Source organism: Streptomyces sp. NPDC005722 (assembly GCF_040630935.1).
Lineage (GTDB): Bacteria > Actinomycetota > Actinomycetes > Streptomycetales > Streptomycetaceae > Actinacidiphila.
Genome location: NZ_JBEXYN010000003.1, coordinates 333963 through 386425 on the forward strand (window position 1 = coordinate 333963; position 52463 = coordinate 386425).

Below are 52463 nucleotides of genomic sequence, written 5' to 3' on the forward strand. Positions count from 1 at the left end.
GGTGTTCATGATCACGTCGTCGACGTCGAAGGCGCGGCCCTGCACCACCGCCCCCTGCGCCAGCTCCACGAGGATCATCACCAGGCCGGTCGTCACCACCACGCGCAGTGCCCCGCGCGCCTTCGGGGCCAGCACCGGCAGCAGCACGCCGAAGGGCATGCCCAGCAGCACGTTCCCGCCGACCTGCCGCACGGCACCCGCCACCGTGTACCGCTCGTAGTACTGCCGCAGCGAGGCACCCGGCTGCAGGTTCGCGTGCGCTAGCCCCTCGGAGGCGTACGACGGCGCCAGCGTCGCCCGGGCCAGCACCGCCCCGAACGCCACCATCGCCACGAACGCCAGCGCCATCGCCGCCCATCGGACGAGCGCGGCCAGTGGTGACCGCCGCACCTCTTCCGTTCGTTCCGGCGCACGCCCGCGCCCCGCCCATCGAGCCACCGACTTCCCCCTCCTGTGGTCATTCCGGTCGTGGTCTCCCCGTGTCACAGACCGGATACCCCGAGCGCCCCCCGGAATGCGGGTGACCGCCACCCCGTGTCGGTCAACTCGGCGGCGCCGCCTGCTGAGGAGGCGGCGGTGGCGCCGGGCGCGGGCCACCGCCCGCACGTCCCGTCGCCGGCACCAGGGTGGGCGCCCGGCTGATCGCCAGGACGGCCGCGTCGTCGCCGAGGCAGCCGCCCGCGTGGGCGAGGAGGTCGGCGCACAGGCTCTCCACCAGCGCCTCGGGATCACCGGGCGGCTGCCCCGCCAGGCGCCCGGTGAGGGGGTAGAACGTCCCGGACACGTCGCGCGCCTCGACGACCCCGTCGGTGTACAGCAGCAGGGTGTCGCCCGGCTGGAAGGCGAACGTGCGCACCGTGGGCTCCCCGCCGTCCCCGCCGGCGAACTGCGTGAGCCCCAGCGGTGGCGCCGGCGCCGGCATGTCCAGCGAGCTCACCCCGCCGTCGCGCAGCAGCAGCGGAGGGGGATGACCGCAGGTGACGACGTGGACCACCGGATCGTCGTCCGGGATGTCGGCGACGACCGCGGTCACGAACGACTCCGCCTCGTCCCCGGCGGGAGCGGCCTCCTCCGCGGGATCGGTGAGCTCCGAGGAGAGGGCCTGCTCCAGCCACAGCACGAGGGCCGGCAACTCCGCCTGCCGATGGGCCACGGCCCGGAAGGCGCCGAGGGTCAGCGCGGCCTCGTTCACCGCCTCCATGCCCTTGCCGCGGACGTCCCCCACGATCACCCGGGTCCCGGAGTCCGTCCGCACCGCCGCGTACAGGTCCCCGCCGATCTGCGCCTCCTCCTCCGCGGCCAGGTACACCGAGGCGATGCGCAGCGGTCCGATGCGCCCGGGGATGGGACGCAGCAGCACCCGCTGCGCGGTCTCGGCCACCGAGCGCAGCCGCGTCACCTGCCGTTCGTGCGTGACGCGCAGATGGGCGAAGAACGTCGCCAGCACCGACATCAGGGCGAGGACGGCGATCTGCGCCGAGTGGTTGAGGTCCAGCGGCGTCGTGCGCAACCCGGCCACGACGATCTGCGCGGCGACCGCGACCCCGCCGACGACCATGGTCGTACGGACCCCCGCGAACGACGCGGTGATCGCGGGGGCCGCCACCAGGAACGGGCCCAGATGGACCTCGGGCGGGGCCATGACGTCGACGACGGTGACCAGCAGGACCAGTACGAGCATGGCGGCCACCAGCAGGTGCCCGGGCCGCCACGATCGCCCCCACTGCTCGAGGCGTCGTGCAACGTCCATGACTCTTGGATACACCCGCGTCCGCGGCCCTGCCCGCCCGCGGCGTCCCGCGCTTTCAGGAACGCCACTTCTCCCGGACGACCACGGCGTGGACGCGCCAGCCCGAGGTGGTGCGGCGCAGGCCGAAGGTGTAACGGCCGCCGCACACGAAATCGGGGGCGGTCGACTCCGTCCCCGGGCCGGCGAGCCGCATGGGGTTGACGTAGTCCGCTTCCGCCTCGGCTTCCGCTTCCGCCTCGGCTTCCGCCTCCGCCTCCGTCCCGGCCGACGGCGGGGCCAGGGTGATCCGGCGGTTGACGATCAGGTGCTGGCGCATGGGGAACAGCCGCATCGTCGAGGCGAGCCAGTCCGCGACCTCGACGGCGGGACCGGCGATGCCGCCCGCGGAGGTGTAGTCGGCCCGGCCGTCCGCGGTGAACAGCGCGACGTACGCCGCCCAGTCGCCGTCGTCGACGGCCGCCGCGTAACCGCTGATCAGCTCGTCCACCGCCAGCCGGTCCAGCAGGGTCTCCCACCGCGCTCGCGTCGTCATCGGCACAGTGTCGGGCACCCGGCGCGAAGAGCCAAGACACGTGCGGCGGACGGAACGCGCCACGACGTGCCCCGCGTGGTCACCCCGGGAGCGGGATGCGCATGCTCACCGAGCCCCGCAGGTCCAGCCACGCGGCGGACGGCCCGCGGACCAGCCGCAGGACGACGGTGTCGCAGCCGGGACAGCGCGCCACCAGCCCCGGGGCGTGGTCGTAGACGCGCAGGCCCGCCACCGGCCCGGTGAGCCCGCAGCCCGTGCAGCGGCCCTCGGCGGCGGTCATGTCCACCGCGAAGATCTCCCGGAGCGGTCCGGCCAGTGCGTTGCCGTCCGTGTAGGTGTCCGTGCCCCGTGCGCTCATCCCAGCCTCCCGTCGGCCCGGCCGTCCCGGCGCCCCCCACCCTACGCACCCCGTGACCACCCCGCCCGCCGTACGGCCCGTGCCCGCGCCGCCCCGTCGGACCTCCCGCGAGCCGTCGCCCACCACGAGGCGGCCCGGTTCCCCGCGGGGAACCCCGTCAGCGCGGTTCGAGCGTGAGCAGCGGTTCTGCGAACACGGGCGACGGCGCGTCGGGATCCGCGGCGACGGCCTGCTCGAGGCGGCCGAAGCCGGCCTCCACCTCCTCGGGGGTGAGCTGGGCGAAGAACGAGAGGGTGCGCAGGCGCAGTCGTTCCAGCACGTCGCCGCGGGTGCCCGGGGACGGCTCGGTGACCGTGCCGTAGCCGACGACCTTCCAGCCGGCCGTGGTGAACATCGCGATGACCTCGTGCAGCGGCTGGAAGATCGCGGCGTCGGCCTCGTAGCCGCGGGGGAAGTGCTCCAGCCACCAGGGCCGGGGATGGTGGTCGCTGAAGTTCCCGCGCAGCAGCAGCCGACCGCCGGGCCTGAGCACCCTGGCCAGTTCCCGGACCGCCCGGGGCTTGTCCCGGACGTGGTGCCAGGAGAGGAACATCAGGGCGTAGTCGGCGCTCCCGGACGGGACGGGCATCTCCTCCGCGCTGCCGGCCAGATACCGCACGCCGGGATGCCCGGACCGGGCCCGCGCGACCTCGCGCATCCGGAAGGACGGCTCGACGCCGACGACCGGCCCGAACGTCCGTGCCAGCGCGGGGGTGAACCTGCCGGTCCCCGAGCCGACGTCCAGCCCTGCCAAGGGCCGCCGTTCGGGCAGCACGCCCTCGAAGGCGTCGATCCACACCCGCAGTTGGTGCGCGGACAGGGCGCGGCCGCGCGCGTAGTCCCGGTACTGCTCCTTGTCGTAGTCGATCGGCTTCATCGCTTCGGGACGGTACGGGCCACCCCGTCGCCGCCACAAGTGGGCCTGCCCGGCCGGGGCATGGGGTGGCCGGGGCCGTCCCGCCACCCACCAGGACGGGGCGACGACCCCGGCCCCCACGCCTCCGGGAAAACCCGTTGCCCCACCGCCCGCCCTTCGCCCATCATCTCCGGCATGGATCTGTGACCAGTGGCGCATGTGCGGAACGAGGACGGGTCGAGTCACTCCCCGTCCCGCTCCGCCATACCGCTCGAAGCCCGCACCGCGTGACCGACGCGGCCCGCGGGCTTCTTCACGCGACGTGATCCACGACGTCGCGCCGGCCGGCGTGCCGCGTTCCGCGGCGCCGGCCGTACGCCACTGATTCCGGAAGGCATCCCACGACGCCGCACGGCGAAGCGCGATGCCTCCCGCGCATGCCCTGGAGCCCGCCGAAGCCATGAGTCGATCCCGTATCCGCAGTACCCGTGTGCCCGCTGACGCCGGCGGCGTCGTCGACGTCGACATCGACCGGAAAGCCCTGTGGGTGGTCCGGGAACTCGGTCTGCCCGCCGTCGTCAAGGCGTGCGTCTCGTGCAGGTCCACGCGTCACCGTCCCACCGGGAAGATCCGCGTGAACGCCAACGGCAAACTCCTCGACGTCTGGTTGCTGATCTGCTGCGAGCTGTGCGGCCGTACGTCGAAGATCCCCGTCCACGAGCGCGTCCACGTGCAGGCGCTCGACAGCGAGCGGCTGCTGATGTTCGAGAACAACGACCCGGCCATGGTGCGCCGACTGGTGATGGACGGGGCGCCGGCCGGCAGGGCCTCGTACTGGCTCGACTGGAGCGGCACTTGGGAGCTGGAGACCGACATGCCGTTCCACGAGACCGACCCTGAACTCCCGGTGCCGCTCGAGGTCTTCGTCAGGTTCGAACTTCCCGCGCCCATCCGGGTCGAGAGGCTCCTCACGGCCGGCTTCGGCCTGAGCCGGTCCACCGTGCGGGGCATGGCCGCGTCGGGGCGGCTGCGCCTGCCGGGCGCCGTGGACGCCAGGGTCCGGGAGGACTTCACCTTCTGCGTCGTCCCGCCACACGGGCCGGACGCGCGTAGGTGAGCGACTGACCCGGGGTCCGCCGAACGGAGCCGCCTCTGCCGAGGGGGAGGAGGAAGAGGCGGCCTCCGGTCCGGTCCGTGGGAAGGCTGCCTGCCGTCGGTCTACAGTCCGGGCCGGACGATCCCCGCGTAGAGGCGGAGTTCGGAACGTCCGGTCGGCACCTTCCATCGGCGGAGCGCGTCCGTCGCACCGTCCGGCCACGCGCCCTCCTCCTGCTCGGCGACGAAGCGCACGACACGTTGCTGCGCCTCGTTCAGGTCGCCGAAGGACTGCGGCGGTTCGGCGGGATCGGCGGGGAAGACCAGGGTGAACAGCATCTGCGCCGTGTAGTACCTGTCGTGGAACCCGTCGCGGCCCGTGCAGCCGGCCAGGCCGGTCAGGATGGCATCGACCGCCCGGAGCGACGGGGCCTCGGACGTTCCGGACGCTTCGGCCAGGGCCATCGTCGCGAGACCGATGTAGGAGCCGCTCAGGAACGACATGGTCCCGGTCGTCTCGGGCGGCCGGGCGACGGCCTCCGTCAGTGCGTCGACCACGTCCGGGCCGGCGATGCCGAACCGGGTCAGCGCGAAGGCGGAGGCCCAGCGCAGCTCGGCGACCGGGCTGAGCAGGTGGCGCCCGATGAAGGGGACGGCCGCGGGCTCGCCGAGCAGTCCGAGGGCGACCAGGCCCGTCGCCGCCGCGCCCGGTGAGCGTTCATCGGAGACGAACGCCTTCAGGAGCGGTACCGACGTGGCGGCGGACTCCGGGAACCACGCCAGCAGGTTCGCCGTCCCGGCCCGTAGTTCGGGGCTGTCGGAGGCGAGCAGGACGGAGAGCGCGGGAAGCGCCTCCCGGACGGCGTCGTAGCAGCGCACCACCGATTCGGCGGAGCTGAGGATGTGCTCCCAGGTCTCCGCACGGTCCTGGCGCTGCTCATCGTCCGCCGCCTTGCCGATCCAACGGGCCCAGTTGTCGGCCTCGCCGCGCAGGTTCTCCAGTTCGGCGCGGTCCTCCGCGGGGTCGTACCCGTTCGGCAGGTGGTTGTTGTCCAGTCCGATCGCGATGGCGCCCAGTAGTTCGACCATCCGGTGCCTGTCGGTGATCCTCGGGTCGAGCGCCATCCGCACGAGGAACGGAACGGTGTGCACCGCGGCCTGCGAGCGTGTGCCCTGGTGCACGATGTGGTCGGCGAGCAGCACATGTGGTGGGTACGGGCCCTCCCACACCCCGGCCTGCATGGCCCGGAGGTGTCCGGGGACGTCGTCCGCCGCGCCGTAGGAGTGCCACAACCGGGCCCAGGGCACGTCGTCCAGGCCGGCGAGAGGATCGTCTTCCGTCACGGCAGCAGATCCTGGCACACCGGGATCTCCCCCCTGCGGTCCGGATGCCCGGCCGGGCCCGGTCGGTCGTTCCGACGCTGACGCCGACGCCGGCGCGGGCGGGGCGCGGCGGGGATAGCCTCGGGTCATGCCGGGCTTCGAGATCACACCGATAGGCACGGTCAGCAACGACCGGACGGACGTGCAGCACACCGACAACTGGGGTGCCGTCCGCAGCACCATCACCGTCGACGAGCGCTTCGGCGAGGCATGCCTCCAGGGCCTGGAGGGCTTCTCCCACGTGGACGTCCTCTTCGTCTTCGACCGCTTCCCGGAGGACGGCGACGACCACCGCGAACCCCGCCCCTACCGCGGCCGCTCCGACCTCCCGCCCGTCGGTGTGTTCGCCGGTCGCGGCCCCCGCAGACCGAACCGCATCGGGGTGACGTCCTGTGCCATCGAGTCCGTCCGCGGCCGCGAACTGACGGTGGTGGGCCTCGACGCGGTCTCGGGCACCCCGGTCATCGACCTGAAGCCGACGATCCGGGAGTTCCGCCCGGAGAACGTCGAGCAGCCCGAATGGGTCGGCCGCCTGATGTCGGAGTACTTCAAGCCCTGAGGTGTCCGGGGCCGCGTTCTCAACGTGCCGGGTAGGAGGGACATCCGGGGTCGCGGGAGCGCCACGCACCCGGCGGCCGGCTCAGGCCGTGCGTGAGAAGCCACGTCGTGGCCCCGGCAAGGCCGCGCGCCGAGTCGAGGGGGGAGTGGTGGGAGCGCGAGGTCTCGGCGACGGTGTGCCCGCCGCAGTCCGGCTCGCGCGCGCACGGCACCCCGACCTCCGCCTCGACCTCCCACGGCGGACCCTGGCGCCGATCCCAGAGGCAGCGCCGCGGGACGTACAGCCGCGCGTGGAAGGAGACCTCGGGTACCTCGACGGAGCCGAAGACCCCAGCGAGCGTGAAGCCGTCGACGCGGTGGAACTCCAGGCCGCCGCCGGTGCGACCGGCCTCGACGCCGAGGTGCCGGGCCAGTCGGCGGACGTGCTCATCGGCCTCGGCCAGTGCCGCGCGTACGGCGCCGGCGGCCTCCGGATCGGGGAACACCCAGTCCACATCGCCCCGGCCGAGCGGGATGGCTTCCTCCACGGGCACGAGTCTGACAGCCGCCCCGGAAAATGCGTGGCCCGTCCGTCGCCGTAGGTGCCATGATGGAGCCACCGAAGGGGCGTAGCTCAGCCCGGCCAGAGCAGCGGACTCCAAACCCGCACGCCGCAGGTTCAAATCCTGCCGCCCCTGCAGACGACGGCGCGGCCCCAGCCCTCGGACCCTGGAGGACCTGGCTCCTGCCGCTCCAGGAGTCCGGGGGCACCCCTTTCGAAGATCGTCTGCTCGCCCGATGCTCGCTCGAAGTGACGGCTCGCCAGGGAGTTGACGGGGCGGCCGACAAGCTCCTCAACGGTCGTCGGCATCCGGGCCGTGGTGGAGATCGCCCTCGTCCGCGCCGGGCAGGACCGCAGGTGATACCCGGCCCCGTGAGGACGCGAGACCCAGGGCTGGCCTGCCCCAACGACTCCTGGGCGGGAGTCAGTCGTCGATGACGAACGTGAGGGACCACAACTCGAATTCAAACCCGGTTTTACGGTTTTGGGCATAAGCCCTCACGTAAAGTTCCTCGTCTCCCATTTCGGTGCCAATTGCACCGTTGGTCACGAGAATTTTCTGCGTGATGCTGTGCGGCTGTGATCGCGCGGTGGGGAATGCCGGCTTTGATGCGGTGCTCGCGATGAAGTCGTCGTAGATGTTGTCGTTCTCCCACAGCTCTACCCAAGTCTTGTATGTGTTTTGCGCCGCAACATCCGACGCGGTGTAGCTGAGACTCCACTTGGCTGTCACCTCCCACCATTCGCCGGTCGATTTCCGTACGGCGAGCCCCACGGAGGTGAGCTTCGCAGCGGGGAGCGCCAAGTCGAGTGCAGCCCCAGAGTGTGCTGTTCCTTCAGTGGCAACCGGGCGCGTGGCTGCTGATGCCGCTGGGATGCCTCCCGTCAGCGTGGCAACGAGCGCCCCGGCTGCAAGCGTCTTCCGGCAGTGCATGGTGATCCACCTCGGCAAGCCCCGAGTACTGGAGAGATGCCCCGTGATTGCGATTTTGTGCCTGCACTCATGGCGACACTTGACGGCTCGGTGGATTGGGCGTGAGCCAATTCATGGCGCCAAGAAGTTGACGGGTGAAGTGGATTGTTGACAGCCGCAACGAGGAGTGCGTCCGCGATGGCGCGGTTCAATCTCAGGATATCCCTGGTCTCAGAAAACGCTAAGCGCTACCGACTCTGACCAAAGAGGAGTGCTCAGGGTCTACGGACTCGGGCCGGCCCGCCGGGCACCGCACCCTATGTCGTCCGGTGGCCCTGGGGCCGCGCTACGTCCGTCAGATGCGGGGGCCGCCACATGCCCTCTCTGAGGACGAATGGTCAGGCGGCCTGCGTCACCTGGGCTCGTGTCACCTCGGCTCACTAGCGTCGTTGGTACTCCGCAGTCCGCAGTCCGCAGTCCGCAGTCCGCAGTCCGCCGCTCGCCGGCGGGCTCGTCCCTCGGGCGCCCCGCTGGAGGGCGTCGCCCGGGGCGACGTCAGAGCCGGACCGTCATCTCCACGGTCACGTCGTCCCCGGCGGTGATGCCCTGGGGCCGGCGCACGGCGGCCTTGAGCGGCAGCAGGTAGCCGCCGTCCTTGGGGAAGAGCGAGGTCGTGAAGGCGGTGTCGCCGATGCGGGCCTCCACGGGGACGACGCCCCAGCCGTAGGTGGCCATTGCGGCGACCTCGCGGATGTGGGCGCACTCCTCGTCCGGCACGGCCGCGAAGTAGTACGGCGCGGGCCCGCGCCACTCGATCACGCGGCCGGCGAAGACGAGCTCCATGGGGTCGGTCCTCTTCCTGGAGGGCGGCGAGACCGCCCCAGCGTACCGACGGGTCCCGGAAGCGGGGCGGATTGGTCCGTTTCCGTGGTGACTGATGGTGTTTCAGGAGTCGGACGGAGTGGCGATCAATTCACTTCCCCTGGGTGAAAGCGCAGGGCAACAAGGTGACTTGAGCCTAGAATGGGGGCTCCGCGATCACCCCGCGTCCAGGGCGTGGGCAGGACTGTGAGGGACCGGATGAGCCAGGAGCGAGAGCCGCTGCCGACCGCGATCGACACCGGGATTCCCAGCGTCGCCCGGATGTACGACTTCCTGCTCGGCGGCAAGGACAACTACGCCGTCGACCGCGAGGCCTCCGAGGAGCTGCTCAAGGTCGTCCCGAGCACCAAGGAACTCGCGGTCAACAACCGCAGGTTCCTGCAGCGCGTCGTGGGCGTGCTCGCCCGCGAGTACGGGATACGCCAGTTCCTGGACCACGGGTCCGGCCTGCCGACGCAGGACAACGTCCACCAGGTCGCCCAGCGCGTCGACCCGGCCGCGCGCGTGGTCTACGTCGACAACGACCCGATCGTGCTGGCGCACGGCCGCGCGCTGCTGGAGGAGAACGAGAACACGGCCGTCATCCAGGCCGACTTCCGTGACACCGACGGCATCTTCGGCAACCCGGAGGTGGAGCGGCTGATCGACTTCGATCAGCCGGTGGCGGCCCTGTTCGTCTCGGTGATGCACTGCATCCCTGACGAGGACGACCCCGCGGCCCTGGTCAGGCGCGTCGCGGAGCGACTGGCGCCGGGCAGCTTCCTGGTGGTGTGCCAGCTGGTCAGCGAGGACAAGTCGGTGCGCGACTTCGTCACCGAGTTCATGGACGCCAGCACCCAGGGCAACTGGGGCCGGGTGCGTCAGGAGGCGGACGTCCACCGCTTCCTCGACGGCCTGGAGATCCTCGAGCCGGGACTCGCCGAGGTGTCCACGTGGCGCCCCGACACCGACCTGGCGCCTCGTCAGGCCACCCAGGAGTGGATCGAGTTCGGCGGGGTCGGCCGCAAGGCCTGAGTCACGCGACGGTCCCGGGCCGGCAGGGCCGGCCCGGGGCGCGTTCGCGTCGGCTCACGACAGCTGCTTGAGGAAGTCCCCGAGGAATTCCGGTGTGCGGACCGGCGGCTCGGCCTCGGCGCTGAGGCGGTCCATCACGGCCAGGTAGTTGTCGACGTCGTCCTGCTTGTCCAGGTACAGCGAGCTGGTGAGCTGCTCCAGGTAGACGATGTCGGGCAGGTCCGGTTCGAGGAAACGCAGGATCGTCACCGGCCCGCCCGCGGTGGCCAGACCGCCGACGCTGAACGGCGCGACCTGCAACGTCACGTTGGGCAGCGCGGCCGCCTCGATGAGCCGCTCCAGCTGGCGCGACATCACCTCCGCGCCACCCAGTGGGCGGCGCAGCGCCGCCTCGTCCACCACCGCCCACAGCCTCGGCGGGTTGGCCCCGTGCAGCAGGTGCTGGCGCTCCATGCGCAGCGCGACCCGGCGCTCGACCTCGACCCCGGAGGCCCTGGGGTGCCCGAGCCGGATGACGGCGCGGGCGTATTCCTCGGTCTGCAGCAGACCGGGGACGAACTGCACCTCGTACGTACGGATGACGGACGCGGCCTCCTCCAGGCCCACGAGCGTCTCGAACCAGCCGGGGAGCACATCGGCGTAGCGGTGCCACCAGCCGGGCGTGTTGGCGTTCCGGGCGAGCTTGAGGAAGTCCGCGCGCTCGGTCTCGTCGGTCACGTCGTACAGGGTCAGGAGGTCGGCGACGTCGCGCTCCTTGTAGCCGACGCGGCCCAGTTCGAGGCGGCTGATCTTGGCGTGGGAGCCGCGGATCGCGTCACCCGCCGCTTCGCGGGTGATGCCCCGGGACTCCCTCAGCCTCCGCAACTGGGTGCCGAGCACGATGCGCAGCACCGTCGGACCACCGCGCGGGTGCTCCAGGTACTGCCTTATCGACGGTTCGTTGCTCGGCCGCATCGCGGTCATGCCGGCTCCCGTGGTGACTGGGCGAACCGCCAGTGTCTCACCGAGTGGCGCCCGAATACAGCCGCATCCCATGGCATGCCGACGTTTTGTCAGTCCGTCATGTCGTCGAAGTCCCCGTCCTTGACGCCCCCGAGGAAGGCCTGGATCTCCGCGCGCGTGTAGATGAGCGCAGGTCCGCCCGGGTGGCGGGAGTTGCGCATCGCGAAGCCCCCGCCGGGCAGCGCCGCCAGTTCGACGCAGTTGCCGCTGGGGTTGCTCCGGCCGCTCTTCCTCCAGACCGCGCCCTCGATGTCGGTGGCCGGTACGCCGTTGTCGAACTCCCGCATGGCTACGCCTCCTTGACGGGCCATCTGCACGTGCAGATGCACGTGCAGATGTACTTACCCTTGCACTTACGACTGTAATTGCAGATGTGCTTGCACGGGTAGGGATCCGACGGGGATAGTGGTGGACGCAGACAGCACCGCGCCCCCCGCCCGACAGCTCTGCGGAGTTCCCGATGACCACGCATCCGGTGATCCCCCTCGACCTGGGTCTGACCGAGGACTCAGGGTCACGCTTTGCCGCGTGCGGCCTGAGCGGCGACCTCCATGCCGCAGGTTCCGCACGGCAGTTCACGCGTGCCACCCTGAGCAACTGGGGGATGCTCGCGATCGTCGACACCGCCTCGATCGTGGTGTCGGAGATGCTGACCAACGCCGTCCGCTACGGCCTCGACGACGCGGCGTACGAACCGCTGTCCAGCCGGCCGGTCTGGCTGGGGCTGCTCCGCCGCGACGAGTCCGTGCTCTGCACGGTCGCCGACCCGGGGTCGGGCATCCCGGTGGTGAAGGAGCCGGACTGGTTCGCCGAGACGGGGCGGGGACTGCACATCATCGACTCGCTCAGCGAGTCCTGGGGGTGGACACCGCCCGACGAGGCGGGCAAGTCCGTCTGGGCGCTGATCTCCGCGCCCATGTGACTTCCGCCCGGCGGCGTCGCGCAGTACGGACGCCGCGGGACGGGGGAACGGGGGAACGGGGGCGGGAAACGCCGCGGCGGGGCACCGGGGGGATGCCTCGCCGCGGCTGGACGGCCGCTCGCCCGGCGCGTCGCGGGGCCCGGCGCGCTCGCGCCCCTGCGGCTCTCCCCGATGAGGTCCGGCACCCCTTGCGGCCCCGCACCGGTGCGGGACGGAGCCCTGGGGCAGGACGGCCGGGATCATGTGTGACGCGTCCGACAGCGCGGCGTCCTCCCCGCGGGGGCGTGGGGGAGGCCCCCCCCGTGCACCCGGTTTCCGCGGTCGGTGAGGACCGGCCGAGCGGTGCCGCGACCTCGATTCCGGCTGCCGTGCCGTGACCCCGGCTTTGCCTTTCCCGGGAGAGGAATTCACCTCCCGTTGACGCACCGCCATTTCTGGCCGCCCTCCGCCCGATTGTGTTGCCGGGGCGTGTGCTAGCGTTTTTGTGGTTCACGTGTGACAACGATGTCAGACGCTCCGGGCCCACGGACGTGATCCGTCCGTGATGGAAAAGCCCCTGCTCGGCAGGGTGGTGCTCCCGGGGCGCGGCGTGGCACGCCCGTTCTCCGAGTTCCACAGAAAAGCACTGCGAATCATGCAAGAAAGCCACGCGGTCTGGCTCCCGTACCGGTCCGGTGAATTCCCCGGACCGCTGCCCGACGGCCTCTCGTACCATTTCTGGGACGGCCTTTCGGCCTTCCCCTCCGATCCCCGGGACGTGACGTTCGCCGTCGTCCCGCCCGTCCCCGCCAAGCAGCACGAGATCCTGGACCGGCTGCTGCGCGCCACCGAGCGGCTGGAGGTCCTGCAGCTCCTCAGCTCCGGGCACGACTACCTCGCCCCCTTCCTCGGGCTGCTGCCCCCCGGCACCCGTGTCGCCACCGCGAACGGCGTGCACGGCGAGGCCACGGCCGAGCTGGCGGTGACGCTGCTGCTCGCCTCCGAGCGCGGCCTCGACGACTTCACCCGCCGGCACGCGCAGGGCGAGTGGCGGCCCCGCGTCTTCCCCACGCTCTCCGGCAAGGAGGTCCTGGTCGTCGGCCAGGGCGCGGTCGGCAGGGCCGTGGCGGCCAGGCTCGCCCCGTTCGGCTGCCGGGTGGTCCGGCTGGCCCGCACCGCGCGCGACACCGCGGACGGCCACGTGCACGGGTTCGCCGAGCTGCCCGGGCTGCTCCCCTCCGCCGACGCCGTCGTGCTGTGCGCGCCCCTGACGGACGAGACCCGCGACCTGATGGACGCTCCCCGCCTCGCCCTGATGAAGGACCGGTCCGTCCTGGTCAACGTGGCCAGGGGGGAACTGGTCGACACGCAGGCGCTGGTGCGGGAGGCCGGACGGGGACGGCTGCGTGCCGCCCTGGACGTCACCGCGCCCGAGCCGCTGCCCAGCGGCCACCCGCTGTGGTACCTGCCGGGAATCCTGATCACCCCGCACGTCGGGGCCTTCACCGACGCCTTCACCCCCGCGTCCCTCGCCTTCATCACGCAGCAGCTGCACCGCTACGCGCAGGGCGAGCCCCTGGTGAACGTCCTGCCGCAACTGGCGGCCGCGCGCTGAGCCGCGGCGGGCCCCCGGGACGCCTCCTGGGAGCCCGCCGGCCCGGCGCGTCACCCCCAGGGGGCGGCGCGTTCGGCCATAAGGAACCCGTACGGCCTGTCGGGGCGCACCCGCCGCGCCGCGTTGGGTGAGATGACCGGATGGAACTGCGGGAGTTGCGGGTCTTCGTCGCCGTGGCGGAGGAGGGCGGCATGTCGGCCGCGGCACGGCGCCTGCACGTGAGCCAGTCGGCGCTGTCACAGACCGTCACCGCCCTGGAGCGGCAGCTCGGCGTCAAGCTCCTGGTGCGGTCCAGCTCCGGCGTGCGGACGACCGAGGCCGGGGCGGTGCTGCTCTCCGAGGCGCGGGCCGTGCTCGCCCGCCACGACCAGGCCGTACGGGCGATGGCGGCGATGACGGCGCACGGCGAGGGCACCCTCCGTCTGGGTGTCCCCCTGGAGCTGCCGCCCGACCTGCTGACCCCCGTGCTCACCGAACTGTCCCGGGCCTACCCGGACACCCGGGTGCAGGCCCGTCACCTGTCCACGGCGGCCCAGCTGGAGGCGCTGCACGCGGACGAGCTCGACGTCGGCCTGATGCGTGAGCGCCCGGCCGGGCCGGAGTTCGACGCGATGCTGGTGGTCAGGGAGAACCTGGGGGTGCTGCTGGCGGCCGAGCAGGCGGCCGAGCTCGCGGAACCATGCGGCGTACGCCTGGAGTCCCTGGCGGGACTGGAGTGGGTCGGCTTCCCCCGGGTCGGCAGCCCCGCCTGGTGGGACGAGCTGACGGCGGTACTGCGCAGCCACGGGCTGGACGTGGGTCCCGAGACGGGCGCGGGCGATCCGCTGATCGCGGAGGTCAAGCTGGCGGCCGTGGTGACGGGACGGGCCTTCGCGCTGGCGCCGCCGAACTGGGCGCAGCCGATCCCCGAGACCGTGACGTGGTGGCCGCTGATCGGGGATCCCCTGGTCCGCAGGACGTGGGCCGTGTGGCCGTCGAGTTGCCGCCGGCGCGACCTCGGCCACTTCATCGCCGCGTTCGAGCAGCCGGCGTCGCCGTAGCGGCCCGCTACCCGGGGGAGGCGGACGGGCCGGCCGGCGCGGAGGCGCGCCGCCGGTGCCGGGCGGCCTTCGCGTTGTTGCCGCAGCGCTCCATGGAGCACCACTTGCGGGGCCTGCCGTTGCCGGGGTCGAGGTAGACCATGCCGCAGATCCCGGCCGCGCAGACGCGCAGTCGGTCCCGCAGGCGCGGGTCGGTCACCAGCGCGATCAGGTCGCGGGCGACGACGGAGAGCAACTGGGCGGACGACAGCGGTTCCGTGCCGCCGTCCGGGCGCCCGTCGGGACCGAGGCGCAGGCGCGGCGCCGGTGGGTCGACGCGCGCCAGGTCGTTGAGCAGACCGACGGATCCCTGCCCTGGCGCGCGTGCCTCCACGGCCGCGGTGACGACGTCGGTGGCCGCGGAGCGCAGCTCGTGGAGGGCTCCGAGCAGGGCCGTCGCGTCCTCGCCGTCGCGCAGGCACAGGCCGACGCCGCTGCACCAGGCGCGGAGCCGCTCGCGATCGCCGAGCCGTTCCACGGGGGTGCTCGGGCGGCGGCCCACCGTGGCGACGAGGTCGAGCGACAACGAGCCCGCGTCGAAACGCAGTTCACGGACCCTGGCCGTGACGCGGGGGCGGGGGGTGGCCGCTGCGGGCTCGCTCATGTGACGATGGTAACCCTGAAGACGGTTATCAAGGCGGTCGGACCGGGAAGGGAGCACGCGATGCGCATCGCGGTCGTGGGAGCGGGCGGGGTCGGGGGCTACTTCGGCACGCGGCTCGCTGAGGCGGGCGAGGAGGTCACCTTCGTGGCCCGCGGCCGGCACCTGGAGGCGATCCGCGCCAACGGCGGCCTGGTCGTCCACAGCCCACTGGGGGAGTTCCGGGCGCCGGCCGACCGGTTCGTGCCGGACATCCGCGACCTCGGCCCCGTCGACGTCGTGCTGGTCGCGGTCAAGCTGTGGGACACCGAGGACGTCGCCGCCGGGCTGCGGGGGCTCGCCGAGGCGGGCGCACGGGTGATCTCCCTGCAGAACGGCGTCCGCAAGGACACCGTCCTGCGCCGGCACCTGCCGCACGAGGCCGTGTGGGGCGGGATCTGCTACATCTCCGCCGTCATCGAGGAGCCCGGCGTGGTCTCCCACCGCGGCACGATGCAGAAGCTGGTCTTCGGCCCCTACGACCAGGAGGGCACCGCCCGCGCGGAGGAATTCCGCGAGGCGTGCGAGAAGGCCGGCGTCGAGGCGGAGGTCAGCGGCGACATCGCGCGGGTGGTGTGGGAGAAGTTCGTGTTCCTCACGGCCCTGTCGGGTACCACCTCGGCCGTGCGCCAGCCGATCGGCGTCGTCCGCGCGGATCCCGCGACGCGTGGGCTGCTGCGCGACGTGATGGCGGAGGCCGTCGCCGTCGGCCGGGCCGCGGGCGTCCACCTCGACGAGTCCTTCGTCGAGGGGCAGATGGCCTTCTGCGACACGTTGCCCGCCACGATGACCTCCTCCATGCACAACGACCTGGAGCAGGGCAACCGCCTGGAACTGCCCTGGCTCAGCGGAGACGTCGCCGACCTCGGGCGCGAACTGGGCGTCCCCACCCCCCGCAACCGCACGCTGGCCGACGTACTCGCTCCCTACGTGCAGGGCCGGCCGCGCCGGCCGTGACGGTCACCGGGTACGGGTGGGGGTGGGGCCGCGCGGCCCGGCGCGCCGGTGCGGTCCTGCGCCGTCCGGCGGGGTAGACGTATCGGGCAGTCACCGCACCGGAGGGGAGAGGGACATGGCCGAGGACGTCGCCGGGATCGTGCGCAGGGTGGTCGCCGGATGCGCGGAGGTGGCACCGGAGGAGATCGGGCCGGACACGAGCTTCGCGCACCTGCGTCTGGGCGACCGGGCCAAGCAGCGGGCCGCCGACGCCGTCGAGCGCGAGGTCGGGGTGATGCTGCTGGCCGACGAGGTCGAGCGGATGGGCACGGTGGGGGACCTGGTCGAGCACGTGGCCGGCAAGCGCGCCGAGCAGGAGGCCGCGGAGGCCCCGTGACGGACGGCGGCCCCGTGACGGACGGCGGCCGCGTGCCCCGTCCGGCACGGCCGGGGCGCCGGGCCGTCACCCGGGCGGGGCGGATCCCGTGTGGACGCGGATCTTCGACTGCCCGTGGCCGCGCAGCTCCCCGTCGTCCATGAAGCGGGCCGTCAGCCGGTGCCGGGCGGCCAGTTCCACCGGCGTCTCGGTGCGGTAGTGGAAGTCCTCGTCGAACCATCCGCCGGGGGCCACGATGCGCGCCACGTTGGCCAGGCACTCGTCGACGACCTCCAGCGGCGAGTGGGAGAAGACGCTGTGCGCGTGGACCACGTCGAAGTGGCGGTCCGGGAGGAAGTCGAACGTCAGGTCGTGGGTGAGGGTGAGGTACGGCAGCTTGGACTGCAGGCCCCGCTCCGTCACGGTGCGCTTGGCGGCGATCAGGATGTCGGGGGAGATGTCGATGCCGTAGTGGTGGCCGGCGTCGAGGCAGTCGATGAGGAGCCGGCCCGCGCGAAGGTTGCCGCACCCGATGTCCAGCAGCCGGTGCCGCGGCGACAGGCCGGGCTCGCGCGGGTGGTCGAACTGCATCGCGCCCAGCGCCGGCCGGCGCTCGTGGCTGCCGCTGCCGACGGCCGCCTCCGGGTCGCGCGCGGGCTCGGTGCCATGACGGCCCGGTAGTACGCCACGTGGTCGCGGTGCCGGTGGGCCGGCCGGCGGTCCCGCGCGGCCCGGCGCACGTGGGCGGCGACCCGCGTGGGGTGCCGCAGGGCGTAGCCGACCTTGTGGGTGAGGCTCGTCCGGTCGGCCCGGAGGTTCTTCCTGGTGGCCATGGCGGGTGCTCCCTCGGAGGGTCGCGGGGCGGATGTGCTTCCGTCCCCTCCCGGAGGCTGCCACGCGGCGCCCTCGTCGTTCCCCCGCCGAACGGGTGGTGCGGATACGCGTGCGGGGCGCCCCCGGCCGGGGGCGCCCCGCACACGACGAACCCCGGGTCAGCCGGTGAGGCGGTTGATCTGGCGGAGCTTGTTGGTGGCGTCGAGGGCGGCCACCTTGTACGACTCGGCGAGGGTCGGGTAGTTGAACACCGCGTCGACCAGGTAGTCGACCGTGCCGCCGCAGCCCATCACCGCCTGGCCGATGTGCAGCAGCTCCGTGGCACCGGAACCGAAGCAGTGGACGCCCAGCAGGGTGCGGTCCTCGGTCGACACCAGGAGCTTCAGCATGCCGTGCGAGTCGCCGATGATCTGGCCGCGGGCCAGCTCGCGGTAGCGCGAGACACCCACCTCGAAGGGCACGTTGTCGTCGGTGAGCTGGTCCTCCGTACGGCCGACGAAGCTGATCTCCGGGATCGTGTAGATGCCGATCGGCTGCAGGCCGTTCATCGCGTTCACCGGTTCGCCGCAGGCGTGGTAGGCCGCGAGCCTGCCCTGCTCCATGGAGGTGGCCGCCAGCGCCGGGAAGCCGATGACGTCGCCCACGGCGTAGATGTGCGGCACGGAGGTGCGGTAGTGCTCGTCGACGGATATCCGGCCCCGCTTGTCGGCGGCGAGGCCCGCCTTGCCGAGGTCGAGGGCGTCGGTGAGGCCCTGCCGTCCGGCCGAGTACATGACGGCGTCCGCGGGGATCTTCTTCCCGCTCTGCAGGACGGTGAGGGTGCCCGTCGGATGCCGTTCCACGGCCGCCACGGTCTCGCCGAAGCGGAAGGTGACGGCGAGGTCCCGCAGGTGGTACTTGAGCGCCTCGACCACCTCGACGTCGCAGAAGTCCAGCATCCCCTCGCGCTGTTCGACCACCGTCACCTTGCTGCCCAGCGCGGCGAACATCGAGGCGTACTCGATGCCGATGACGCCGGCGCCGACGATGACCATGGAGCGCGGCACCCGGTCCAGGTTGAGCACGCTGTCGGAGTCCATCACCGTGCGGTCGTCGAACTCCACGGTCGACGGGCGGGCCGGGCGGGTCCCGGTGGCGATGACGATGTTCTCGGCGGTCACCAGCACCTCACGGCCGGACGGGTCCTCCACGGCGACCGTGTGGTCGTCGGTGAAGCGGCCGGTCCCGGTGAGCATGGTGACGCGGTTGCGGGAGAGCTGGCTGCGGATCACGTCCACCTCGCGGCTCACCACGTGCTGGGTGCGCGCGGTGAGGTCCGCGATGGTGATGTCCTCCTTGAGGCGGTAGCTCTGGCCGTACAGGTCCCGCTGGGTGAGCCCGGTCAGGTAGAGCACGGCCTCGCGGAGCGTCTTGGACGGGATGGTGCCGGTGTGGATGGAGACCCCGCCGACCATGTCGGGGCGGTCGACGACGGCGACCCGGCGGCCCAGCTTGGCCGCGGCGATGGCGGCCTTCTGGCCACCCGGGCCGGATCCGATGACGAGCAGGTCGAATTCGGTCACCGGACGAGTCTGTCAGGCCACCGCGTCCCCGGGAAAGGGCTGTCGGCGATGAGCCCGGGGAGCGTCCCCGAGCCCCCCGGCACGGGTACGGGACCCGTGCCCGGGGGCCCGCCGGGGGACGGGGCACACGGGGGTCCGGCCGTCCGGGCGCCCGGCGGTACGGGCGTTTGACGGTCCGGAGGTTCAGCGGACCTGGGCGGGCGTGACGACCTCGGTGATGCCGCGGGCGGCCAGGTGCGCCGCGTCCGCGGCCCGGTCGGCGAGCACCAGGGCGGGCCGTACGCCCTGGGCGGTCAGCTCCGCCCACGCCTCGAACACCTCGCCGCCGGGGGCGCAGCCGGCCCGCCGGGGGGCCGTGAGGCTGTCGCCCACGTCCACCACGAGCGCGGTCGTCCGGGGCGGCGGCGCGTAGCCGCGCTCGCGCAGCTCCGCCACGGCGCGGGCCACCGCGGTCCCGGCCGGCTTGACCTCGCGGTCGTTGGTGAGCAGGCCGAGGGTGTACTCGAGTTCGGGGAAGTCGGCGAGCGAGCGGGCGACGTCGTGCGAGCACCACCAGGTCACCCCCCACACGTCGGCGCAGTCCAGGGCGCCCGCGATCGTGGCGGTGGCGAACGCCGCCGCGTGCTCGGGGGGCACCACCGGCGCGGGGGCGCCGACCTCCTGCAGCCAGACCGGCCGGTGCGGGTCGGTGGCCCAGGCCTTGGACAGCTCGATCATGTACGCCGCGTGGTGCTCGGTGGCGACGCCCGCGTGGCCGTGGCGCTGCGCGGTGCCGTTGAAGACCCAGGAGTGGACCGCCGTCGCGAAGCCGAGCCGGGCGGCCTGCGCGGGCGTGAAGGCGTGGTCGTCCTGGTACCAGGCGGCGTCGTACTCGGCGTGCAGGTGGAGCCTGCCGGGGGCGCCGCGCTCGCACGCGTCGAGCATCAGGCGCAGCCAGGCCTCCGCCTCGGCGGGACCGATGGGGTCGGGGTCCGGGTGCGGCGGGCCGGAGAACTGGTTGATCTCGTTGCCGACGGTCATGCCCAGGAAGTTGGGCCGGTCGGCGAGCGCGGCGGCGAGGGTCCGCAGGTACTCCGCCTCGGCGGCGACGACGTCCGGGTCGGTGAAGATGTTCCTGCGGTGCCAGGTGGCCGTCCAGGAGGGCAGGAAGTCGAAGCTCGACAGGTGGCCCTGCAGGCCGTCCACGTTGACGTCCAGGCCGTGTTCGGCCGCGGCGTCGACCAGCGCGACCAGCTGCTCCACGGCGCGCGGCCGGATCAGGGTGCGGTTGGGCTGGAAGAGCGGCCACAGGGGGAAGACGCGTACGTGGTCCAGGCCGAGGCGGGCGATGCCGTCCAGGTCGGCGCGGACGGCGTCGAGGTCGAAGTCGAGCCAGTGGTGGAACCAGCCCTGGCTGGGCGTGTAGTTGACGCCGAAGCGCGGTGTCATGGCGGTTCCCGTGTTCGTACGAGCTGGGGCGGGCGCGCGGCGGCGGAACCGGTGGTCGCGGGGCGGTCGGGGGTGTCCGTCCCGTGATCGGCGCGGCTGGGGGAGTCGCCGCCGGCGCCCACGACAAGGTGACATCGCGCCCCGGGAAAGTCAACTCGCCCCCGGCATACGCCCCTTGGGGTGGAGAAGACGCAGGTCAGCCGCGTGCGAACGGAATTCGGCCAACAGCACTAATGCGCTTTAGGGGCCTTCCGCTCAAGCGCTTTAGCGCTCCGCCCTCGTGGCCGGGGGATACTGGTCTGCGTGCCGCGCCCGCCCGGGGCCCGGCGCGTACGACGTCAGGCGGACGATCCGAGGGGGCCCACGATCGCGGCGCACGAGCCACCGGTGGAGCCGCCGCCCGCTGCCCGGACCGGGCGGCGGGCCCTCGCCCGGCGCCCCACGATGAAGGACATCGCCCGGCGGGCCGGCGTCTCCGAGAGCGCCGTCTCCTTCGCCCTCAACGACCGCCCGGGCGTGTCCGAGACCACCCGCCGGCGCGTGCGCCGGGTCGCCGACCAGCTCGGCTGGCGGGCCAGCACCGCCGCGCGGGCCCTGTCGGGCGAGGGCGCCGCGACCGTGGGTCTGGTGCTCGCCCGTCCGGCCAGCTCACTGGGCATCGAGTCGTTCCTCCTCCAACTCGTCTCGGGCATCCAGGAGGTGCTGTCCGAACGCCACCTCGGCCTGCTCTTCCGGGTGGTGGCGGGCGCCGAGGAGGAGTGCGCGGTCTACCGCAGCTGGTGGGCCGAGCAGCGGGTCGACGGGGTCATCGTGGTGGACCCGCGGATCGGCGACCCCCGGACCGTACTGCTGGACTCCCTGGGCCTGCCCGCGGTGGTGGTCGGCGGCCGGGACGTGGACCGCGAGCCGCAGGTGCCCGTTCCGTACCCGGTGATCTCCAGCGTCCGGGTGGACGACGCGGCCGCCATGGGCGCGATCGTCGAGCACCTAGCGGGGCTGGGCCACCGCCGTGTGGTGCACGTCGCGGGCCTGGCCGGGCTGGCGCACACCACGCGCCGCATCGCCTCCCTGCGGGCGGGGGCCGCGCGGCTGGGGCTGCCCGGTGTCCGCTCGGTCACCACCGACTACTCCGAGGGCCAGGGCGCCGAGGCCACCCGCCTCGCGCTCGGCGGGCCCGAACCGCCCACGGCGATCATCTACGACAACGACGTGATGGCGGTCGCCGGCGCCGGCGTGGCCCTCGGCCTGGGCCTGTCCGTACCGCGCGACCTGTCGGTCGTCGCCTGGGAGGACTCGGTGCTCTGCCGGGCCACGCACCCGCGCCTGACCGCCCTGGACCGCGACGCGACGGCCTTCGGCCGGCGCTCGGCGGAGGAACTGGTCCGCCTGCTCGGCGGGCGCCCGGCTCGTGACGTGGCCCAGCCGACCCCGCGACTCGTCGTCCGCGGCAGCACGGCGCCGCCGCGCGGCTGAGCCCCCGGCCGGGCACGTCGAGCGGTCAGTCTCCGGATATCCCGAAGAAGCCGACGTGCGTGGGTTCTCCGTGCGAGTGGAGGAGCACGTAGTGCCCGGTCCAGCGCAGCTCCTGCTCGTCGAGCAGGGTCACGTCCTCGGCTCCGCGCGACCTGCGCGGCCCGGGGGAGGAGGGGGCCTTGGCGCGCGCCATGGCGTCCTCGAACTGCTGTGGGGTCGGCTCCGCCGTCCCGAAGTGGTGCACCAGCCTTTCGGGACGCAGCGGACGCAGTGTGCAGTAGTCCCAGTCGCCCCTGCCGGGACCCGCGGGTGTGCCGACGACGCGGCGGACGTCCAGTATCGAGTGGGTGCCCGACTCCTCGACGGACTCGTCGGCGTGGAGCGCCGCTCGATCCCTGTACTGCTCGTCGTCGCCGTAGAGCTCCTGGAAGACCTGCTCGTGCAGGGCTTCGAGCGTGGCCTCGATGCTCCCTCGGTACGAAGTGACGTAGTCCCGGCCGGTGGCGCCCATCGCCTGTCTCCGATCGTCGGCGATCATCCCGCCTCACGGTAGGGCGACGGTCTGACAGCGGGCCTGGTCCCCACACGCCCGGAGCGGCCGCTCGAGAGCCGTGGTCCTCGCGGCTCACCCCGGTCCGCGCCATGGCGGCCGGGCCGCCACGGGCCGGTGTGCCCCGTGTGGCGCGGGCGCGCTCAGGCCGTCGCGTTCGCGGTGGGGCGGGGCCGGGCGCTCGGGCCCGGGGTGCGGTCGACCTCTTCCGGGGCCTGGATCACATGGCCCTCGTCGCAGACCAGGCGGGCGCGTACGGGTGCGCCGCAGTCGTGGTGGGTGGCCAGCAGCGCGGGGCCCTCGGGGTCGGCGAGGTACTTGTCGCCCCACTGCCGCAGCGACGTGAGCAGCGGGTAGAGGTCGCGGCCCTTGTCCGTGAGCACGTACTCCGACCGGCGCCGCGCGCCGGGCTCCTGGTACGTGCGCAGTTCGAGGAGCCCCTGGCCGACCAGCCCGCCGAGCCGGTCCGCGAGCACCGAACGGGAGACGCCGAGGTGGTCCTGCAGGTCGCTGAAGCGCCTGATCCCGCGGGTGACGTCGCGGAGGATCAGCAGCACCCAGGACTGGCCGACGAGCCCCACGGCCCGGCCGACGGAGCAGTTCGAGGGGTCCTGGTCGAGGTATTCCATGGTCCGGATCCTACCTGAGTTCTTCGATAGAACTCAGGCGTGGTAGCGTCACCCCCAGAGCTAGGTTCGAAAGTCGAACTCAGTGGGAAAGGGAACAGCTGATGACGAGCCCGAGCGCCGCCACGCACCAGGCCGTGAGCGTGGGAGCGACCGACGCCACGAGCACCCCGAGGACGCCGGATCCGGAAGAGGGGAGGAGGCGCTGGATCGGCTTCGTCGTCGCGAGCCTCGGCCAGATGGCGATGTTCGTGAACATCACCCAGACCACCGCCGTCCTCGCCCCCCTCCAGCAGGACCTGCGGGTGTCCGGCGCCCAGCTGGTCTGGATCGCCGGGATCTACTCGATGATGGTCGCCAGCTTCGTGCTGTCCGCCGGGACCGTCGGCGACCGCCTCGGCCGGCGGCGCGTCTTCGCCCTCGGCGTGCTGCTGCTCGGCGGCGGCAGCCTCGTCACCTCGCTGGCCTCGGGCGCCACCGGCGTCATCGTGGGCCAGGCCCTGATGGGCCTCGGCGGCGCCGCCATCCTGCCGAACAGCCTGTCCCTGGTGACCCACATGTTCGCCGAGCCGCACGCCCGGACCCGGGCCGTCGGCATCTGGGTCGCCGTCTCGGGCATAGGCCTGGCCTTCGGCCCGGTGGCCGCGGGCCTGATCCTCGAGCGCTGGTCCTGGCACGCGGTGTTCCTGGTCAACGTCGTGCTGGCGGTGCTGGTCCTGGTGCTGACCCCCCGCTTCGTCACCGAGAGCAGGCAGCCCGGACGCCACCTCGACCCGCCCGGCCTCGTGCTCGCGGTCCTCGCCATCGGCGCGCTGAACTACGGCCTCGTCGAGGGCGGCCACACCGGCTTCGGCACCGGTCGCGCGATCACCGCCTTCGCGGTCGCCGCCGCCTCGCTCGTCGCCTTCGTCGTCCACGAGGCGCGGACCCGTACGCCCATGCTCAAGCTGCGGCTCTTCCGCGACCGCTCCTTCGCCACGGCCAACGTCGTCGCGATGATCGCCCAGTACGCCTTCGTGGCCACCGCCTTCGCCCAGGTGCTGTACTTCGAGCGGATCCGGCACGAGTCGATCCTCGACGCGGGCCTGCTGCTCCTGCCGCTGATGGGCTCCTACGTGCTGGTCAGCTACGTGGCCGCGGGGATCGCACGCCGCATCGGCTTCAAGACGACCCTGGGCATCGGCGCCCTGCTCGCCGCTGCGGGTACCCTGCTGATGACGGCCCAGACGCCCACCTCGTCGACGGAGGTGATCGTGCTGCTGATGGCGCTGTTCGGTGCCGGCGCAGGTTTGGTCCTGCCGCCGAGCACGGCCGTGGCCGTCATCAGCGTTCCGCACACCGACGGCGGCATGGCCAGCGGCACCGTCAACCTCTTCCGGCAGCTCGGCGGAACGCTCGGCGCGACCGTCACGGGCACCGTGCTGACCAGCGGCCTCGCGTCCCGTCTGCCCGGCGAACTCGCCGACCGCGGTGTCCCCTCCGGCGTCGCCGGCCAGGTGACCGAGGCCGTCGGCACCGGCGCGCAGGGTTCCGCGCTGCCGGCCGCGCTCCGCGACACCGTCACCGCCGCCGTCGGCGACGCCTTCACCGGGGCCCTGCACCTCGCGGTGCTCATCCCCGGAGTGGGCCTGGCGGCCGCCGCCGTCGCGGCCCTCGTCCTCGTCGGCAGCCGACCGGCTCCCCAGGCCCACTGACCCCGCCCACGGCACCGGACGACAGGAAGGAAGCACGATGACGGAGAGGAAGGACCCCGACCTCGATCCGGAAGCCGCCGGAGCCTTCCTGCGCGCCGTCGGGCTGCGGTTCGACACGATCAGCGCCCAGGAGGTCACCGCCCACCTGGAGGCCACGGAGGAGCACCACACCCCGTGGGGGATCACCCACGGCGGCCTCTACTCCACCGTCATCGAGAGCGTGGCCAGCGTCGGCGCCTCCTACGCGGTGCGGTCCGAGGAACGGTTCGCCGTCTGCGTCGGCAACCAGACGGACTTCCTGCTCCCGTACGTCAGGGGCCGCCTCGACGTCCGCGGCACCCCCCTGCAGCAGGGCCGGAGCCTGCAACTGTGGCTGGTGGTGATCACCGACGCCGCGGGCCGCCCGATCGCCCGCGGCCAGGTACGCCTGTTCAACCGGTCCCTGCCCGCGTGACCCCGGCCGGGGGCCGCGGGCAGGGACCGTGCACGGAGCCGCGGGCGGCGGTCCCGCGGCTCACACCGCCGGGCGGAGCTCCTGCGTACAGCACTTGATGCCCCCGCCGGCCTTGTGGAACTCCGTGAGGTCGACGGGGACGGGCACGTAGCCCCGCCCGGCGAGCTGCTCGACCAGCCCCGTCGCGGCGGGCGCCACGAACACGTGCCGCCCGTCCGACACCGAGTTGAGGCCGAACGCCAGCGCGTCGTCCGCGGTGGCGACGACCGCGTCCGGGAACATCCGGCGCAGCACCTCACGGCTCCCGGGGGAGAACGCCCCCGGGTGGTACGCGATGTTCGCCGGGCCGCCGCCCGCGCCGTCGTCGAGGACGAACAGCGCGGTGTCCAGGTGGTAGAAGCGGGGGTCCACCAACTGCAGGCCGATCGTCGGCACGCCGAAGAACTCCTGCACCTCGACGTGCGCCGCCCGCACGGTGCGGAAGCCCGTACCGGCGAGCACGACCCCGCCGACCGGCACCAGGTCGCCCTCCCCCTCGCAGACCGGCACCGGCCGGTGCACCTGGTAACCGGCCGCCTTGAACCAGGCCGCGTACTCGTCGGCCTCCGGGCGGCGTTCGGGCGCGTGGAAGGACGAGCCGAACACCCGCCCCTCGACCACGAGCGCGGAGTTGGCGGCGAACACCATGTCGGGCAGCCCCGGGACGGGCTCGACGGACTCCACCGTGTGACCGTGCTCCCGGTAGGCCCGCACCAGCGCGGCCCACTGCTCCCGGGCCAGCGCGGTGTCGACCCGCACGCCCTCCCGCATCCACGGGTTGATCGCGTACCGCACGTCGAAGTGCTCCGGCGGGCAGACCAGATAACGCCGGGGGCGGGCCACACGGTAATCGGGCACGGCGAACTCCTCCGCTTCCTGCGGGACGGCCGGGGGGAACGGCTCAACGGTAGGAATCGCGGGCCGCGCACGACAAGATCCGGGCGCTGCGCGCAGGCGCAGCGATGCTGCGTCGAGCGGCCCTTCAGCGCAGCTCCGCTGCGCCCTCCGCGGCGGACCGCCCCGCCCCCGCCTCCGGGCTCTCCGGCAGCAGGTGCGACAGCACCATGTAGCTGATCGTCTTCCGGATGAAGGGCTCGGTCCTGATCCGCTCCAGGACCTCCTCGAAGTGCCCGACGTCGGTGGCCCGGACGTGCAGCAGCGCGTCCGCGCCGCCCGTCACCGTCATCGCCGCCGTGATCTCCGGGTGGTTCCTGACGACCTCGGCCAGCCGCCGGGGCGGCGCCGCGCCCTCGCAGTACACCTCCACGTACGCCTCCGTGCGCCAGCCCAGCGCGGCGGGCCGGACCGTGGCGGTGAAGCCGGTGATGACGCCGGACTCGCGCAGCCGGTCCACGCGCCGCTTGACGGCGGTGGCCGACAGGCCGATGTCCGCGCCGATCTCGGCGAAGCTCGTCCTGGCGTTCGCGATCAGGGCCGCGACGATCTTGCGGTCGAGCTCGTCGAACGGCACGGGTCTGTGGACCATGCCCGGTGCTCCTTCCCTCAGCCGTCCCGCGCGGCCGTTCAGCCGTCCCGCCGGGGTACTCAGCCGTCCCGCTGGGCCGCGACCAGGGCGTCGCCGGTCTCCGTCCGGTAGTAGAGCACGGAACGGCCCGCTCGCCGCCGCCGCACCAGACGGGCGTCCAGCAGCACCTTCAGATGACGCCCCACCGAGCCCAGCCCCTGGCCCGTCAGGGCGACCAGCTGCGTGGTGCTCAGCGGTGTCGCCAGCAGCACGAGGACCGCCGCACGCGCCGGGCCGAGCAGCGCGCCCAGCGCCTCGGGGACCGGCTGCCGGCCCGCCTCCGCCAGTGCCCCCGAGCACGGGTACACCACCGCGTACCGCACCGCGTCGTCCCAGGACACCCAGCCGGTCCGCGGGGTGACGGGCACGAACATCAGCCGGGCGCCGGACAGGTCGCGCGGCGGGTAGTCCCGCGTGTTGATCTGCAGGCGGCCCTCGCCGAGCCAGCGCATCCCCCGCCGCAGGTCGTCCAGCGCCTCCGCCCAGCCGCCGCGGCCCAACTGGGCGGTGCGCGCCACGATGTCGGCCTCGATGACCCGCCGGCGCCGCGGCCACTCCGGCAGCACCGTGTGCGTCCACACCCAGGCAACGACGTCCGCCGCGCGCTCCGGCAGGTCCGCGCGGCGCAGCAGATCGGGGAGCGGTCCGCCGAGCGACACGGTCAGATGCTCCCGGGCGGCGTCCGGCGGGGTCCGCCGGATCCGCTCCAGCTCCTCCTCGAAGCCCGCACCCCCCTCTCCGGTGGGCGTGGGCGTGAGGAAGTCCGCGTTCCAGGTGCGCCCCAGGGCGGCGCGCACCAGCAGCCCGGTCACCGGGTCGGCGGCCAGCCGCTCCCGGTACGCGGGCAGGTGCGCGGCGAGCCAGCCGCGTTCCCCGGGGTGTGCGGCCGTGCCCCGGTCGAGCAGCTTCAGGGCCGCGATCGCCTCGGCCAGCGGGGAGACGACGAACCGGCTGCCCACCAGCGTCTCCGCGTCGACCAGCCACCAGCCCATGCCCCGCCCTCCTCAGCTTTCGCGCCTCAGGTCTCGCGCCTCGCGTGTGGCGCCTCGGGTTTCGCGCCTGTGCGAAACATTAACCGCCCGATCCGGCGGCCCCGAGACTCGGGCCATGCGCACCTACCAAGAGCTCTTCCGCACACGGGAGTTCACCCCGCTCTTCCTGGTCTCCACCGGACAGGTCGCCGCGCAGACGGTGAGCGGACTGGCCCTGAGCACCCTGGTCTACGACGCCACAGGATCGCCGCTGCTGTCCGCCGTCGCCATGTTCGGCCCGTCCCTCGCCCAGGTGGTGGGTGCGACGACCCTGCTCTCGGCGGCCGACCGGCTGCCGCCGCGCGCCGCACTCACCGCGGTCGCCCTGCTCTTCGCCCTCGGCACCGCCGTACTGGCCGTCCCCGGGCTGCCGATCTGGGCCGTCTTCGTCATCCTGCCCGCCGAGGGCCTGGTGGCGTCCCTGGGCGGCGGCGTGCGCTACGGACTGCTCCACGAGGTCCTCCCCAAGGGCGGCTTCCTGCTGGGCCGTTCCGTGCTGAACATGGCGACCGGCACCATGCAGGTCTGCGGCTTCGCCGCCGGCGGCCTGCTGCTGGCCGCCCTGTCCCCGCGCGGCATCCTGCTCGCCGGCGCGGCCCTCTACCTCGCGGCCGCGGCTGCCGCCCTGACCGGACTGCGCGCCAGGCCCCCGCGGGCGGGCGGCCGCCCCTCCGCGGCCGAGACCTGGCGGACCAACGCCCTGCTCTGGTCCGCCCGGCCGCGCCGCTACGTGTACCTCGCGCTCTGGGTTCCCAACGGCCTGATCGTCGGCTGCGAATCGCTGTTCGTGCCGTACGCGCCCGACCACGCCGGACTCCTCCTGGCGGCCGCCGCGTGCGGCATGCTCGCCGGCGACACCCTGGCCGGCCGGTTCGTCCCGCCGTGGTGGCGGGAGCGCGCGGGGGCAGCGCTGCGACTGCTGCTCGCCGCCCCCTACCTCGTCTTCGCCCTGCACCCGGCGCTGCCGCTCGCGGCCGCCGTCGTCGCCCTGGCCTCCGTCGGCTACGCGGCGAGCCTGCTGCTGCAGGAACGGCTGATGGCCCTCACCCCGGACGAACTCAGCGGCCACGCCCTCGGGCTGCACTCCTCGGGCATGCTCGCCTGCCAGGGACTGGGCGCCGCCCTGGCCGGGGCCGTCGCCCAGCACACCTCCCCGGCGACCGCGATGACGGTCATGGCCGCCGTCTCCGTCGCCGTCACCCTGGTGCTCGCCCCCGGCCTGCGCCCGGGCACCGCGGACGCCGTCAAGGACGCCGCCCCGGCCCCAGGGGCGTCCCGTCGTCCAGTCCCGTGACCCGCATCGTGATGTTGAGCCGGCCGGAGGCGAGACCGGTGTCCGGGTCGCCCGTGCCCGGGTGCACCTTCGGCACCGCGTGGTAGGCGAAGCGGGACGGGCCGCCGAAGACGAACAGGTCGCCCGAGGCCAGTTCCAGGTCCGTGTACGGGCGGTTGCGGTTCTCGGTGTTGCCGAAGCGGAAGACGCAGGAGTCGCCGATGGTGAGCGACACGACGGGGGCGTCGCTGCGTTCGTCCTTGTCCTGGTGCATGCCGAGCCTGGCGTCGCCGTCGTAGAAGTTGATCAGCGCGGTGTCCGGGGTGTAGCCGTCGCCCGCCGCCGGGTCCTCGTACGCCGCGACCAGGGCCCGGCGGCCCAGCGCCACCATCCAGCCGGGGAACGGGGCCACCCGGGCGCCGTTCACGTCGTCCGCGGTCCGGGTGTACCGGTACGGCTGCCAGTGCCATCCGACGCAGACCGTGCGGACGGACATCACCCCGCCGCGGGGCAGCCGGGTGTGCCGGATCGGCACCGGGCCCATCGCCCAGGCGCGGCACGCGACGACCAGTTCCCGCTGCTCGTCCAGGGTGAGCCAGCCCGGCACGTGCACCGCGCCCGGCGCCACCCGCAGACGGGGACGGGGGATGAGCGCGCTCACCGGGCACCACCCGTCCACGGCGTGGCCGTCACCCAGCCCCGGTCCACGCGCCACGTCCCGCCGTCGGCGGCCGCGCCGCGCAGGCCCTGCAGCGTCCCCGCCCCCGCTGCGGCCACCACGCGCGCGTCGGCGAGGGAGGCGAAGCCGTACGTACGGGCCGGGTCCCACGGCGTGCTGTGCCGCAGCCGGCGGGCCAGTTGCGCCCAACCGGCCGGTGCGGCCGCCACCACCCAGGCGTCCGGGGCGGGCGCGGTGAGCCGCCGAGCGGCCCGCAGCCAGGACGCCGCCCGTTCCGGCCAGTCCACGACGGCCACGACGGTGCCGCCCGACGCGCGCCACTGCGCGGCGAACGCGCCGGCGGCGGCACACGAGGCGGCATCCCGGCTGTGGCCGACGGCGACGACCCGCACGCGGGGGCGGGCGTCACCGAGCAGGCCGAGCAGGACGGTGAGTTCGGCCCCGGTGTGCGGGCGCGGCCCCGGCACGCCGTCGAGCACGGCCAGGTCGTCGGGCGGTAGCAGCGGCGAGGGCGCTGCCGCGGCGGGTGCGTCGGGGTGGGTCATGGCGTTCCGCTCCGTCGGTGTCGCCTTCCATTGTCGGTACCGCTCCGGCAGGCAGCGGGCGCAGGGCCGGTAGCCGGCGGCGAGCGCCGCCGCCTCGTCCGCGAAGAACACCCGCTCCCGCACGTAACCGCCGCGCGCGATGGCCCGCAGGGCGGCCGGGCAGTCCAGGCGGCCGTACAGCCGGCCGCGCCGGTGTCCGCCCAGCGTCCCCGGGACCGCGCTGCGGAACGGCAGTCCGTCCGGGCCGGTCAGCACGTACCGCGTCACGCCGCGTCGTGGAAGACCAGGCCCAGGGTGTGGCGGCGGCCCTCGCGCACGGTGCTCACCCCGTGCCGCATCGGGCCGGCGGACCAGCCGCGGGCCGAGCGTACGGGCCGGTCGCGGGTGGTGAAGACCAACGCGTGGCCCTGGGGCAGGGTGGTGGACGAGCCCCGGGTCTGTGCCCGCGGCCGCTGCTCCGTCATCAGGAACTCGCCGCCGGTGTAGTGCTCGCGGGGGACGTCGAGCCCGATCACCACCTGGAGCGGGAAGACGAGGTCCCCGTACAGGTCGCGGTGGAGGGCGTTCCAGTCGCCCGCGCCGTAGCGCAGCAGGATCGGTGTCGGGCGGGTCTGCCCCGCCGCGTGGCACGCCGCCAGCCACTCGTCGAGGGTGTCCGGCCAGGGCGCGGGCTGCCGCAGCCGGGCCGCCCAGTCGCGGGCGACCGGCAGCAGCCGCGGGTAGAACGCCGCCCGCAGGGCCCGCACGGGCTCGGGGACGGGGTACGCGAAGTAGCGGTACTGCCCCGAGCCGAAGCGGTGCCGTGCCATGTCGACGGTCGAGCGGAACCGCCCGGGCTCGTCGTAGAGCGCGGCGACTGCCCGGCACTCGGCGGGGGAGAGGACGGGGCGGGCGGTCAGGGCGCTGCCGTGGGCGTCGAGTCCGGCGGTCAGCGCGGCCCAGTCCTCGGCGTCGACCCGCTCGTGGAAGGGCGGTGCGGGATGCGTGGCGGCGGTGGTCACGGCCGTCGTCCTCATGCCGTCCCGCGCCCGGCCTCGAGGTCCAGCAGCAGTCGTTTGCGTTCCACCCCGCCCGCGTAGCCGGTGATCGCGCCCTTGGCGCCGACCACGCGGTGGCAGGGACGGACGACCAGCAGCGGGTTGCGGCCGATCGCGGTGCCGACCGCGCGCGACGAGGTCCGCGGGATGCCCATCGCCTCGGCGACGTCCGCGTAGGTGAGCGTCGTGCCGTAGCCGATGGTCTCCAGGGTCTTCCACACCTGCTGCTGGAAGGCGGAGCCCGCGGCGGTGAACTCGATCTCGAAGTGAGTCAGTTCACCGACGAAGTACGCCCGCAGCTGGCGGGTGATCTCGGTGAAGGCGGCGTCGTCGGCGCGCGCTCCGTCCGCGAGGTCCGCGGCGACGAGGCCGCCCTTCTGGTCCGGCACCGACAGCGAGGAGAGCGCGGTGCCGCCCTTCGCGGTCGGTGACTCCTCGCCGACCAGCAGCAGTTCGCCCAGCGGGCTGTCGAGCGTCGTGTAGACCGTCATCGGTCCTTCCCTTTCCTCACACCTTCAGTGACATCTACGATTCTGTGGCGGTTCGTCACCGATGTCCGGCGGGATTCGGACGTCGCCTTCCCACTGGTCCCTTCCCACCGGCCCTGTCCTGCCGGATCCCGGCCGCCCCGGTCAACCGGCGCTCCACAGCAGGTGCATCGCGTAGCTGCGCCACGGCCGCCAGCTCTCGGCGTCCTCCAGCGGGACACCGGCACGCGCGGCCCCCGCGCGCACCGCGACGTCGCCCTCCAGCAGCACGTCGGGATCGCCCAGGGCGCGCATCCGGATGTAGCCGGCCGTCCACGGCCCGATGCCGCGCAGCGCGAGCAGGTCCTTCTCGGCGTCGTCGCGGTCCGTGCCGGGGTCGAGGACGACGTCGCCGTCGGCGAGCGCGCGGGCCAGCCCCCGCAGCGTCTCCCGCCGGGCCCGCGGCATGCCGACCGCCTCCAGGGACGCCCCGGCGAGCGCGTCGGCGTCGGGGAACAGGTGGGTCAGGCCGCCGCTCGGAGTCGTCAGCGGTTCGCCGTGGGTGGTGACCAGCGCCGCACCGAGCCGCCGCCCCGCCGCCACGGTGACCTGCTGTCCCAGCACCGCGCGCACCGCGAGTTCGTGCGGGTCGGTGGCCCCGGGGGCGCGCAGACCCGGGCGGTTCCGGGCCAGGGCCCCCATCGACGGGTGCGCGGAGAGCCGTTCGGCGACCGCGTACGGATCGGCGTCGAGGTCGAACAGGCGCCGCACGCGTTCCGTTCCGGTGGTCAGGTCGCGCAGTGCGGCCAGGTGCAGCCGGCATTCGAGCCAGTCGCCGCCCCGTTCGGGCGCCGCCTCCTCGACCTCGGCGACCGCCGGTCCGTGCGGCAGCCGGAGGGTGCGCCGGTAGACCCTCCCGCCCGGAGGGCCGGTGATCTCCTCGACGCCGGCGATCGCCCGCGCCGCCAGGTAGTCGAAGACCCGCCCGGTGTCGTACGGCCCCCGGTACGCCAGCCGCAGCGGAACCCCGGCCGCGGCGTCGGCGGGGGCGTGGGCGTGGCGGGCGGGGCGCGCCTGCCGCAGCGCGGTCGGCGTGAGCGCGTACACCTCGCGGACCGTGTCGTTGAACTGCCGTACACTCGCGAAACCGGCCGCGAAGGCGATCTCCGCGGCCTGCATGTCGGTGGTCTGCAGCAGGATCCGCGCGGTGTGCGCACGTTGCGCCCGCGCCAGGGCGATCGGGCCGGCCCCCACTTCGGCGTTGAGCTGCCGCTGCACCTGCCGCGCGCTGTAGCCGAGTCGCGCGGCCAGCCCTGCGACGCCCTCCCGGTCGACGACGCCGTCCCCGATCAGCCGCATCGCGCGTCCCACCACGTCGGCCCGCGCGTTCCACGCCGCGGAGCCCGGCACCGCGTCCGGGCGGCACCTGCGGCAGGCCCGGAAGCCCGACCCCTGGGCGGCCGCGGCGGTGCGGAAGAACCGGACGTTGCGCCGTTTGGGCGTCACCGCCGGGCAGCTGGGACGGCAGTAGATCCCCGTCGTCGTCACCGCGAAGAAGAACTCGCCGTCGAAGCGGGCGTCGCGGCTGCACACCGCCTCGTACCTGCTGTCCTCGCCGGTCGTCTCGCTCGTCACCCCTCCACTGTGCGGCATCGCGGGGGCGGGCCGCTGGCGGGTTTCGGACGTCGCGTTCCTCGGGATCCGCGACGGCGTGCCGCGCGCGCCCCGGCCGCCCCGCCGATCCTTGAGGGGTGACAGCCGGCTCCTCCCCCCAGGAGGCCACGGCCCCGGAGGCGCCCGCGACCGGCCGCGCCAACTACACGGGCGCCGTCTACGGATCGCTGCTGGCCGCCTCGGTGGTGGCCGGTGCCGGCTCGGCGGGCCCGTACCCGCGGCTGCAGCTGGTGCTCCTGCTGATCTGCACCGGCCTGGTGTTCTGGGTCGCGCACGTCTACGCGGGCTTCGTCGGCGACCGGCTGCGCGGGGGCGGGGTCACCCGGCGCGAGATCCGCCGTGTGTGCGTCCGCGAGTGGCCGATCGTGCAGGCGGCGCTGCTGCCGGCGGCGGCCGTCGCGGTGAGCCCGCTGCTGGGGCTCGGACTGGAGGGCACGGCCTGGCTGGCCCTGTCCGTCGCCGTCGCCCAGCAGGTCGGATGGGCCGGTGCCGCCGTCGTCCGCGTGGGTGCGTCCCGCTGGGAGGTCGTGTCGGCGGGGTTCGTGAACCTGGTGCTGGGACTGGTCATCGTGGCGGCGAAGGTCGCGCTCCAGCACTGAGCGGCGGCGCCGGACGTGCGCCGTGGCCTGTTGCCGTATGGAGTGGTTTGTCCGTGTTTCCAGTGGGGCAGGTGTGCCCAGAGGCGGTGAACGCGCATGGCTCGCCACACGCAGGGCGGTGCCCGCAAGCCCACCGAGCTCCCCCAGGAGTCCTGGCGCGTGGTGCTCCGGCGCACGGTGAAGGAGTTCTGGGCGGACCACCTGACCGACTGGGCCGCGGCGCTGACCTACTACGCCGTGCTGTCGGTCTTCCCCGTCCTCCTCGTCCTGGTGTCGGTCGTCGGCCTGCTCGGCGGTCCCAGCGTCGAACCCCTGATCGCGAACGCCGGCGACCTCGCGCCGGGACCGGTCCGCGACACGCTGACCGGAGTGCTCGGCCAGCTGCAGCACGGCGTCGGCCGGGGAGGGCTCGCCCTGGCCGTCGGCGTCGTGGTCGCCGTGTGGTCGTCCTCAGGCTACGTGGCGACCTTCATACGGGCCGCCAACGCCCTCTACGACATCGACGAGGGCAGGCCCCTGTGGAAGACCCTGGCCGGCAGGTTCGTCATCCCCGTGGTGCTGCTGGCCGTCACGGCGCTCATCGCGATCGGCGTGGTGTTCACCGGGGCCCTCGCCCGCAGGGCGGGCCAGGTGCTGGGCGTCGGCGACGCCGCGCTCGCGGTCTGGGGCGTGGTCAAGTGGCCGGTGATGCTGGTGCTGTTCGGCCTGGTGCTCGCGCTGCTGTACTGGGTGGCCCCCAACGTGAAGCACGGCGGCTTCCGCTGGGTGAGCGCCGGCAGCGCCCTGGCCGTGGCCATCTGGGCGGCGGCCTCGGCGCTCTTCAGCCTGTACGTGTCCAACTTCGCCCACTACAACCGGCTCTACGGGAGCCTGGCGGCGATCATCGTCTTCCTCGTCTGGCTGTGGATCTCGAACATCGCCGTCCTGCTCGGCCTGGAGTTCAACGCGGAACTCGAAAGGGCCCGGACCATGCCGGACGGCGGCCCCGACGACGACGGCCCGGACGATCGGGTGCCCAAGGCGGAGCCGCAGGACACCGAACGCCTCCACGCCGACGACGGGCCGTGACGGGAGACCGCGGCGCGGTGACGGGAGACCGTGGTGTCGTGCCGGGAGGCCGTGGTGTCGTGCCCGTCCCCGCCCTCACGGCCGCGCGCCGACACCGGTCGCCACCTCGTGGAGCCGGCCGCCCGCCCCGCCCGGCGCCAGCGGGGCGGTCGAGGTGTCACCCGCGCCCTCACGCAGCCCCGCCAGGAACTCCCCGATCGCCTCGGTGGCGGTGCGACGGGGCTCCCAGCCCAGCTCGCGACGGGCCCGGCCGGTGTCCAGCAGGGGCAGCCTGACCACGGCGTCGAACAGACCCGGCGACGCCGGCACCAGGTGCAGCCGCCACGCCCCGGCCAGCGCCGCCCGCACCGCCCCGCGCGGCACGCGGACGACCTGAGCCCCGAGCAGCGCCGCGAGTTCACCCGCGTCCAGGGGCGGATCGGCCGCCAGGTTGAAGGCGCCGCGTACGGGACGGTGCAGCGCGAGCCGGTAGGCCTCGGCCGCGTCGTCGGAGTGCAGCGCCTGGAAACGCAGACCCGGCAGGTCAGGGACGACCGGCACCAGGTGCGGCCGTACGAGCCGGTTCGGCAGGAACGGCCCCGCGAACAAACGGCGTTGCTGGGCGGCCGACTCCCGCTTGAAGATGAAGCCCGGCCGCATGCGCACCACGCGCACCCGCGGGTGCTCCCGCTCGAAGGTGTCGAGGCAGCGCTCCACGTACGCCTTCTCCCGGCAGTACGCGGCCCCCGGCCAGCCGTGCGTGGGCCAGGACTCGTCGACCGGGTGCCGCTTGGGCCCGGGGGAGTACGCCGCCACCGACGAGGCGTGCACCAGGGTCGGCACCCCGGCCTCCGCGGCCGCCTCGAAGACGCGGATGCCGCCCAGGACGTTGGTGCGCCACGTGATCGACGGGTCGTGGGTGGGCTGCAGCAGCCAGGCGAGGTGCACGACGGCGTCCGCGCCGCGCAGGTGCTCGGCCAGGCGCGTCCTGTCGTCGGCGATGTCCGCCCGCACCCACGTCGTGCGGGCGGGCCGCCAGTCCCGGGGGATCCTGCGGGCGATGCCGACGACGTGGGACACCGCCGGGTCGTCGCCGAGGGCCCGCACCAGGCTCGTCCCGACGTTTCCGGTCGCCCCGACCACGACGACGCGCAGGGCGCCGCCGTTGCCGGGCGCGGGGTCGTACGTCACCGTCCTCGCCTCCCTGGGTCGCCGCCGGGAGCGTCCGGGCACTCGCCGACTGCCGGGCGCCCGGTCGCGGTGCCGGGTCCGGTCGGCCCGGGGTCCCGACGGCCTCGTCCGGTGTGTGCACCGGTCCGTCGAGGCGGCTACCCGGCGAGGGAGGTTTCAGACCTCGGCCCCGGGTGTCACCCGGCCGTCAGCCGACCGCCTTGGCCATCCGGCGCACCGCCTCCGTGAGCACCTCGGGGGTCGTGGCGAGGTTCAGCCGCGCGTGCCCGTCGCCGCCCGTGCCGAAGGCGGGGCCCGCGCTGAGCGCGACCCGGCCGCGGTCGAGGAAGGCGGCGGCCGGGTCGTCGCCCAGGCCCAGCTCCCGGCAGTCCAGCCAGGCCAGATAGGTGCCGGGCGCCGGGGCGTAGCCGACCGCCGGCAGGTGCTCGGCCAGCAGCCCGGCGAGCAGCCGCCGGTTGCCGGCGAGGTCGTCCAACAGGGCGTCCAGCCAGGGCCCGCCCTCGCGCAGCGCCACCGTGTGCGCGATGACGCCCAGGTGGCTCGGCCCGTGGCCGACCTCCTCCGGCATGTGGGCCAGGTCGTCCGCCGCGGCAGGCCCGGCCAGGGCGAGCGCCGCCTTCAGCCCGGCCAGGTTCCACGCCTTCGACGCGGACATCAGCGACAGCCCGTCCTCGCCGCCGGGCACGCTCAGGTAGGGCACGAACACCGCCTCCGCCGTCACCAGGGGCGCGTGGATCTCGTCCACCACGACCCGCACCCCGTACGAGCCGGCCAGCGCCGCCACCGCGGCCAGTTCCCCGGCGGTGTGCACCGTGCCAGTGGGGTTGTGCGGGCTGCACAGCAGGTAGGCGGCCCGGCGCCCGTTGCCGGTGGACCGGGCGAAGGCCGCCTCCAGCGCCGCGAGGTCCAGCCGCAGGCCGGGGCCGAGCGGGGCCTCGACCACCTGACGGTCCATGTGCGCCACGAACTGGTAGAACGGCGGGTACACCGGGCAGTTGACGATCACCGGGTCCCCGGGACCCGTGACCAGCCGCAGCATCTCGACGACGCCCAGCATCACGTCGGGCACGATCGACGCGCGCTCCACGGCCAGGCCGTCCCAGCCCCACCGCTCACGCGCGAAGTCCGCCAGCGCCTCCGCGTACGCGGTGCCCACCGGATACCCGGTGTCGCCCTCCGCGACGGCCTCCGTGAGCGCCCGGGCCACGGGCCCGGCCAGCGGCACGTCCATCTCGGCGACCCACAGCGGCAGCACGTCCTCCGGGTGGGTACGCCACTTCATGCTCGTCCGGCGCCGCAGCTGGTCGAGCGTGAGGCTGCGCAGCGGGTGCTCGTCACGCGACGTGATGTCCATGACACCCAACATAAGCGCGGACCCGCCGCCGGGGCAGAGGGCGGCGTGCGGACGTGTTGCCGAACCGGCAACAGGGCTTGCCCGGCGGGCGCGCCGGACCGCATCGTCGGGGGCAGGTCCACACCCGCGGCACAGAGGAGACGACATCCATGACCGACGGCACCACCGGCGCGACCGGCGCCGGGACCGAGGCGGAGTTCTGGGACGCCCGGTACGCCGGGAGCGACCGCGTCTGGAGCGGCAACCCGAACGACGTCCTGGTCCGTGAGACCGGGGGCCTCAAGCCCGGCACGGCGCTCGACCTGGGCTGCGGCGAGGGCGCCGACGCGGTCTGGCTGGCCCGGCAGGGGTGGCGGGTCACCGCCGTCGACATCTCGCGCGTCGCGCTGGAGCGGGCCGCCCGCCACGCGGAGGCGGAGGGCATCCCCGACGGCCTCATCGACTGGCAGCGCCACGACCTGGGCGAGACCTTCCCCGGGGGCACCTACGACCTCGTCTCCGCGCAGTTCCTGCACTCGCCGCACGACATGCCCCGCGAGCGCATCCTGCGCGCCGCCGCGGCGGCCGTGGCGCCCGGCGGAGTGCTGCTCGTCGTCGGGCACGCCGGATTCCCCGCCTGGGAGACCGATCCGCACCCGGAAGTGCACTTCCCGACGCCGCAGGAGGTGCTGGAGAGCCTCGGCCTCCCGGAGGGGGAGTGGGAGGTGGTGCTGACCGACGAGCACGAGCGCATCCAGAACGACCCCGACGGGCGGCCGACGACCCGCGTGGACAACACCCTGGAGATCCGCCGCCTGGCCCGCTGACACGCGACGCGGCGGGCCGTGGCGACCACGGTCCGCCGGCGCGCGGGGGCCCGGGGGAGTGACGGGGCGTCATCGACGCGCGCCCTCGTACTCCTCCTCGTCCTCGTACTCCTCGTCCTCCTCGTCCTCGTACTCCGGTTCCTCTTCGTCCTCCGGGTACTCCTCGTCCTCGCCCTCCTCCTCCTCGTCCTCTTCTTCTGCGTCCTCTGCGTCCTCTTCGTCCTCTTCCTCGTCCTCGGGGTAGTCCTCGTCCTCCGGCTCTTCCTCGTCCTCGGCGTACTCCTCGTCCTCCGCGCCCTCTTCGCCCTCTTCGGCCTCCTCCGCTTCGAGGGCCTCCTCGTGCGTGCGCACGACCTCGCCGTCGCGGATCTCGCCGCGCCAGCCCTCGGGCTCCTCGTTGGTGAGCGAGACGTAGCGCTGGAAGTGCTTGAAGTCGAGCCGCAGCCGCCGGCCCTGGGCGCGCCATATGTTGCCGGTCTTCTCGAACAGCCCGGAGGGGTAGTACTCGACGACGAGGACGATGCGGGTCAGGGTGGGCGTGAGCTCGTGGAAACTGACGCTGCCGCGTGTGGTGCCCTTGGCGCCGTCGGAGTGCCAGATGATGCGCTCGTCCGGGACCTGCTCGACGACCGTGGCCTTCCAGCCGCGGGTCGAGGGGCCCACCTTGACCTTCCAGTCGCTCGACGTGTCGTCGCCCTTGGAGACGCTGCGCACGCCCTTGGTGAAGGCGCTGAACTTCTCGAACTGCGTCCAGTGGTCGTAGGCGAACCGGATCGGGACGCCGACGTCCTGGACCTCGACGATGTTCGTCACCTTCTGCGTCCCGGACTTGCGGCCCTTCCCCTTCTTGCCGCCGCCGAGCGCCTGCTTCGCCTTGTCGAGCACGCTGCCTCCGATGGCCTTGAGCGGTGACTCGCCCTGAAGGATCTTCAGGCCCGCCTTGGGGAGCACCCCGCCGTTCTCGGCCACACCCACCAACTGGTCGGTGAGACCGGCGACCTTGTCGCCCGCCTTGTCGGCCAGGTTGCCCACCTGGGCGCCGACGAAGTTCGCGAGTTCGTCGCGCAGCTGGTCCAGGCCGGAGGCCTGGCCGTTACCGGTGTCCTGTGCCGTCCTGGCCATCGGGCTACCTCCGCCGTGTGGACGTCTTCTTGGCCGCCGCCTTCTTCGCCGGTGCCTTGCGCGCCGCGGTCTTGCCGGCGGGCGCGGACGTCTTCTGCGCCGTGCGCTTCGCCGGTGCCGCGGTCTTCTTGGCCGTGGTCTTCTTGGCGGCGGCGGACTTCTTCGCCGCCGGCTGCGCCTTCTTGGCGGGCGCCTTCTTCGCGGCCGGCTTGCGCTCGGGCTCACGCCGCGGCCTGGGCTGCCGGCGCTGCGCGGCCCGGCGGCGGCTCGGCGGTTCCTCGTCGCCTTCGTCCGCTTCCTCGTCCTCGGCTTCCTCCTCCTCGTCCCCGGCTTCCGCTTCCTCGGGTTCCTCCTCCGCCCGGGAGCGGCGGCGCCGCCGGGACCTCGGCTTCTTCGGGGCCTCCTCTTCTTCCCCTTCTTCCGGTTCGTATTCCTCCTCCGTCCCCTCCTCCTCGTCGCGGTCCTTCTTGGCGCCGATGCGGGCCGTGCGGTCGTGCAACACGCCCGCCAGATCTGCCAGCTTGCGGTCCGCGGCCGCGGCGACGGCCTTGCGGCCGGCGTCCATCAGCTCGCCGCGCAGCTGCTCGTTGAGGTCGGCGATCTGCGGTACGTCCTGCAGCTTGCGAATACCCTCGGTGACCAGCTGTTGCGGATCGAGTCCGGCGCGGCGACCAGCGAGGAAGGTCGCCATCGCGAAGGCGAGCCGCCCCTTCTTGGCGCGACCGAGCACGTAGCCACCGGCGACTGCGGCGGCAAGAGCGATCTTGGTCGTGTCCTTCATCAGTCGTTCCCTTCGGAAAGCGACCCGGCGCCGCACACACGTTGTGGGGTGTATATGCTGAAATAGTACGTTTCTTAGTGGGGGTGGCGCTCCTCCGGAACCGGAGAAGGGGATGGCCGCAAGCGACAGGAACGCCCGGGGCAAGGGCACCAGGCGCGGCCGGGACGACGAACGTGCGGAGCGGCCGCGCAAGCGCTCCGCCGCATGGGCGATGCGTTCCGCGGCCGATCAGCTCTTCGAACTCCTCGGCCGCAGGCCGGAGTCCGTGTCGGCGGTCAGACCCGTCGACGAGGGCTGGGAAGCGGACGTCGAGGTGCTGGAGTTGGAACGGGTGCCCGAGACCACCAGCGTGATGGCCACCTATCACGTGAAGCTCGACGAGGAGGGCGACCTGGTGGCGTACGAACGCACCCGCCGTTACACGCGGGGGCAGATCGACCGGCGCTTCTGAGACGACGAGGCGCTGAAGGGAGGCGCCATGACCGTGGTGCCGCAGGGTGGCGGCAACATCTCCAGGGGCGGTACGGGAAGCCTCTACGACGTCCTGGAGCTCATCCTGGACCGAGGGCTCGTCATCGACGTCTTCGTCCGCGTGTCGCTGGTGGGCATCGAGATCCTGAAGATCGACGCCCGCATCGTCGTGGCCAGCGTCGACACGTACCTGCGTTTCGCCGAGGCGTGCAACCGCCTCGACCTGGAGTCCGGCCGCAAACAGCCCACCCAGCTCACGGACATCGTGGGCGAGATCACCGAGGGCGGCGCGAAGGGCAAGTCCAAGGGCGCGCTCTCCGGTGCCGTGGAAGCCGTCACCGGAGCCCTGAAGGGCGACGACCAGGACGACGAGGACGAGTACGAGGAGGAGCCGGAAGAGGAGGAGGAAGCGGAGTACGAGGAGGAGCCCCGGCCACAGCGCAGGAGCACCAGGCGCGCCTCCCGGCGGGAGAGGGAATGACCATGGCCGTCTACGTCTACTCCATCACCTCGAAGGACCACCCGGTGCGGCTGGAGGGACTCAAGCCCGTCGGCGGGTCGGCCGAGCCGTTGCGGACGGTGACGAACGGCGACCTCTCCGCCGTCGTGAGCGAGGCCCCTCCCGACCTGCGCCCCCGGCGCAGGGACGTGCTCGCCCACCAGGAGGTCCAGGAACGGCTGATGGCCGACGGAGCGGTGCTGCCGCTGCGGTTCGGCTTCACGGCCCCCGACGAGGACGCCGTGCGCGGCGTGCTGGAGGACCGCGCGGAGGAGTTCCGGGAACAGCTGAAGAACCTGGAGGGCTGCGCCGAGTACCACCTGAAGGTCTCGTGGGACGAGGACTCCCTGCTGCGCCGGATCCTCGACGAGAACGACGAGGCACGGCGCCTGAACGAGGAGATCCGGGGTGGTTCCGGCTCCCCCGACATGCCGCTGATGCTGGGCGAGCTCATCTCCAACGAGGTGCAGGCCCGCCAGCAGGCGCTCGGCGCGGGCATCGTCGAGGCGCTGCGCCCCTTCGTCCGCGACGACGTGGCCACCGCGGCCGGCGGACAGGACTTCCTCAGCGTGTCGTTCCTCGTGGACGACAGCAAGGAGGAGATGTTCCTCGCCACCCAGCTGAGCCTGGCCAACCAGGTGGGCGAGGAGTGCGACTTCCGGCTGCTCGGACCGCTGCCGCCGTACAGCTTCGTGTGACGGGGCGAGGAGGCCTCATGGGACTGTTCACACAGATCGTCACCCTCCCCCTGGCGCCGGTGCGCGGGGTCGGCTGGGTCGTCGAGCGTGTGCTGGAGGCCGCCGAGCAGGAGTACTACGACCCCGAGCCCGTGGAACGCGAACTCGCCGCCCTGGAGAAGGAACTCCTCGCCGGCCGGATCGACGAGGAGACCTTCGAGGAGCGCGAGGAGGTACTGCTCGACCGCCTCGAGGAGATCGCGGCCTTCCGGCGCGGTGAGGCCGCGCCCTGAGACGAGGTGACGCTGTGACGGATTCCCCGGCCGGCCGGCTCGGTTCGTACCCCACGAGGGCCGCTCCCCAGCCGTCCGCCTACGGACAGGGGTCGTCGGCCAACCTGGCGGACATCCTGGAACGCGTCCTGGACAAGGGCATCGTCATCGCCGGCGACATCCAGATCAACCTGCTCGACATCGAACTGCTCACCATCAAGCTGCGGCTGCTGGTGGCCTCCGTCGACAAGGCCAAGGAGATGGGCATCGACTGGTGGGAGCACGACCCGTCGCTCTCCTCGCGCGCCCACGGCGAGAGTTCGCTCGCCGCGGAGAACCGGCGGCTGCGCGAGGAGGTCGAGGCGTTGAGGGAAGGCCGCGAGCTGTCGGAGGAACGGGAGCTGACGGACACCCCGAGCGGCAGCGTGGCCTCCCGCCACCGCACGCGCTCCTCCTCGGCGACGCACCGCCGCCGCGGCGGCACCGGGGCGGACGACGATGGATGACCGGGTCAGCTACGCGTACGCCGTGCTCCGTGACGGGGGTGTGCCGGCGGGCGCGATGGAGGCGCTGACGGGTGTCGCAGCCGCCCCCGTACGGCTGGTGACGTCCGGTCCGCTGGCCGCCGCCGTCAGCCCGGTACCCGCCGCGGACTTCCACGAGGACGCCCTGCGGCGGCACCTGGAGGACCTGGACTGGCTGGAGGCCGTCGCCCGCGCCCACCACACCGTCATCGAGGAGCTCTCGGCGCACACCACCGTGCTGCCGCTGCGGCTCGCCACGGTCTACCTCGACGACGAACGCGTCCGCCAGGTGCTGCGGGACGACGACGCGGCGTTCACCGGCGTCCTGGAGCGGCTGACCGGACACCTCGAATGGGGCGTCAAGGTCTACGTGGACGCCCCGGCGGCGGCCGCCGGGGCCACCGGCGCCGCCGACGACCTCAGCCCGGGCCGCGCCTACCTGAGGGCCCGCCACGCCCAGCGGCACTCCCGCGACGAGGCCTACCGCGCGGCGGAGGAAGCCGCCGCACGCGTCGAGGCGATCGGCCGCGAACTGGCCGCGGGGCACGCCCGGCACCGTGTGCAGCAGGGCCGGCTCGCCGCCGGCGCGGGGGAGAACGTGCTCAACGACGCCTTCCTCGTCGCGCACGCACGGGCCGAGGCCTTCCGCAGCCGCGCCCTCGCCGCCGGCGAAGGACTGCCCGGGGTGCGGGTCGACGTCACCGGCCCCTGGGCCCCGTACTCCTTCGCCGCCCTCCCCGGCACCCCGGGGCCCGCGGCGGATCGGGCGGACGATGCCGACCCGGCGGACGCGGCGGACGCGGCGCCATGACCGCGGCCGGCCAGGCCCGCGAACCGCTGGCGGAACGTCAGGTGGCCCTCGTCGACCTGCTCGACCGCCTCCTCAGCGGCGGAGTGGTCCTCACCGGCGACGTGGTGCTGTCCATCGCCGACATCGACCTCGTCCGCATCTCCCTGCGTGCGCTCATCGTCTCCATCAGCGAACGCAACCCCTCGCCGTGGGCCCCGGGGCCGGGCCCGTGACACCCCCCGCACGCCCCGGGGACGACCTTCCCCCGGACCGCCTCGGCGAGGTCGCGGACGCCGCCGCCCGCGCCTTCCGCCTGCTGCCCGCCGTCCCCCGCGACACCCCCTCGGCCCGCCCCGCGCGCCGGATCAGCACCGACCCGGACACCGTCGAACGCGACCTGATGAAGCTGGTCCTGACCCTCGTCGAGCTGCTGCGTCAGCTCATGGAGCGGCAGGCGCTGCACCGCGTCGACGCGGGCGACCTCACCGAGGAAGAGGAGGAACGCCTCGGCGCCACCCTGATGATCCTCCACGACCGCATGACGGGCCTCTGCGCGCAGTACGGCCTGTCCATGTCCGACCTCAACCTCGACCTCGGCCCGCTGGGCACGCTCCTCCCGCCCGACTGAGCGGGCCCGCGGGGTCAGGGCATGGGGTGGTCAGGGCGTGGGGATGCCGCCCGGCCGGGAGGGGCGGCCGAAGCGGACCGGGACGCCGGGCGAGTACAGGACGCTCACCGGCGGCCCCACGGGGGCGGGGAGTCCGGCGGCCGTGACCAGGGTCTCGTCGCAGTGGAGCAGCTCGGCGCGGTGGAGGGGCCAGCGGGGGTGCGAGTTCGGCAGGTAGACCGGCCGCTCGAAGAAGGTGTTGTGCAGCCCCCAGCGCGCCGTGAGGAAGTGCTCCAGTCCGGTGGGCTCCGCGACGGGCTCGCCGACCCGGACGCTGATGCGGGAGTGCGCCCCGCGCGGGCCCGGCCAGCGGCGGGTGCTGGTGTACGTGAGGGTGTCGCCGTCGCGGCGGACGGCCATGCGCGACCACAGGTACGGCAGGCGGAACGCGGCGCGCGCGACCGCCACGGGTATCAGCCGGGAGGCGTCGAGCGAGCGGAAGACGACACCGCGTCGCCCGTGGGCGTCGACGGAGTACAGCCGTACGTTCGTCTCGGGGAAGGTCCCCAGGTAGGGGACACCGGGGAGGCGGAACCAGCCGACGCGGTGCATGCGGAAGGCGACGAGCCCCACGTAGGTGACGCCGTCGAGGGTGTCGGGAACGGTGCCCGCCGGCAGCAGCGGCGCGATGGCCGCCGGGTCGGCCGCCCAGTGGAGGAAGGCCAGGTCCAGCCAGGACTGGGTGAGCAGCGGGGAGGTGTCGACGTCGGGCGGATCCGCCGTGATCGGTTCCGGGGTGGTCTGCGGGGGCGGCACCCGCCCAGGATCGCAGACGGGTCCGGGGCGCGGGTGACCGCGGGGGCCGCGCCGCAAGGGTCCCGACGCGCGTGACGACGAGGACGCGTTCCTTCCCCTCGCCGGCCGTTACGTGACGTACCGTCACATGGCTGTGAGGCGCGAGCCGAAGGCGTCAGGCCCGCCCGCCGGTGCGGCCGGCCGCTCGCTCCCGGCGGTGCGACACCGCTCCCGGCCGTTCGCTCCTCGACGAGGCACCGCGCAGTCCGTGCGCCGCGGGCCGCCCGGCCTCCGCCGCCCCGCCGGTACGGGCCCCGGAGGGGCGCCGGACCACTCCTGTGACACGTGGGGTTCAGGAGGTCACGGCGGGGTACACCATGGAGGCGGGTCCCGGGGCCCCGCATCCGTTGGGGACGGACAGGGGGCCCTTCCCCATACCGGTGACGCTGCGGAGCAGCCCTTCGGCGTGGGGAGCGATGGAGATGACGCACTGGTACGCCACCTCGTCACCTGCCGCCCGTACCGAGCTGTACGTGTACGTGTGCGAGCTGGAGCACCGGGCCGTGGCCGTCGCCGTCGCGCGACGCAGCGCCCGCACCGTGCTGACCGGCTGGTCCGTGCCGGAGGACGCGGTCCACGACGCCGTCCTGGTCGTGTCGGAACTGGTCACCAACGCCGTCGAGCACGCGCTGCCACCGGTCGCCCTGCGCCTGCGGCTGCGCCGCGGCGAGGTGGACGGCACGGCGGTCATCCGCGTCGAGGTCTCGGACGGCGGGCCCGCGCCGCGGCACGGCGCCTGGGCAGCCAGCTGCGGCCCGGGCGAGCACGGCCGCGGGGCCGCCATCGTCGACGGCCTCGGAATCGGTTCCGGCATCGGTTCCGGCGTTGGCGCGCGCAGCCGCGGGAGCGCCCGCTGGGCCGAGCTGCCGGCCGCCTGACCTGGACGTACGTCTCCCCGGGCCGGCCGTCCCTGCCGCCGGATATGCGGGAGTGAATTTGCTTACGCGAATTTTGTCCGGAAGAAAACGAAATACCCTTATGTTGAGATCGCCCAGAGGCAGGGCTGTCGTGGTCGCACCCGGCCCGGGTGCGGGAAGGGAGGCACCCGCATGGAGTTCGGGTCCCGTCTCTCGGCGATGCAGGATCCCATCGGATCGGGTTGCAGGGTCTTCCTCGCCGTGATGCTCGCGATCGTCGCGGCCGTGCCCGTCGCCGACGCCTTCCTGCCGGAGGACATCCACCTCGCCCACGTGCTCGTCATCCCCGTGGCCCTGGCCTCCGCCTTCGCCGGAGCCGTTCGCGGTGCCATGATCGGTCTCGCGGCCGTCCTGGCGCTCATCGCGGCCGGGGCGGAGCGGCACACCCTGTCCACGGAGAACGTCCTCGTCCAGCTCGGCTCGCTCGTGCTGCTCTCCGTGCTGCTCGTCCTCATCAGCGCCCTGCGCGAGCGCCACAGGCACGAGCTCGCGGAGTTGCGCGAGGTGTCGCAGGCGACCCAGGGCGTGCTGCTGCGGCCGCTGCCCAGACACGCCGGCCCGGTGACCATCGCCACGGCGTACCGCAGCGCCGGCGACGGCGACCGCATCGGGGGCGACCTCTACGCCGTCGCCCGCACGGCGCGGGCCACCCGGCTCCTCATCGGCGACGTGCGCGGCAAGGGCCTGGGCTCCATCGGCGACACCGAGACCGTCCTCGGGGCGTTCCGCGCCGCCGCGCACCGGCAGGCACCGCTGGACGAGCTGATGGCGTCACTGGAGGCCGGCGTCCGCTGGGAACTCACCCAGGAATGGGACGGACCGGAGGAGAACGACATCGGGGAGCGCTTCGTCACCGCGGCCGTCGTCGAGATCCCCGACGAAGAGCCCTACGTGCGGGTGGTCAGCTGCGGCCACCTGCCGCCCCTGCTCCTCCACGACGGCACCGTCTCCACCCTCGACGTCCCGGAACCGGCGCCGCCGCTCGGCCTCGGGGGACTGACCGGGAGCAGCTACGCCCCCACCACCTTCCCCTTCGCCCCGGGCGACCGCCTGCTGCTCTACACCGACGGCGTGACCGAGGCCCGCAACGGCGCGGGGGAGTTCTACCCGCTCATGAGCCGGGTCGCGGAGTGGGGGGACCGGCGCCCCGACCAGCTCGTACGGAAGATGACCGACGACCTGCTGGCCCATGTGGCCGCCCCGCTGGAGGACGACATGGCCGTGGTCGCGATCGTGCGCGACACCCTGGGAGGACCGCCACCGCACGCACGGGCCCACACCGCGGCCGACACGGCCGCCGACGCCGATGCGCCGGGCGTTCGACCGGCCGGCCGCGGAGTGTGACGACGACCACCACGACGCCGTCGCCGCGGCCCTGATCCACCTCGCGGCCCCCTCGCCCGCGGACCCGGCGGTGCTCGCGGTCGACGTCTCCGCCGGCACGGTCGCCGCTGGACGTGCCCGTGCCCGGCGTGCGGCACCCTCCGGGGCGATCGACTGGCGGTGAGCGGGGTGAGCGGGGTGAGCGGGGTGAGCGGGGTGAGCGGGGTGCGCGGGAGGGCGGTGGTCCGGGAGGCGGAGCCGGACCACCGTCCGCGGGGCGGGGGTCAGTTGGGGGAGGGGGAGCCGGTCGCCATGGGGTCGGGGCCCGGGGCGGCCATCGCCGCCGGGGTGCCGAGACCGAGCGCGGTCGGAGCGTCGGGCAGCCCGGCACCGACACGGAGCGGCTCGGTGACGGGCAGCGGGCGGCAGGCGGCGCGGATCAGGGCCGTCAGCTGGTCGGCGCGGTTCGCGCCGCCCGGGTACGGCGTGGCGCGCAGGTGCTCGTGGTGCGCGAGCAGCAGTGCGGCCAGACCGGTCAGGTGGGCCGCCGCCATCGCGGTGCCCTCGGCGACCGCGTAGCCGGCGCCGGGCGCCGTGGTGACGACGGCCGCGCCGGGCGCGGTGAGGTCCACGCCGGGCCCGGTGGGGGTGAAGGGCGCCGGGTAGGGGCCGGGCCACGGCGGCTGGGTGGCCGCCGCCGGGCTGTCCGGCGGATAGGTGCCGGTGTGCGCCAGGGCGCCCGCGGCCAGCACGGTCGGCAGCGCGGCGAGCGGGCTGAGCGCGCCCCCGGTGTCGCCCGCCGGGGCGATCACGGCGATGCCGGCCGCGTGCGCGTCCATCAGCTTCCACGCCGCCAGTTGCGAGGGCTGCTCGTAGGTGACGTTGATCTGCGCGACGTCGATGTCGTGGGCGATGCAGTGGTCCACCGCGCGCAGCAGATCGGCGACACGGCCACCGGGGAAGAGCTTGAGCGCGTGCACCGTGGCGTCCGCGGCGATGCCGGTGACCCCGGTGCGGTTGTCCGCGGCGGCGACGACGCCGGCGCAGCGCGTGCCGTGACCCGTCGCGTCCGTCCGCCAGCCCGCGTCGTCGGCCGCGGGGGTGAAGTCGGCCCCGGAACGGACGGTGTCCTTCAGGTCCGGGTGCGCGGTGTCGACCCCGGAGTCCAGCAGGGCGACGGACACCCCGTGGCCGCGGTGGGTCGGGGGGATCTCGTCCAGGCGCATCGCCTGCCGGCCCCAGCCGGTGAGCGGCCGGTCCGGGAAGCCCTCGAAGGTCTCCGCCAGGGAGCGGACCACCACCTCCACCTCGGCCCCGGTCAGGGTCACGTCGTCCGGGAACGGACGGCCGGTGCGCACCGGCCAGTGGTCGCGCGCCGGACGCACGTACAGGGAACGGACGGTCGCCGGGGTGTCGGCCGGGAGCACGAGCTCCGCCCGGCCGTCGGCGCCGGTGACGGCGTAGGCCGTCGAACCGGTGCCGGTCGCCCACACCTGCGCGTCCGCCACACCCCGACCGCGGCTGGTCACCCGCACGGTGACGCGGGACGGTTCCTGGAGGGTGACCTCCGTCGCGGGGTCCGGCACCGGCACGGCCGGCCGCGCCGAGGAAGCCGGCGGGTGGACGAGCGGCTGGTCGGCCTCGACCACCAGCTGGGGGTTGGCGGCCAGCGCCCGGGCGCGCTCGTGGGGCATCGTCACCACGACCACCGGGGGGCACACCGGGTGGGGCTCGGCGATCGCCTCCGGCCCGTGGGAGCGGGGCGAGGGGTGCACCTGGGCGACCACCTCCACCTCCGGGTCCTCCTCGAGCAGCGCGAACAGCGCCGAGGCCTCGACGGGCGGCACGCCCGCGGTCAGCCAGGGTGTCGGCCGGGGGGCCACCAGGTAACGGCCCCGGCCGCCGTGGCCCGGCCGTCCCGGCTGCCCGGGGTACGTCCCGGCGGCGCCCGCGTACGGTTGCGCGCGGTCCCGCTGCGTCCCGCCCGGTCCGGTGCCCGCTCCGTAAGCCGCGCCGGATTCCGCTCCGGCACCGGGCCTGCGGCCGCCCTTGGCGCCGCCCTGGCCCTTCGCCGTACCGCCGTTGCCCTGCTGCTCACTCATCACGCTTCCGCCTTCACCGATCACCTTGCGCTGGACCACACCGCGCCGCTGCCGCGGCTGGACGCCCCGGCCGGCCGGGGCAGCCCACGAGGGCCGCCCCGGCCGACCGGGAGACCGGTCACATGCCGAGCGGCATCTGACCGACGTGCTGGAAGTACGGCGACTGCCCGTACGGCGCCTGCCCGTACGGCGCCTGGCCGTTCTGGAACTGGCCGTACTGCTGCTGGCCGTACTGCTGGCCCTGGGCGATCTGGCAGAGGGCGCTGTGCACGACCGGCGCGATGCGGCGGGCGCACTCGGTGAGCACGCTGCTCCACGCGTGCGGCGGGATTTGGCCCTGCGACTGGATGCCCATCATGATCTGCGGGTCGACGCGGACCTGCTCGACCATGGCGTTGACCGCCGTGGCCGCACAGCGCAGCGACAACTCGGTCACCATCAGCGGCAGTTGCTGCTGGCCCTGCCCCATGCCGGGCTGGCCGAAGTGCTGCTGGCCGTAGCCCTGCGGGCCCATGAACTGCTGGGCGATGCCCTGCTGCCCGTAGCCCTGCTGGCCTGCCCACGGCTGCCACTGCTGCTGGCCGTACTGCTGCTGCGGCTGCTGACCGTACTGCTGGGGGGTGTAGACCGACATCAAGCTCCTCCTTGAGCTGTGACGGAAAAGGGGGGATGGGACGGCGGCTCCATGGAGGGGGCTCTCAGAACAGGTCCGCCGCCAAGCGCAGCAAACCACCACCGGACAAAAACCGCTTGCCGGGGCATACCGCCACCAGGGGATGCGAGGCGCCCGAGCTGCGCCGACCCCCTCGGGGGCGCCTCACCCGGACGGCCCACGGCGGGGGAGCGCCGGGGCCCGGTCCGCTCCCGCTGTGCGGCTGCAGGGCGGACCGGCACCGTCCACGGGTCACCGTTCCTGTCGGCCGGCTCGTCGAACGGGGCGCGGCGGCGCTCGAACCGACGGCGCTCGAACCAGCGGTCCGGGAACGGATGCTCGACGACGGCGAGGCGCGCGCGGCGACGGGACTCCGCGTGGTGGCCGTGGTCGAGGTGAGCGGCGAGCCCCGCCCGAACCGGCGCCCCGTCCACGGCACTTGCCACGTACGAGGGGCGGGGTCCCCGGCCGCCGTATGCGGCCGGGGACCCCGCCCCTCGTGCTGTGGTGACGCCGTCAGGTCACCATCGGTACCAGCGGCGTCGTCCGCCGCCCTCGGCTGCCCGGAACACGAAGCCGAGCAGCCACACCACCAGCACGATCAGCGCGATCCACCACAGGGCCTTGAGCGCGAAACCCGCCCCGAAGAGGATCAGGGCCAGCAGCAGGACAACCAGCAAGGGAACCATGTCGTCAACCTCCTGACCCCGCGTGTGCCCCGCCCCGCCGCCACCATGCGCGCCCTTTTCCGGCACATGGCGGCACGGGAGGTGCGGAGGACCGGGGGCTCCGCCCGCCTCGGTCGCAACGCGGCGGCGGGCAGGGGAGGATGGGGCGCGACAGTACGACCGAGACGGAGGAGGACCCCGTGCCACTGGTGGGCGAGTACGAACCGAGTCCGCAGACGTGGGTGCGCGAGCAGGTCGAGCGGTACGAGAGCTCCGGGGGCACCGAGGGGACGACGATGCGGGAGCTGCCCGTGGTCATCCTGACGACCCGTGGCGCGAAGAGCGGGAAGATCCGCAAGACCCCCCTCATGCGGGTGGAGCACGACGGACGGTACGCCGTGGTCGCCTCCCTGGGCGGCGCCCCCAAGAACCCCGTCTGGTACCACAACGTGCTCGCCGACCCCAGGGTGGAGCTCCAGGACGGCCCGGCGCGAGGGGACATGACGGCGCGTGAGCTGAGCGGCGAGGAGAAGTCCCTGTGGTGGGACCGCGCCGTCGAGGCGTTCCCCGACTACGCGGACTACCAGAAGAAGACCGACCGTGAGATCCCGGTCTTCGTCCTGGAACCGGCCGGCCGGCCGCACTGAGTGCCGGGCGGGCCCCGCGGACCGGCCGTGCCCGGCGCGCATGAACGGCGCCATCGCGGTCAGGTGCGTGGTGCGGTGCCGGACCGCGTTTCCCCCGTCGCGGTCCGGCACCCCGCCCCGCCGGTCAGGGCGCCGGGGACCGCAACTCGACGTCGTCGGGGCCGAGCGGCCGGCCGTCGGCGTCGCGCATCTCCAGCGGGGCCACCGGCCGGCCGGTCGCCCGGTCCACGACGGTGGTGCGCTCCTCGCCGGGTTCGAAGAGGTTGGTCTCGCCCCACTGGCGCAGGGCGAGCAGCACGAGGCGCAGGCCCTTGCCCTCCTCGGTGAGTTCGTACTCCCGGTAGGGGCTCCCGTCCGCGGCGGGCACCGTGCGCAGCACCCCGTGCTCCACCAGCTTGCCGAGGCGGCTGCTCAGGATGTTCTTGGCGCAGCCGAGGCCGCGGTGGAAGTCGTTGAACCTGCGCACCCCGTTGAGCGCGTCCCTGACGATCAGCAGCGACCACCAGTCGCCCACGACGCCCAGGGTCCGTGCGACCGGGCACGGTCCGTCACTGAAGTCCTTCTTCTGCATCGCCCGCCTCTCCCGGTTTCGACATTAAACCGGCGGGCCGGGGTGGGGCAACCGGCCCACGGCCCACCGGCCCACGGCCCACCGGCCCACGGCCCACCGGCCGGCGGGCCTACTCGGGCCGTGCCGGGACGTAGAAGCCGGTCGTGGCGGTGACCGCCGCGGCCGCCGTGTCCTCGGCGGCACCCGATGCGGCGTACGCCGTGCCCCAGGCCCGGCTGCTGCGGGTCATGAACTCCCGTGCCTCGTCGGAGGACTGCCACTCCTCGGCCTTCTCGGGCCCGACGGCGGCACCGGCCAGGTACAGACCGAGGCCCAGCAGTGCCAGGTCCCAGCCGACGCCGACCGCCCCGGGCCCGAACTGGTCCCACATGCCGGGCGGCACGACGGCGACGTGCTCCAGTTCCAGGAGCGTCCGCTCCTCGTCGTGCGCGGTCAGCCGCACCTCCACCTCGCTGAAGCCGGGCGCCCCGCCCATGACCCAGCTGACGCGGAGCAGCTTCGGGGGCTCACAGCGCAGGACCTCGCCTCCGGCGTTGCCCTGCAACTGGTAACGGCCGCCGAGCCGCAGCTCCCCGGTGACGGGCAGGAACCAGCGCCCGATCCGCTCCGCGGTGGTGCAGGCGTCCC

Annotated in this window: 61 protein-coding genes, 1 tRNA gene and 1 pseudogene (2 of these 63 cut by a window edge); 28 read left to right on the top strand and 35 right to left on the bottom strand. The window is 73.6% G+C overall.

The genetic code is table 11. From position 1 onward, the window contains the following. The 5 genes from ABZ479_RS05655 to ABZ479_RS05675 form a co-directional block, all read right to left on the bottom strand. Positions 1-390 carry the 5' portion of a VanZ family protein gene (locus ABZ479_RS05655; protein WP_500460104.1) on the bottom strand. Its footprint begins 300 nt before the window's first position, so only the first 390 of its 690 coding nucleotides appear in the window; its start codon is at positions 388-390; its stop codon lies off the left edge, out of view. A gap of 151 nt (positions 391-541) precedes the next feature. After that, complete coding sequence (locus ABZ479_RS05660; RefSeq protein ID WP_500460105.1) at positions 542-1750, bottom strand: PP2C family protein-serine/threonine phosphatase; 1209 nt, start codon at positions 1748-1750, stop codon at positions 542-544. Between the two features lie 55 nt (positions 1751-1805). Continuing rightward, the gene (locus ABZ479_RS05665) at positions 1806-2282 is read right to left on the bottom strand and encodes a nuclear transport factor 2 family protein (protein ID WP_500460106.1); all 477 of its coding nucleotides are present in this window, start codon (positions 2280-2282) and stop codon (positions 1806-1808) included. A 79-nt stretch (positions 2283-2361) separates the two neighbouring features. Further along, positions 2362-2640 carry a DUF6510 family protein gene (locus tag ABZ479_RS05670; RefSeq protein ID WP_499611367.1) on the bottom strand — a complete coding sequence of 93 codons (279 nt, stop codon included), beginning with the start codon at positions 2638-2640 and terminating at the stop codon, positions 2362-2364. Positions 2641-2797: 157 nt separating this feature from the next. Continuing rightward, complete coding sequence (locus tag ABZ479_RS05675) at positions 2798-3556, bottom strand: class I SAM-dependent methyltransferase (protein WP_500460108.1); 759 nt, start codon at positions 3554-3556, stop codon at positions 2798-2800. 469 nt (positions 3557-4025) lie between these two features. Here ABZ479_RS05675 and ABZ479_RS05680 point away from each other — a divergent pair, with 469 nt between their 5' ends. Next, positions 4026-4652: a DUF1062 domain-containing protein gene (locus ABZ479_RS05680; RefSeq protein ID WP_500460110.1), complete on the top strand. Its 627-nt coding sequence runs from the start codon at positions 4026-4028 to the stop codon at positions 4650-4652. Positions 4653-4753: 101 nt separating this feature from the next. Here the strand turns inward: ABZ479_RS05680 and ABZ479_RS05685 are convergent, their stop codons facing one another. Then, positions 4754-5974 carry a HEAT repeat domain-containing protein gene (locus ABZ479_RS05685; RefSeq protein ID WP_500460112.1) on the bottom strand — a complete coding sequence of 407 codons (1221 nt, stop codon included), beginning with the start codon at positions 5972-5974 and terminating at the stop codon, positions 4754-4756. Between the two features lie 127 nt (positions 5975-6101). Between ABZ479_RS05685 and ABZ479_RS05690 the strand changes: the two genes are divergently transcribed. After that, complete coding sequence (locus ABZ479_RS05690; RefSeq protein WP_500460114.1) at positions 6102-6572, top strand: SAM-dependent methyltransferase; 471 nt, start codon at positions 6102-6104, stop codon at positions 6570-6572. Between the two features lie 19 nt (positions 6573-6591). Here ABZ479_RS05690 and ABZ479_RS05695 read toward each other — a convergent pair whose 3' ends face one another. Further along, positions 6592-7098, bottom strand: a complete 507-nt coding sequence (locus ABZ479_RS05695; RefSeq protein ID WP_500460115.1) for a hypothetical protein — start codon at positions 7096-7098, stop codon at positions 6592-6594. 75 nt (positions 7099-7173) lie between these two features. Between ABZ479_RS05695 and ABZ479_RS05700 the strand changes: the two genes are divergently transcribed. Beyond that, a tRNA-Trp gene (locus ABZ479_RS05700) sits at positions 7174-7248 on the top strand. A 288-nt stretch (positions 7249-7536) separates the two neighbouring features. On the opposite strand, the gene ABZ479_RS05705 is transcribed toward ABZ479_RS05700, so the two are convergent. Both ABZ479_RS05705 and ABZ479_RS05710 read right to left on the bottom strand, forming a co-directional pair. Beyond that, positions 7537-8046, bottom strand: coding sequence for a hypothetical protein (locus tag ABZ479_RS05705; RefSeq protein WP_500460117.1), 510 nt, complete (start codon positions 8044-8046; stop codon positions 7537-7539). Between the two features lie 534 nt (positions 8047-8580). Next, a complete protein-coding gene (locus ABZ479_RS05710) occupies positions 8581-8868 on the bottom strand; it encodes a DUF1905 domain-containing protein (RefSeq protein WP_500460118.1) in 288 nt (95 codons plus the stop codon). 237 nt (positions 8869-9105) lie between these two features. Between ABZ479_RS05710 and ABZ479_RS05715 the strand changes: the two genes are divergently transcribed. Beyond that, a complete protein-coding gene (locus ABZ479_RS05715) occupies positions 9106-9921 on the top strand; it encodes an SAM-dependent methyltransferase (RefSeq protein WP_500460120.1) in 816 nt (271 codons plus the stop codon). A 54-nt stretch (positions 9922-9975) separates the two neighbouring features. Here ABZ479_RS05715 and ABZ479_RS05720 read toward each other — a convergent pair whose 3' ends face one another. Both ABZ479_RS05720 and ABZ479_RS05725 read right to left on the bottom strand, forming a co-directional pair. After that, on the bottom strand, positions 9976-10884 hold the full coding sequence (locus ABZ479_RS05720; protein ID WP_499611340.1) for a Sco1979 family transcriptional regulator: 909 nt from the start codon (positions 10882-10884) through the stop codon (positions 9976-9978). Between the two features lie 89 nt (positions 10885-10973). Continuing rightward, positions 10974-11210, bottom strand: coding sequence for a DUF397 domain-containing protein (locus tag ABZ479_RS05725; RefSeq protein WP_500460121.1), 237 nt, complete (start codon positions 11208-11210; stop codon positions 10974-10976). A gap of 173 nt (positions 11211-11383) precedes the next feature. On the opposite strand from ABZ479_RS05725, the gene ABZ479_RS05730 reads away from it, so the two are divergent. The 3 genes from ABZ479_RS05730 (at position 11384) to ABZ479_RS05740 (ending at position 14479) form a co-directional block, all read left to right on the top strand. Beyond that, positions 11384-11845 (top strand): ATP-binding protein, encoded by a 462-nt coding sequence (locus tag ABZ479_RS05730; RefSeq protein WP_500460122.1) that lies wholly within the window; start codon positions 11384-11386, stop codon positions 11843-11845. A gap of 634 nt (positions 11846-12479) precedes the next feature. Further along, the gene (locus ABZ479_RS05735) at positions 12480-13439 is read left to right on the top strand and encodes a 2-hydroxyacid dehydrogenase (protein ID WP_500460124.1); all 960 of its coding nucleotides are present in this window, start codon (positions 12480-12482) and stop codon (positions 13437-13439) included. A 140-nt stretch (positions 13440-13579) separates the two neighbouring features. Further along, positions 13580-14479 carry a LysR family transcriptional regulator gene (locus ABZ479_RS05740; RefSeq protein ID WP_500460126.1) on the top strand — a complete coding sequence of 300 codons (900 nt, stop codon included), beginning with the start codon at positions 13580-13582 and terminating at the stop codon, positions 14477-14479. Between the two features lie 7 nt (positions 14480-14486). On the opposite strand, the gene ABZ479_RS05745 is transcribed toward ABZ479_RS05740, so the two are convergent. After that, on the bottom strand, positions 14487-15122 hold the full coding sequence (locus ABZ479_RS05745; protein ID WP_500460128.1) for a CGNR zinc finger domain-containing protein: 636 nt from the start codon (positions 15120-15122) through the stop codon (positions 14487-14489). Between the two features lie 60 nt (positions 15123-15182). Here ABZ479_RS05745 and ABZ479_RS05750 point away from each other — a divergent pair, with 60 nt between their 5' ends. Continuing rightward, complete coding sequence (locus tag ABZ479_RS05750; protein WP_500460130.1) at positions 15183-16115, top strand: 2-dehydropantoate 2-reductase; 933 nt, start codon at positions 15183-15185, stop codon at positions 16113-16115. 115 nt (positions 16116-16230) lie between these two features. Continuing rightward, entirely contained in the window at positions 16231-16491 is a 261-nt protein-coding gene (locus ABZ479_RS05755) for an acyl carrier protein (RefSeq protein ID WP_499611320.1), read from the top strand. 66 nt (positions 16492-16557) lie between these two features. Here the strand turns inward: ABZ479_RS05755 and ABZ479_RS05760 are convergent. The 3 genes and pseudogenes from ABZ479_RS05760 to ABZ479_RS05770 form a co-directional block, all read right to left on the bottom strand. After that, positions 16558-17303: pseudogene (locus tag ABZ479_RS05760) on the bottom strand (class I SAM-dependent methyltransferase). 159 nt (positions 17304-17462) lie between these two features. Next, positions 17463-18866, bottom strand: coding sequence for a Si-specific NAD(P)(+) transhydrogenase (sthA, locus tag ABZ479_RS05765; protein WP_499611315.1), 1404 nt, complete (start codon positions 18864-18866; stop codon positions 17463-17465). Between the two features lie 183 nt (positions 18867-19049). After that, entirely contained in the window at positions 19050-20294 is a 1245-nt protein-coding gene (locus ABZ479_RS05770) for a glycoside hydrolase 5 family protein (RefSeq protein ID WP_500460132.1), read from the bottom strand. 444 nt (positions 20295-20738) lie between these two features. Between ABZ479_RS05770 and ABZ479_RS05775 the strand changes: the two genes are divergently transcribed. Beyond that, a complete protein-coding gene (locus ABZ479_RS05775) occupies positions 20739-21767 on the top strand; it encodes a LacI family DNA-binding transcriptional regulator (protein ID WP_500460133.1) in 1029 nt (342 codons plus the stop codon). A 25-nt stretch (positions 21768-21792) separates the two neighbouring features. Here the strand turns inward: ABZ479_RS05775 and ABZ479_RS05780 are convergent, their stop codons facing one another. Further along, complete coding sequence (locus ABZ479_RS05780) at positions 21793-22305, bottom strand: hypothetical protein (protein ID WP_500460135.1); 513 nt, start codon at positions 22303-22305, stop codon at positions 21793-21795. 155 nt (positions 22306-22460) lie between these two features. Continuing rightward, positions 22461-22946 carry a winged helix-turn-helix transcriptional regulator gene (locus ABZ479_RS05785; protein ID WP_500460136.1) on the bottom strand — a complete coding sequence of 162 codons (486 nt, stop codon included), beginning with the start codon at positions 22944-22946 and terminating at the stop codon, positions 22461-22463. A gap of 101 nt (positions 22947-23047) precedes the next feature. On the opposite strand from ABZ479_RS05785, the gene ABZ479_RS05790 reads away from it, so the two are divergent. Next, entirely contained in the window at positions 23048-24637 is a 1590-nt protein-coding gene (locus tag ABZ479_RS05790; protein WP_500460137.1) for an MFS transporter, read from the top strand. A 37-nt stretch (positions 24638-24674) separates the two neighbouring features. After that, the gene (locus ABZ479_RS05795; protein ID WP_499611301.1) at positions 24675-25091 is read left to right on the top strand and encodes a PaaI family thioesterase; all 417 of its coding nucleotides are present in this window, start codon (positions 24675-24677) and stop codon (positions 25089-25091) included. A 60-nt stretch (positions 25092-25151) separates the two neighbouring features. Here the strand turns inward: ABZ479_RS05795 and ddaH are convergent, their stop codons facing one another. From ddaH to ABZ479_RS05810, 3 genes are all read right to left on the bottom strand, one after another. Next, entirely contained in the window at positions 25152-25988 is an 837-nt protein-coding gene (gene ddaH / locus ABZ479_RS05800) for a dimethylargininase (RefSeq protein ID WP_500460138.1), read from the bottom strand. A 124-nt stretch (positions 25989-26112) separates the two neighbouring features. Then, positions 26113-26616, bottom strand: a complete 504-nt coding sequence (locus ABZ479_RS05805) for an Lrp/AsnC family transcriptional regulator (RefSeq protein ID WP_499611299.1) — start codon at positions 26614-26616, stop codon at positions 26113-26115. Positions 26617-26675: 59 nt separating this feature from the next. Further along, positions 26676-27647, bottom strand: a complete 972-nt coding sequence (locus tag ABZ479_RS05810) for a transcriptional regulator (RefSeq protein ID WP_500460139.1) — start codon at positions 27645-27647, stop codon at positions 26676-26678. 115 nt (positions 27648-27762) lie between these two features. On the opposite strand from ABZ479_RS05810, the gene ABZ479_RS05815 reads away from it, so the two are divergent. Beyond that, on the top strand, positions 27763-28980 hold the full coding sequence (locus tag ABZ479_RS05815) for an MFS transporter (RefSeq protein ID WP_500460140.1): 1218 nt from the start codon (positions 27763-27765) through the stop codon (positions 28978-28980). On the opposite strand, the gene ABZ479_RS05820 is transcribed toward ABZ479_RS05815, so the two are convergent. The 5 genes from ABZ479_RS05820 to ABZ479_RS05840 all read right to left on the bottom strand — a co-directional run bounded on the left by ABZ479_RS05820 (position 28931) and on the right by ABZ479_RS05840 (position 33340). Continuing rightward, complete coding sequence (locus ABZ479_RS05820) at positions 28931-29620, bottom strand: alpha-ketoglutarate-dependent dioxygenase AlkB family protein (protein ID WP_500460142.1); 690 nt, start codon at positions 29618-29620, stop codon at positions 28931-28933. The two genes, ABZ479_RS05815 and ABZ479_RS05820, sit on opposite strands and share 50 nt — an antisense overlap. Next, complete coding sequence (locus ABZ479_RS05825) at positions 29617-30450, bottom strand: Ada metal-binding domain-containing protein (RefSeq protein ID WP_500460143.1); 834 nt, start codon at positions 30448-30450, stop codon at positions 29617-29619. Before ABZ479_RS05825 ends, ABZ479_RS05820 begins: the two co-directional genes overlap by 4 nt. Further along, complete coding sequence (locus ABZ479_RS05830) at positions 30447-31199, bottom strand: 2OG-Fe(II) oxygenase (protein ID WP_500460144.1); 753 nt, start codon at positions 31197-31199, stop codon at positions 30447-30449. The genes ABZ479_RS05825 and ABZ479_RS05830 overlap by 4 nt, the downstream gene beginning before the upstream one ends. Beyond that, a complete protein-coding gene (locus ABZ479_RS05835; protein ID WP_500460146.1) occupies positions 31196-31711 on the bottom strand; it encodes a methylated-DNA--[protein]-cysteine S-methyltransferase in 516 nt (171 codons plus the stop codon). The genes ABZ479_RS05830 and ABZ479_RS05835 overlap by 4 nt, the downstream gene beginning before the upstream one ends. A 141-nt stretch (positions 31712-31852) precedes the next feature. Continuing rightward, positions 31853-33340 carry an AlkA N-terminal domain-containing protein gene (locus tag ABZ479_RS05840; RefSeq protein WP_500460148.1) on the bottom strand — a complete coding sequence of 496 codons (1488 nt, stop codon included), beginning with the start codon at positions 33338-33340 and terminating at the stop codon, positions 31853-31855. Positions 33341-33438: 98 nt separating this feature from the next. On the opposite strand from ABZ479_RS05840, the gene ABZ479_RS05845 reads away from it, so the two are divergent. Together ABZ479_RS05845 and ABZ479_RS05850 are read left to right on the top strand one after the other, a co-directional pair. Beyond that, positions 33439-33960 (top strand): hypothetical protein, encoded by a 522-nt coding sequence (locus tag ABZ479_RS05845; RefSeq protein WP_500460150.1) that lies wholly within the window; start codon positions 33439-33441, stop codon positions 33958-33960. A 96-nt stretch (positions 33961-34056) separates the two neighbouring features. Beyond that, entirely contained in the window at positions 34057-35028 is a 972-nt protein-coding gene (locus ABZ479_RS05850) for a YihY/virulence factor BrkB family protein (RefSeq protein WP_500460152.1), read from the top strand. A gap of 75 nt (positions 35029-35103) precedes the next feature. Here ABZ479_RS05850 and ABZ479_RS05855 read toward each other — a convergent pair whose 3' ends face one another. Beyond that, positions 35104-36198 carry an NAD-dependent epimerase/dehydratase family protein gene (locus ABZ479_RS05855; protein ID WP_500460153.1) on the bottom strand — a complete coding sequence of 365 codons (1095 nt, stop codon included), beginning with the start codon at positions 36196-36198 and terminating at the stop codon, positions 35104-35106. A 187-nt stretch (positions 36199-36385) separates the two neighbouring features. After that, a complete protein-coding gene (locus ABZ479_RS05860) occupies positions 36386-37552 on the bottom strand; it encodes a MalY/PatB family protein (protein ID WP_500460155.1) in 1167 nt (388 codons plus the stop codon). Positions 37553-37701: 149 nt separating this feature from the next. On the opposite strand from ABZ479_RS05860, the gene ABZ479_RS05865 reads away from it, so the two are divergent. After that, entirely contained in the window at positions 37702-38358 is a 657-nt protein-coding gene (locus tag ABZ479_RS05865; protein ID WP_500460156.1) for an SAM-dependent methyltransferase, read from the top strand. 69 nt (positions 38359-38427) lie between these two features. Here ABZ479_RS05865 and ABZ479_RS05870 read toward each other — a convergent pair whose 3' ends face one another. Together ABZ479_RS05870 and ABZ479_RS05875 are read right to left on the bottom strand one after the other, a co-directional pair. Further along, positions 38428-39480: an SRPBCC family protein gene (locus tag ABZ479_RS05870; RefSeq protein WP_500460158.1), complete on the bottom strand. Its 1053-nt coding sequence runs from the start codon at positions 39478-39480 to the stop codon at positions 38428-38430. 4 nt (positions 39481-39484) lie between these two features. Next, positions 39485-40261, bottom strand: coding sequence for a histone protein (locus ABZ479_RS05875; RefSeq protein WP_500460159.1), 777 nt, complete (start codon positions 40259-40261; stop codon positions 39485-39487). A 112-nt stretch (positions 40262-40373) separates the two neighbouring features. On the opposite strand from ABZ479_RS05875, the gene ABZ479_RS05880 reads away from it, so the two are divergent. From ABZ479_RS05880 to ABZ479_RS05915, 8 genes are read left to right on the top strand one after another with little or no spacing between them, the layout of a single operon-like run. Continuing rightward, the gene (locus ABZ479_RS05880) at positions 40374-40712 is read left to right on the top strand and encodes a gas vesicle protein GvpO (RefSeq protein ID WP_500460161.1); all 339 of its coding nucleotides are present in this window, start codon (positions 40374-40376) and stop codon (positions 40710-40712) included. Positions 40713-40739: 27 nt separating this feature from the next. Beyond that, positions 40740-41213 carry a gas vesicle structural protein GvpA gene (locus ABZ479_RS05885; protein WP_500460163.1) on the top strand — a complete coding sequence of 158 codons (474 nt, stop codon included), beginning with the start codon at positions 40740-40742 and terminating at the stop codon, positions 41211-41213. A gap of 2 nt (positions 41214-41215) precedes the next feature. Next, positions 41216-41929 carry a GvpL/GvpF family gas vesicle protein gene (locus tag ABZ479_RS05890; RefSeq protein WP_500460223.1) on the top strand — a complete coding sequence of 238 codons (714 nt, stop codon included), beginning with the start codon at positions 41216-41218 and terminating at the stop codon, positions 41927-41929. 17 nt (positions 41930-41946) lie between these two features. Continuing rightward, positions 41947-42201, top strand: a complete 255-nt coding sequence (locus ABZ479_RS05895; protein ID WP_499611586.1) for a gas vesicle protein GvpG — start codon at positions 41947-41949, stop codon at positions 42199-42201. Positions 42202-42215: 14 nt separating this feature from the next. Then, the gene (locus ABZ479_RS05900; protein ID WP_500460165.1) at positions 42216-42686 is read left to right on the top strand and encodes a gas vesicle protein; all 471 of its coding nucleotides are present in this window, start codon (positions 42216-42218) and stop codon (positions 42684-42686) included. Beyond that, positions 42679-43515: a GvpL/GvpF family gas vesicle protein gene (locus tag ABZ479_RS05905; RefSeq protein ID WP_500460167.1), complete on the top strand. Its 837-nt coding sequence runs from the start codon at positions 42679-42681 to the stop codon at positions 43513-43515. Before ABZ479_RS05900 ends, ABZ479_RS05905 begins: the two co-directional genes overlap by 8 nt. Then, complete coding sequence (locus ABZ479_RS05910) at positions 43512-43727, top strand: gas vesicle protein (protein WP_500460169.1); 216 nt, start codon at positions 43512-43514, stop codon at positions 43725-43727. Before ABZ479_RS05905 ends, ABZ479_RS05910 begins: the two co-directional genes overlap by 4 nt. Next, a complete protein-coding gene (locus ABZ479_RS05915; RefSeq protein WP_500460171.1) occupies positions 43724-44122 on the top strand; it encodes a gas vesicle protein K in 399 nt (132 codons plus the stop codon). Before ABZ479_RS05910 ends, ABZ479_RS05915 begins: the two co-directional genes overlap by 4 nt. Before the next feature lie 30 nt (positions 44123-44152). Here ABZ479_RS05915 and ABZ479_RS05920 read toward each other — a convergent pair whose 3' ends face one another. Next, positions 44153-44917: a YqjF family protein gene (locus ABZ479_RS05920; RefSeq protein WP_500460172.1), complete on the bottom strand. Its 765-nt coding sequence runs from the start codon at positions 44915-44917 to the stop codon at positions 44153-44155. Positions 44918-45378: 461 nt separating this feature from the next. Here ABZ479_RS05920 and ABZ479_RS05925 point away from each other — a divergent pair, with 461 nt between their 5' ends. From ABZ479_RS05925 to ABZ479_RS05935, 3 genes are all read left to right on the top strand, one after another. Continuing rightward, a complete protein-coding gene (locus ABZ479_RS05925) occupies positions 45379-45834 on the top strand; it encodes an ATP-binding protein (protein ID WP_500460173.1) in 456 nt (151 codons plus the stop codon). A 171-nt stretch (positions 45835-46005) separates the two neighbouring features. Next, positions 46006-47217: a PP2C family protein-serine/threonine phosphatase gene (locus ABZ479_RS05930; protein ID WP_500460174.1), complete on the top strand. Its 1212-nt coding sequence runs from the start codon at positions 46006-46008 to the stop codon at positions 47215-47217. After that, entirely contained in the window at positions 47180-47380 is a 201-nt protein-coding gene (locus tag ABZ479_RS05935; RefSeq protein ID WP_500460175.1) for a hypothetical protein, read from the top strand. The genes ABZ479_RS05930 and ABZ479_RS05935 overlap by 38 nt, the downstream gene beginning before the upstream one ends. A 100-nt stretch (positions 47381-47480) precedes the next feature. Here ABZ479_RS05935 and ABZ479_RS05940 read toward each other — a convergent pair whose 3' ends face one another. From ABZ479_RS05940 to ABZ479_RS05950, 3 genes are all read right to left on the bottom strand, one after another. Continuing rightward, positions 47481-49298, bottom strand: coding sequence for a S8 family serine peptidase (locus ABZ479_RS05940; protein ID WP_500460176.1), 1818 nt, complete (start codon positions 49296-49298; stop codon positions 47481-47483). A 118-nt stretch (positions 49299-49416) separates the two neighbouring features. Continuing rightward, positions 49417-49932 carry a hypothetical protein gene (locus ABZ479_RS05945; RefSeq protein ID WP_500460177.1) on the bottom strand — a complete coding sequence of 172 codons (516 nt, stop codon included), beginning with the start codon at positions 49930-49932 and terminating at the stop codon, positions 49417-49419. A gap of 539 nt (positions 49933-50471) precedes the next feature. Next, positions 50472-50639 carry a hydrophobic protein gene (locus ABZ479_RS05950; protein WP_361005477.1) on the bottom strand — a complete coding sequence of 56 codons (168 nt, stop codon included), beginning with the start codon at positions 50637-50639 and terminating at the stop codon, positions 50472-50474. A 179-nt stretch (positions 50640-50818) separates the two neighbouring features. Between ABZ479_RS05950 and ABZ479_RS05955 the strand changes: the two genes are divergently transcribed. Continuing rightward, complete coding sequence (locus tag ABZ479_RS05955) at positions 50819-51265, top strand: nitroreductase family deazaflavin-dependent oxidoreductase (RefSeq protein WP_500460178.1); 447 nt, start codon at positions 50819-50821, stop codon at positions 51263-51265. A gap of 124 nt (positions 51266-51389) precedes the next feature. Here the strand turns inward: ABZ479_RS05955 and ABZ479_RS05960 are convergent, their stop codons facing one another. Together ABZ479_RS05960 and ABZ479_RS05965 are read right to left on the bottom strand one after the other, a co-directional pair. Beyond that, positions 51390-51836 carry a winged helix-turn-helix transcriptional regulator gene (locus ABZ479_RS05960; protein WP_500460179.1) on the bottom strand — a complete coding sequence of 149 codons (447 nt, stop codon included), beginning with the start codon at positions 51834-51836 and terminating at the stop codon, positions 51390-51392. A gap of 109 nt (positions 51837-51945) precedes the next feature. Then, positions 51946-52463, bottom strand: the 3' portion of a protein-coding gene (locus tag ABZ479_RS05965) for an SRPBCC family protein (RefSeq protein ID WP_500460180.1). The gene runs 121 nt beyond the window's last position; only the last 518 of its 639 coding nucleotides appear in the window; the start codon falls outside the window, past its right edge — the gene reads right to left on this strand; the stop codon is at positions 51946-51948.

What these genes read in the sequence shown, in the direction of transcription:
- ABZ479_RS05660 (WP_500460105.1), bottom strand. Translation starts at nt 1,750, where the DNA reads ATGGACGTTGCACGACGCCTCGAGCAGTGGGGGCGATCGTGGCGGCCC.
- ABZ479_RS05665 (WP_500460106.1), bottom strand. Translation starts at nt 2,282, where the DNA reads ATGACGACGCGAGCGCGGTGGGAGACCCTGCTGGACCGGCTGGCGGTG.
- ABZ479_RS05670 (WP_499611367.1), bottom strand. Translation starts at nt 2,640, where the DNA reads ATGAGCGCACGGGGCACGGACACCTACACGGACGGCAACGCACTGGCC.
- ABZ479_RS05675 (WP_500460108.1), bottom strand. Translation starts at nt 3,556, where the DNA reads ATGAAGCCGATCGACTACGACAAGGAGCAGTACCGGGACTACGCGCGC.
- ABZ479_RS05690 (WP_500460114.1), top strand. Translation starts at nt 6,102, where the DNA reads ATGCCGGGCTTCGAGATCACACCGATAGGCACGGTCAGCAACGACCGG.
- ABZ479_RS05705 (WP_500460117.1), bottom strand. Translation starts at nt 8,046, where the DNA reads ATGCACTGCCGGAAGACGCTTGCAGCCGGGGCGCTCGTTGCCACGCTG.
- ABZ479_RS05710 (WP_500460118.1), bottom strand. Translation starts at nt 8,868, where the DNA reads ATGGAGCTCGTCTTCGCCGGCCGCGTGATCGAGTGGCGCGGGCCCGCG.
- ABZ479_RS05715 (WP_500460120.1), top strand. Translation starts at nt 9,106, where the DNA reads ATGAGCCAGGAGCGAGAGCCGCTGCCGACCGCGATCGACACCGGGATT.
- ABZ479_RS05720 (WP_499611340.1), bottom strand. Translation starts at nt 10,884, where the DNA reads ATGACCGCGATGCGGCCGAGCAACGAACCGTCGATAAGGCAGTACCTG.
- ABZ479_RS05725 (WP_500460121.1), bottom strand. Translation starts at nt 11,210, where the DNA reads ATGCGGGAGTTCGACAACGGCGTACCGGCCACCGACATCGAGGGCGCG.
- ABZ479_RS05730 (WP_500460122.1), top strand. Translation starts at nt 11,384, where the DNA reads ATGACCACGCATCCGGTGATCCCCCTCGACCTGGGTCTGACCGAGGAC.
- ABZ479_RS05735 (WP_500460124.1), top strand. Translation starts at nt 12,480, where the DNA reads ATGCAAGAAAGCCACGCGGTCTGGCTCCCGTACCGGTCCGGTGAATTC.
- ABZ479_RS05740 (WP_500460126.1), top strand. Translation starts at nt 13,580, where the DNA reads ATGGAACTGCGGGAGTTGCGGGTCTTCGTCGCCGTGGCGGAGGAGGGC.
- ABZ479_RS05745 (WP_500460128.1), bottom strand. Translation starts at nt 15,122, where the DNA reads ATGAGCGAGCCCGCAGCGGCCACCCCCCGCCCCCGCGTCACGGCCAGG.
- ABZ479_RS05750 (WP_500460130.1), top strand. Translation starts at nt 15,183, where the DNA reads ATGCGCATCGCGGTCGTGGGAGCGGGCGGGGTCGGGGGCTACTTCGGC.
- ABZ479_RS05755 (WP_499611320.1), top strand. Translation starts at nt 16,231, where the DNA reads ATGGCCGAGGACGTCGCCGGGATCGTGCGCAGGGTGGTCGCCGGATGC.
- ABZ479_RS05770 (WP_500460132.1), bottom strand. Translation starts at nt 20,294, where the DNA reads ATGACACCGCGCTTCGGCGTCAACTACACGCCCAGCCAGGGCTGGTTC.
- ABZ479_RS05775 (WP_500460133.1), top strand. Translation starts at nt 20,739, where the DNA reads ATGAAGGACATCGCCCGGCGGGCCGGCGTCTCCGAGAGCGCCGTCTCC.
- ABZ479_RS05780 (WP_500460135.1), bottom strand. Translation starts at nt 22,305, where the DNA reads ATGATCGCCGACGATCGGAGACAGGCGATGGGCGCCACCGGCCGGGAC.
- ABZ479_RS05785 (WP_500460136.1), bottom strand. Translation starts at nt 22,946, where the DNA reads ATGGAATACCTCGACCAGGACCCCTCGAACTGCTCCGTCGGCCGGGCC.
- ABZ479_RS05790 (WP_500460137.1), top strand. Translation starts at nt 23,048, where the DNA reads ATGACGAGCCCGAGCGCCGCCACGCACCAGGCCGTGAGCGTGGGAGCG.
- ABZ479_RS05795 (WP_499611301.1), top strand. Translation starts at nt 24,675, where the DNA reads ATGACGGAGAGGAAGGACCCCGACCTCGATCCGGAAGCCGCCGGAGCC.
- ABZ479_RS05805 (WP_499611299.1), bottom strand. Translation starts at nt 26,616, where the DNA reads ATGGTCCACAGACCCGTGCCGTTCGACGAGCTCGACCGCAAGATCGTC.
- ABZ479_RS05810 (WP_500460139.1), bottom strand. Translation starts at nt 27,647, where the DNA reads ATGGGCTGGTGGCTGGTCGACGCGGAGACGCTGGTGGGCAGCCGGTTC.
- ABZ479_RS05815 (WP_500460140.1), top strand. Translation starts at nt 27,763, where the DNA reads ATGCGCACCTACCAAGAGCTCTTCCGCACACGGGAGTTCACCCCGCTC.
- ABZ479_RS05830 (WP_500460144.1), bottom strand. Translation starts at nt 31,199, where the DNA reads ATGAGGACGACGGCCGTGACCACCGCCGCCACGCATCCCGCACCGCCC.
- ABZ479_RS05835 (WP_500460146.1), bottom strand. Translation starts at nt 31,711, where the DNA reads ATGACGGTCTACACGACGCTCGACAGCCCGCTGGGCGAACTGCTGCTG.
- ABZ479_RS05840 (WP_500460148.1), bottom strand. Translation starts at nt 33,340, where the DNA reads ATGCCGCACAGTGGAGGGGTGACGAGCGAGACGACCGGCGAGGACAGC.
- ABZ479_RS05850 (WP_500460152.1), top strand. Translation starts at nt 34,057, where the DNA reads ATGGCTCGCCACACGCAGGGCGGTGCCCGCAAGCCCACCGAGCTCCCC.
- ABZ479_RS05860 (WP_500460155.1), bottom strand. Translation starts at nt 37,552, where the DNA reads ATGGACATCACGTCGCGTGACGAGCACCCGCTGCGCAGCCTCACGCTC.
- ABZ479_RS05865 (WP_500460156.1), top strand. Translation starts at nt 37,702, where the DNA reads ATGACCGACGGCACCACCGGCGCGACCGGCGCCGGGACCGAGGCGGAG.
- ABZ479_RS05870 (WP_500460158.1), bottom strand. Translation starts at nt 39,480, where the DNA reads ATGGCCAGGACGGCACAGGACACCGGTAACGGCCAGGCCTCCGGCCTG.
- ABZ479_RS05875 (WP_500460159.1), bottom strand. Translation starts at nt 40,261, where the DNA reads ATGAAGGACACGACCAAGATCGCTCTTGCCGCCGCAGTCGCCGGTGGC.
- ABZ479_RS05880 (WP_500460161.1), top strand. Translation starts at nt 40,374, where the DNA reads ATGGCCGCAAGCGACAGGAACGCCCGGGGCAAGGGCACCAGGCGCGGC.
- ABZ479_RS05885 (WP_500460163.1), top strand. Translation starts at nt 40,740, where the DNA reads ATGACCGTGGTGCCGCAGGGTGGCGGCAACATCTCCAGGGGCGGTACG.
- ABZ479_RS05890 (WP_500460223.1), top strand. Translation starts at nt 41,216, where the DNA reads ATGGCCGTCTACGTCTACTCCATCACCTCGAAGGACCACCCGGTGCGG.
- ABZ479_RS05895 (WP_499611586.1), top strand. Translation starts at nt 41,947, where the DNA reads ATGGGACTGTTCACACAGATCGTCACCCTCCCCCTGGCGCCGGTGCGC.
- ABZ479_RS05905 (WP_500460167.1), top strand. Translation starts at nt 42,679, where the DNA reads ATGGATGACCGGGTCAGCTACGCGTACGCCGTGCTCCGTGACGGGGGT.
- ABZ479_RS05910 (WP_500460169.1), top strand. Translation starts at nt 43,512, where the DNA reads ATGACCGCGGCCGGCCAGGCCCGCGAACCGCTGGCGGAACGTCAGGTG.
- ABZ479_RS05925 (WP_500460173.1), top strand. Translation starts at nt 45,379, where the DNA reads ATGACGCACTGGTACGCCACCTCGTCACCTGCCGCCCGTACCGAGCTG.
- ABZ479_RS05930 (WP_500460174.1), top strand. Translation starts at nt 46,006, where the DNA reads ATGGAGTTCGGGTCCCGTCTCTCGGCGATGCAGGATCCCATCGGATCG.
- ABZ479_RS05935 (WP_500460175.1), top strand. Translation starts at nt 47,180, where the DNA reads ATGCGCCGGGCGTTCGACCGGCCGGCCGCGGAGTGTGACGACGACCAC.
- ABZ479_RS05940 (WP_500460176.1), bottom strand. Translation starts at nt 49,298, where the DNA reads ATGAGTGAGCAGCAGGGCAACGGCGGTACGGCGAAGGGCCAGGGCGGC.
- ABZ479_RS05945 (WP_500460177.1), bottom strand. Translation starts at nt 49,932, where the DNA reads ATGTCGGTCTACACCCCCCAGCAGTACGGTCAGCAGCCGCAGCAGCAG.
- ABZ479_RS05950 (WP_361005477.1), bottom strand. Translation starts at nt 50,639, where the DNA reads ATGGTTCCCTTGCTGGTTGTCCTGCTGCTGGCCCTGATCCTCTTCGGG.
- ABZ479_RS05960 (WP_500460179.1), bottom strand. Translation starts at nt 51,836, where the DNA reads ATGCAGAAGAAGGACTTCAGTGACGGACCGTGCCCGGTCGCACGGACC.